Source organism: Chromobacterium sp. Panama (assembly GCF_003052555.1).
Taxonomy (GTDB): Bacteria; Pseudomonadota; Gammaproteobacteria; order Burkholderiales; family Chromobacteriaceae; genus Chromobacterium.
The window spans coordinates 2,987,051-3,042,381 of the sequence record NZ_QARX01000001.1 but is presented as its reverse complement, the minus strand read 5'-3'; the positions used below and the strand labels follow the sequence as shown (position 1 = coordinate 3,042,381).

General features: G+C 64.9%; 51 protein-coding genes and 4 tRNA genes (2 of these 55 running past the window's edge). 24 read left to right on the top strand and 31 right to left on the bottom strand.

The window, feature by feature from the left end; translation table 11 throughout:
• Together DB032_RS13760 and DB032_RS13755 are read right to left on the bottom strand one after the other, a co-directional pair.
• Positions 1-605 carry the 5' portion of an ABC transporter permease subunit gene (locus DB032_RS13760; RefSeq protein ID WP_107799987.1) on the bottom strand. 307 nt of this gene lie to the left of the window's left edge, so 605 of the gene's 912 nt are visible here — the first part of the coding sequence; its start codon is at positions 603-605; its stop codon lies off the left edge, out of view.
• 67 nt (positions 606-672) lie between these two features.
• On the bottom strand, positions 673-1,767 hold the full coding sequence (locus tag DB032_RS13755) for an ABC transporter substrate-binding protein (RefSeq protein WP_199225895.1): 1,095 nt from the start codon (positions 1,765-1,767) through the stop codon (positions 673-675).
• Positions 1,768-1,976: 209 nt separating this feature from the next.
• Between DB032_RS13755 and DB032_RS13750 the strand changes: the two genes are divergently transcribed.
• Both DB032_RS13750 and DB032_RS13745 read left to right on the top strand, forming a co-directional pair.
• Positions 1,977-2,711, top strand: a complete 735-nt coding sequence (locus DB032_RS13750) for a UTRA domain-containing protein (protein ID WP_107799985.1) — start codon at positions 1,977-1,979, stop codon at positions 2,709-2,711.
• Positions 2,712-2,751: 40 nt separating this feature from the next.
• Positions 2,752-3,750, top strand: coding sequence for an asparaginase (locus DB032_RS13745; protein ID WP_107799984.1), 999 nt, complete (start codon positions 2,752-2,754; stop codon positions 3,748-3,750).
• Between the two features lie 318 nt (positions 3,751-4,068).
• On the opposite strand, the gene DB032_RS24430 is transcribed toward DB032_RS13745, so the two are convergent.
• On the bottom strand, positions 4,069-4,278 hold the full coding sequence (locus tag DB032_RS24430; RefSeq protein WP_199226054.1) for a hypothetical protein: 210 nt from the start codon (positions 4,276-4,278) through the stop codon (positions 4,069-4,071).
• Here DB032_RS24430 and DB032_RS13740 point away from each other — a divergent pair.
• The 7 genes from DB032_RS13740 (at position 4,265) to DB032_RS13710 (ending at position 8,961) form a co-directional block, all read left to right on the top strand.
• A complete protein-coding gene (locus tag DB032_RS13740; protein WP_233246709.1) occupies positions 4,265-4,804 on the top strand; it encodes an AAA family ATPase in 540 nt (179 codons plus the stop codon). The two genes, DB032_RS24430 and DB032_RS13740, sit on opposite strands and share 14 nt — an antisense overlap.
• A 200-nt stretch (positions 4,805-5,004) precedes the next feature.
• Positions 5,005-5,220, top strand: a complete 216-nt coding sequence (locus DB032_RS13735) for an RNA-binding S4 domain-containing protein (protein WP_107799982.1) — start codon at positions 5,005-5,007, stop codon at positions 5,218-5,220.
• Complete coding sequence (locus DB032_RS13730) at positions 5,217-5,405, top strand: oxidoreductase-like domain-containing protein (protein ID WP_019101808.1); 189 nt, start codon at positions 5,217-5,219, stop codon at positions 5,403-5,405. Before DB032_RS13735 ends, DB032_RS13730 begins: the two co-directional genes overlap by 4 nt.
• Positions 5,406-5,407: 2 nt before the next feature.
• Positions 5,408-6,277, top strand: a complete 870-nt coding sequence (locus tag DB032_RS13725) for a 3',5'-nucleoside bisphosphate phosphatase (RefSeq protein ID WP_107799981.1) — start codon at positions 5,408-5,410, stop codon at positions 6,275-6,277.
• 5 nt (positions 6,278-6,282) lie between these two features.
• On the top strand, positions 6,283-6,903 hold the full coding sequence (locus tag DB032_RS13720) for an L-threonylcarbamoyladenylate synthase (RefSeq protein WP_107799980.1): 621 nt from the start codon (positions 6,283-6,285) through the stop codon (positions 6,901-6,903).
• Between the two features lie 47 nt (positions 6,904-6,950).
• Positions 6,951-7,589 (top strand): site-2 protease family protein, encoded by a 639-nt coding sequence (locus tag DB032_RS13715; protein WP_107799979.1) that lies wholly within the window; start codon positions 6,951-6,953, stop codon positions 7,587-7,589.
• A 175-nt stretch (positions 7,590-7,764) separates the two neighbouring features.
• Complete coding sequence (locus DB032_RS13710; RefSeq protein WP_107799978.1) at positions 7,765-8,961, top strand: tryptophan--tRNA ligase; 1,197 nt, start codon at positions 7,765-7,767, stop codon at positions 8,959-8,961.
• Here the strand turns inward: DB032_RS13710 and DB032_RS23755 are convergent.
• The 4 genes from DB032_RS23755 to DB032_RS13695 form a co-directional block, all read right to left on the bottom strand.
• Entirely contained in the window at positions 8,933-9,262 is a 330-nt protein-coding gene (locus DB032_RS23755) for a hypothetical protein (RefSeq protein WP_146176676.1), read from the bottom strand. The genes DB032_RS13710 and DB032_RS23755 overlap by 29 nt on opposite strands.
• A gap of 677 nt (positions 9,263-9,939) precedes the next feature.
• Positions 9,940-10,407, bottom strand: coding sequence for a YbaK/EbsC family protein (locus DB032_RS13705; RefSeq protein ID WP_107799977.1), 468 nt, complete (start codon positions 10,405-10,407; stop codon positions 9,940-9,942).
• 72 nt (positions 10,408-10,479) lie between these two features.
• Positions 10,480-11,607, bottom strand: coding sequence for a methyl-accepting chemotaxis protein (locus DB032_RS13700; protein ID WP_107799976.1), 1,128 nt, complete (start codon positions 11,605-11,607; stop codon positions 10,480-10,482).
• A 125-nt stretch (positions 11,608-11,732) separates the two neighbouring features.
• Positions 11,733-12,221: a winged helix-turn-helix transcriptional regulator gene (locus tag DB032_RS13695; RefSeq protein WP_107799975.1), complete on the bottom strand. Its 489-nt coding sequence runs from the start codon at positions 12,219-12,221 to the stop codon at positions 11,733-11,735.
• A gap of 136 nt (positions 12,222-12,357) precedes the next feature.
• Here DB032_RS13695 and DB032_RS13690 point away from each other — a divergent pair, with 136 nt between their 5' ends.
• The 4 genes from DB032_RS13690 (at position 12,358) to DB032_RS13675 (ending at position 21,851) form a co-directional block, all read left to right on the top strand.
• Entirely contained in the window at positions 12,358-13,665 is a 1,308-nt protein-coding gene (locus DB032_RS13690; protein WP_107799974.1) for a D-amino acid dehydrogenase, read from the top strand.
• Between the two features lie 2 nt (positions 13,666-13,667).
• Positions 13,668-14,735: an alanine racemase gene (gene alr, locus DB032_RS13685; RefSeq protein ID WP_107799973.1), complete on the top strand. Its 1,068-nt coding sequence runs from the start codon at positions 13,668-13,670 to the stop codon at positions 14,733-14,735.
• Positions 14,736-15,057: 322 nt separating this feature from the next.
• Positions 15,058-16,668, top strand: a complete 1,611-nt coding sequence (locus tag DB032_RS13680; protein ID WP_158274304.1) for a ShlB/FhaC/HecB family hemolysin secretion/activation protein — start codon at positions 15,058-15,060, stop codon at positions 16,666-16,668.
• 245 nt (positions 16,669-16,913) lie between these two features.
• On the top strand, positions 16,914-21,851 hold the full coding sequence (locus tag DB032_RS13675; protein WP_158274303.1) for a hemagglutinin repeat-containing protein: 4,938 nt from the start codon (positions 16,914-16,916) through the stop codon (positions 21,849-21,851).
• A gap of 67 nt (positions 21,852-21,918) precedes the next feature.
• Here DB032_RS13675 and DB032_RS13670 read toward each other — a convergent pair whose 3' ends face one another.
• The 7 genes from DB032_RS13670 to DB032_RS13640 all read right to left on the bottom strand — a co-directional run bounded on the left by DB032_RS13670 (position 21,919) and on the right by DB032_RS13640 (position 25,027).
• Positions 21,919-22,779, bottom strand: a complete 861-nt coding sequence (locus DB032_RS13670) for a pirin family protein (protein WP_107799970.1) — start codon at positions 22,777-22,779, stop codon at positions 21,919-21,921.
• Between the two features lie 26 nt (positions 22,780-22,805).
• On the bottom strand, positions 22,806-23,654 hold the full coding sequence (locus DB032_RS13665; RefSeq protein WP_199225894.1) for a pirin family protein: 849 nt from the start codon (positions 23,652-23,654) through the stop codon (positions 22,806-22,808).
• Positions 23,655-23,784: 130 nt separating this feature from the next.
• The gene (locus DB032_RS13660; protein ID WP_107799968.1) at positions 23,785-24,468 is read right to left on the bottom strand and encodes a GntR family transcriptional regulator; all 684 of its coding nucleotides are present in this window, start codon (positions 24,466-24,468) and stop codon (positions 23,785-23,787) included.
• A 145-nt stretch (positions 24,469-24,613) separates the two neighbouring features.
• A tRNA-His gene (locus DB032_RS13655) sits at positions 24,614-24,689 on the bottom strand.
• 48 nt (positions 24,690-24,737) lie between these two features.
• Positions 24,738-24,813: transfer RNA gene (locus DB032_RS13650), tRNA-His, on the bottom strand.
• 37 nt (positions 24,814-24,850) lie between these two features.
• A tRNA-Arg gene (locus DB032_RS13645) sits at positions 24,851-24,927 on the bottom strand.
• 23 nt (positions 24,928-24,950) lie between these two features.
• A tRNA-Pro gene (locus DB032_RS13640) sits at positions 24,951-25,027 on the bottom strand.
• Positions 25,028-25,256: 229 nt separating this feature from the next.
• Between DB032_RS13640 and folD the strand changes: the two genes are divergently transcribed.
• From folD to DB032_RS13625, 3 genes are all read left to right on the top strand, one after another.
• Positions 25,257-26,108 carry a bifunctional methylenetetrahydrofolate dehydrogenase/methenyltetrahydrofolate cyclohydrolase FolD gene (gene folD, locus DB032_RS13635; protein WP_107799967.1) on the top strand — a complete coding sequence of 284 codons (852 nt, stop codon included), beginning with the start codon at positions 25,257-25,259 and terminating at the stop codon, positions 26,106-26,108.
• A 162-nt stretch (positions 26,109-26,270) separates the two neighbouring features.
• Positions 26,271-27,134: a formyltetrahydrofolate deformylase gene (gene purU / locus DB032_RS13630; protein ID WP_048410466.1), complete on the top strand. Its 864-nt coding sequence runs from the start codon at positions 26,271-26,273 to the stop codon at positions 27,132-27,134.
• An 8-nt stretch (positions 27,135-27,142) separates the two neighbouring features.
• Entirely contained in the window at positions 27,143-27,724 is a 582-nt protein-coding gene (locus DB032_RS13625) for a hypothetical protein (protein WP_107799966.1), read from the top strand.
• Between the two features lie 79 nt (positions 27,725-27,803).
• On the opposite strand, the gene DB032_RS13620 is transcribed toward DB032_RS13625, so the two are convergent.
• From DB032_RS13620 to DB032_RS13610, 3 genes are all read right to left on the bottom strand, one after another.
• Positions 27,804-28,274, bottom strand: a complete 471-nt coding sequence (locus tag DB032_RS13620; RefSeq protein WP_048414591.1) for an NUDIX hydrolase — start codon at positions 28,272-28,274, stop codon at positions 27,804-27,806.
• Between the two features lie 173 nt (positions 28,275-28,447).
• The gene (locus DB032_RS13615; RefSeq protein ID WP_107799965.1) at positions 28,448-29,269 is read right to left on the bottom strand and encodes an undecaprenyl-diphosphate phosphatase; all 822 of its coding nucleotides are present in this window, start codon (positions 29,267-29,269) and stop codon (positions 28,448-28,450) included.
• Between the two features lie 77 nt (positions 29,270-29,346).
• Positions 29,347-29,964: a UPF0149 family protein gene (locus DB032_RS13610; RefSeq protein ID WP_107799964.1), complete on the bottom strand. Its 618-nt coding sequence runs from the start codon at positions 29,962-29,964 to the stop codon at positions 29,347-29,349.
• Positions 29,965-30,117: 153 nt separating this feature from the next.
• Between DB032_RS13610 and cysS the strand changes: the two genes are divergently transcribed.
• From cysS to DB032_RS13590, 4 genes are all read left to right on the top strand, one after another.
• Positions 30,118-31,491, top strand: coding sequence for a cysteine--tRNA ligase (gene cysS, locus DB032_RS13605; protein WP_107799963.1), 1,374 nt, complete (start codon positions 30,118-30,120; stop codon positions 31,489-31,491).
• Positions 31,492-31,613: 122 nt separating this feature from the next.
• Positions 31,614-31,829, top strand: a complete 216-nt coding sequence (gene rpmE, locus DB032_RS13600; protein WP_043593861.1) for a 50S ribosomal protein L31 — start codon at positions 31,614-31,616, stop codon at positions 31,827-31,829.
• A gap of 134 nt (positions 31,830-31,963) precedes the next feature.
• A complete protein-coding gene (locus DB032_RS13595; RefSeq protein ID WP_107799962.1) occupies positions 31,964-32,890 on the top strand; it encodes a hypothetical protein in 927 nt (308 codons plus the stop codon).
• A gap of 109 nt (positions 32,891-32,999) precedes the next feature.
• Complete coding sequence (locus DB032_RS13590; RefSeq protein ID WP_107799961.1) at positions 33,000-34,655, top strand: glycosyltransferase family 39 protein; 1,656 nt, start codon at positions 33,000-33,002, stop codon at positions 34,653-34,655.
• Between the two features lie 132 nt (positions 34,656-34,787).
• Here the strand turns inward: DB032_RS13590 and DB032_RS13585 are convergent, their stop codons facing one another.
• From DB032_RS13585 to DB032_RS13550, 8 genes are all read right to left on the bottom strand, one after another.
• On the bottom strand, positions 34,788-36,746 hold the full coding sequence (locus DB032_RS13585; RefSeq protein ID WP_107799960.1) for an acetoacetate--CoA ligase: 1,959 nt from the start codon (positions 36,744-36,746) through the stop codon (positions 34,788-34,790).
• 53 nt (positions 36,747-36,799) lie between these two features.
• Entirely contained in the window at positions 36,800-37,711 is a 912-nt protein-coding gene (locus DB032_RS13580) for a hydroxymethylglutaryl-CoA lyase (RefSeq protein ID WP_107799959.1), read from the bottom strand.
• A gap of 12 nt (positions 37,712-37,723) precedes the next feature.
• A complete protein-coding gene (locus DB032_RS13575) occupies positions 37,724-38,236 on the bottom strand; it encodes a GyrI-like domain-containing protein (RefSeq protein ID WP_107799958.1) in 513 nt (170 codons plus the stop codon).
• A 5-nt stretch (positions 38,237-38,241) separates the two neighbouring features.
• The gene (locus DB032_RS13570; RefSeq protein ID WP_107799957.1) at positions 38,242-40,209 is read right to left on the bottom strand and encodes an acetyl/propionyl/methylcrotonyl-CoA carboxylase subunit alpha; all 1,968 of its coding nucleotides are present in this window, start codon (positions 40,207-40,209) and stop codon (positions 38,242-38,244) included.
• Between the two features lie 508 nt (positions 40,210-40,717).
• Positions 40,718-41,581 carry an enoyl-CoA hydratase/isomerase family protein gene (locus tag DB032_RS13565; protein ID WP_107799956.1) on the bottom strand — a complete coding sequence of 288 codons (864 nt, stop codon included), beginning with the start codon at positions 41,579-41,581 and terminating at the stop codon, positions 40,718-40,720.
• Positions 41,582-41,599: 18 nt separating this feature from the next.
• Positions 41,600-43,198: a carboxyl transferase domain-containing protein gene (locus DB032_RS13560; RefSeq protein WP_081547843.1), complete on the bottom strand. Its 1,599-nt coding sequence runs from the start codon at positions 43,196-43,198 to the stop codon at positions 41,600-41,602.
• Between the two features lie 8 nt (positions 43,199-43,206).
• Positions 43,207-43,470, bottom strand: coding sequence for a hypothetical protein (locus DB032_RS13555; RefSeq protein ID WP_107799955.1), 264 nt, complete (start codon positions 43,468-43,470; stop codon positions 43,207-43,209).
• Positions 43,471-43,653: 183 nt separating this feature from the next.
• Positions 43,654-44,823 (bottom strand): isovaleryl-CoA dehydrogenase, encoded by a 1,170-nt coding sequence (locus DB032_RS13550; protein ID WP_081547845.1) that lies wholly within the window; start codon positions 44,821-44,823, stop codon positions 43,654-43,656.
• Between the two features lie 140 nt (positions 44,824-44,963).
• Here DB032_RS13550 and DB032_RS13545 point away from each other — a divergent pair, with 140 nt between their 5' ends.
• Complete coding sequence (locus DB032_RS13545) at positions 44,964-45,413, top strand: YaiI/YqxD family protein (protein ID WP_043593836.1); 450 nt, start codon at positions 44,964-44,966, stop codon at positions 45,411-45,413.
• A 145-nt stretch (positions 45,414-45,558) separates the two neighbouring features.
• Here the strand turns inward: DB032_RS13545 and DB032_RS13540 are convergent, their stop codons facing one another.
• The 5 genes from DB032_RS13540 to DB032_RS13520 all read right to left on the bottom strand — a co-directional run bounded on the left by DB032_RS13540 (position 45,559) and on the right by DB032_RS13520 (position 51,535).
• A complete protein-coding gene (locus DB032_RS13540; RefSeq protein ID WP_107799954.1) occupies positions 45,559-46,080 on the bottom strand; it encodes a hypothetical protein in 522 nt (173 codons plus the stop codon).
• A gap of 834 nt (positions 46,081-46,914) precedes the next feature.
• Positions 46,915-48,129 (bottom strand): MFS transporter, encoded by a 1,215-nt coding sequence (locus tag DB032_RS13535; RefSeq protein ID WP_107799953.1) that lies wholly within the window; start codon positions 48,127-48,129, stop codon positions 46,915-46,917.
• A 396-nt stretch (positions 48,130-48,525) separates the two neighbouring features.
• Entirely contained in the window at positions 48,526-49,254 is a 729-nt protein-coding gene (locus DB032_RS13530; RefSeq protein WP_048410449.1) for a LytTR family DNA-binding domain-containing protein, read from the bottom strand.
• Complete coding sequence (locus DB032_RS13525; RefSeq protein WP_199225893.1) at positions 49,248-50,918, bottom strand: sensor histidine kinase; 1,671 nt, start codon at positions 50,916-50,918, stop codon at positions 49,248-49,250. The genes DB032_RS13530 and DB032_RS13525 overlap by 7 nt, the downstream gene beginning before the upstream one ends.
• 104 nt (positions 50,919-51,022) lie before the next feature.
• On the bottom strand, positions 51,023-51,535 hold the full coding sequence (locus DB032_RS13520; protein ID WP_107799951.1) for a MarR family winged helix-turn-helix transcriptional regulator: 513 nt from the start codon (positions 51,533-51,535) through the stop codon (positions 51,023-51,025).
• A gap of 129 nt (positions 51,536-51,664) precedes the next feature.
• Between DB032_RS13520 and DB032_RS13515 the strand changes: the two genes are divergently transcribed.
• The gene (locus tag DB032_RS13515; protein ID WP_199226027.1) at positions 51,665-52,567 is read left to right on the top strand and encodes an EamA family transporter; all 903 of its coding nucleotides are present in this window, start codon (positions 51,665-51,667) and stop codon (positions 52,565-52,567) included.
• A 45-nt stretch (positions 52,568-52,612) separates the two neighbouring features.
• Entirely contained in the window at positions 52,613-53,230 is a 618-nt protein-coding gene (locus DB032_RS13510; protein WP_107799949.1) for a nitroreductase family protein, read from the top strand.
• Positions 53,231-53,349: 119 nt separating this feature from the next.
• On the opposite strand, the gene DB032_RS13505 is transcribed toward DB032_RS13510, so the two are convergent.
• A complete protein-coding gene (locus tag DB032_RS13505) occupies positions 53,350-53,748 on the bottom strand; it encodes a MerR family DNA-binding transcriptional regulator (RefSeq protein ID WP_107799948.1) in 399 nt (132 codons plus the stop codon).
• 147 nt (positions 53,749-53,895) lie between these two features.
• Here DB032_RS13505 and DB032_RS13500 point away from each other — a divergent pair, with 147 nt between their 5' ends.
• Positions 53,896-55,331 carry the 5' portion of an AMP-binding protein gene (locus tag DB032_RS13500; protein ID WP_107799947.1) on the top strand. The gene runs 253 nt beyond the window's last position, so the window shows 1,436 of its 1,689 coding nt (coding positions 1-1,436); it begins with the start codon at positions 53,896-53,898; its stop codon lies beyond the right edge, outside the window.

Below are 55,331 nucleotides of genomic sequence, written 5' to 3'. Positions count from 1 at the left end.
CAGGCCTCGCGCCATTCGGTTTTAAGGCCGTCTATGGCCGGGCTGACGATCAGCACCATCAGCGGAATCTGGAAATACAGATAGGTCAGAGTCAGGCCGCTGAAGCTGAGAATGCTGAAGCCGCCGGCGTAGAGATCGAAGTCCAGATAGCGGCGCAGCAGCACCGTCACCAGGCCCATGCGGCCCAGCGTGGCCAGGAAGGCGAAGGCCAGCGGCACGCCGGCGAAGTTGGACGCCACGCCGGAAAAGGTGGCCAGCGTCGGGCGGATCCAGTCCGGCAGCCGGCCGCGGATCGCCGCCAGGGCCAGCAACAGGCCGAAGGCCGCGCCCAAGAGCGCGGAGGCGGCGCTGATCTGCAAGCTGATCTTGTAGGCGTCGAGAATCGCCGGCTCGAACAGCCGGGCGATATTGTTCAGCGTGAAATGGCCGTCGGCGTCCTGGAAGGCGCCCAGTAGCAGTCGGGCGGTGGGCAGCAGCAGGAAGAGCAGCGCAAACAGGAAGAACGGCGCCACGCCCAGCCAGGACAGCGAGACGAAGCCGCCGCCGGCGCGGCGCGGCGACGCCGGGCCGGAACGGCCGGCGAGAGAGTCGGAAGATGCGGACATGAGGGCGTGTTTCCAAAGAGAGCCCGCGCGCGGCGACAGCGCCGCGCGCCAAGGGGATGAGGCCGGCTTACTTGACGTTGCTGCCCACCACGCCGTCCCACTGCTTGGTGATCACCGCCTTGTAAGCCTCTTGCTGTTCCAGCGTGGGGAACAGGGCCTTCTTATAGGCGGCGGCGTCCGGCATCCGGCTCAGCAAGTCCTGCGGGATTTTCTTGCGCGCGGCCAGATCGTTGAAGCGGGTGGGGTGGCAATAGCCCTTGAGCCAGGCCAGTTGGCCTTCGTCGGAGAACAGGTATTCCTGCCACAGCTTGGCGGCGTTGGGGTGCGGCGCGTAAGCGCTTATGCCCTGGGCGTAAACGCCGGCCACCACGCCGCTCTTGGGCACCACCACTTCCACCTTGGGGTTGCCCTTCAAGGTGTCGCGGTCGGCCAGCGCGTTGTAGTCCCAGCGGATCACGATGGGGGTGCTGCCTTGGGCCAGCGAAGCCGCCTTGCCGATCACCGGCACGAAATTGCCGCTCTTGTTCAACTGCGCGAAAAACTTGAGGCCGGCGTCGGCGGCCTTGGCCACATTGCCCTTGGACTGGGACAGGCCGGCGGCGAACACGCCCTGGATCGCCTGGTTGGCGGCGCGCGGGTCGCCGGCCAGCGCCACCGCGTTCTTGTACTCCGGCTTCAGCAGGTCGCTCCAGTCGGTCGGCGTCTTGGCGACCAGATCCTTGTTCACCTCGAAGGCCAGCACGCCGTAGTAATCGCCGTACCAATAGCCGTCCTTGTCCTTGACGCTGTCCGGAATGGTTTTCCAGTTGGAGACTTTGTACGGCTGCAACAGGCCGGCGGCCTTGGCTTGCGGGCCGAAGGACAGGCCCACGTCGATCACGTCCGGCGCCTGCGGGCCCTTATTGTTCTTGTTGGCCTTGATCGCCTCCAGTTCGTCGGCGGAGCCGGCGTCCGGATTGAGTTCGTTCACCTTGATGCCGTACTTGGCCTTGAAGCCGGCGATCACGCCGCCGTAGCCGCACCAGTCATGGGGCAGGGCGATCACGTTCAGCTCGCCCTCTTTCTTGGCGGCCTGGATCAGCGCGCTCAGATTATCGGCGAAAGCGGTGTTGGCCAGCAGGGCCAGCGCGCCCAGAACGGCGCAGCGCAACGGTGTATTCATGGCATCCATCCCTTTGGACTAGGTCAAATAAAAGCGATGCTGATGGTATTCCGTGTAGATGACATTCCGGTTTAGCTCGCATGGCAGTTTGATTGCATGTCGGTGACAAATCGGCGCAAGGCCGGCCGGCGGCGCTGGCGGTCAGTCATTTCCTTGTCATTTTTTCTTGGTAAAAAGCCGGCGGAGACCTGATTGCTGGACTAGTCCTGATGCCTGAATCGAAACCGCTTTCCCAGGCCGCGCGCATCCGCGCCGCCTTATTGCAGCAAATCGACGGCGGCCTGCTGCGGCCGGGCGGCCGCCTGCCGTCGGAGCGCGCGCTGGCGGAGTTGTTCGCCACCACCCGCATCACCTTGAAGGAGGCCTTGGGCGTGCTGGAGGCCGAAGGGCGGGTCTACCGCGAAGAACGGCGCGGCTGGTTTCTCGCGTTTCCGCGGCTGGAATACGCGCCGCTTTACGGCAACCATTTCCAGCGCATGGCCGACGCCCAGCAGCGCGCGGCGGAAACCCGGCTCTTGAGCGTGGAAACCGTGCTGGCCTCGCCCGAGCTGTGCCGGGCGCTGGCCGTGCCGCCGCTCAGCTCCTTGTGGAAAATCTGCCGTCAACGCAGCCTGGACGGCCGGGTGGCGCTATACGTGGAGCACTTCCTGAGACCGGAGCGCTTCCCGGACATCCAGGAGCTGGATTTGAGTCAATCGCTGACCGGTTTGTACCGCCGCCATTACGGCATCGAATACGCGGCGGCGGCTTTCGACATCCTGCCGGCGGCGGCGCAAGGCCGCGTGGCGCAAGCGCTGATGCTGGCCGAGGGTAGCCCCGTTCTGCTGGTGCGCCGGATCAATCGAGACGCCGCCGGCGAGACGCTGGACTGCGATTACGAGTACTGGCGGCACGACGCGGTGCGTCTGCGCGTGGACAGTCCTGCCGCGGTCGCGGCGAATTGAGCTACCATCGCGGCATTGGACACTGTTTGCAGGAGATCGCATGAGCCGCGTTTTAGTGTTGTACACCGGTGGCACCATAGGCATGACCGAAACCCCGGACGGCCTGGCGCCGTCTCCAGGCCTGTTGCCCGGCCTGCTGGAGCGTTTCCGCCGGCCCGGCCTGGATTTCGACGTGGTCGAGTTCGACGAGTTGATCGACTCCTCCGCCATCGAGCCGCGCCACTGGAACCGCATCATCGCCGCGCTGGCCGAGCGTTACGGCGACTACGACGGCTTCGTCGTCATCCACGGCACCGACACCATGGCCTATACCGCCGGCGTACTGGCCTTCGCTCTGCGCGGGCTGGGCAAGCCGGTGGTGCTGACCGGCGCGCAGCTGCCGCTGCTGCACCCGCGCTCCGACGGCTGGAACAATGTCGCCGACGCGCTGGAGGCGGCCTGCCAGCCTGAGTTGCGCGAAGTCGTCATCGCCTTCGACCGCCTGCTGCTGCGCGGCAGCCGCGCCCGCAAGCTGGATGTGGAGCATTTCGCCGGCTTCGGCTCGCCCAACGCCGAACCGCTGGCCCGCTTCGCCATCCATCCGCACTGGAACAAGGCCGCCTGGTTGCCGGGGCAGGGCGAATTCCAGCCCAAGGCGCTGCGCGAAGACCTGAACATCGCCTGCCTGTTCCTGAGCCCGGGGCAGGGCGCTGCGCTGGCCGGCCGCCTGATGGCGGACCCGATGTTGGATGCGGCGGTGCTGATGAGCTACGGCAGCGGCAACGCGCCGGCCGATCCGGCGCTGCTGGACGGGGTGAAGGCCCTGACCGCGCGCGGCGGCGCCGTGCTCAACATCACCCAGGCGCCGCGCGGCGCGGTGGAGGTGGGCGCTTACGCCGCCAGCCAGCCGCTGGCGCGTGCCGGCGCGGTGGCCGGGGCGGACCTGACGCCGGAAGCGGCGCTGGCCAAGCTGCACGTGCTGCTGTCCGCCGGTCTCAGCGGACAGCAACTGGCGGCGCAATTGGCTAAGCCCTTGCGCGGCGAGATGAGCGCGCATTAAGACGCCGTGCGCGACCCGGGCTGCTCATTTTTTGAGCGGCCTTTTTTTGTGCCGGTTTTTCAGAGTCTTGCCGCGCTTGTCCACAACTCGCCCACACGGCTTTGCACCTTGGGTGTGGGCAAACGGGAAAATGGGCGCGACGGGGCCGGGCCGGCGATGGACGGCGTGCGGCGCATGCCGTCGTCTTGAGTTTGCGCTGATTTTTGATTAAAAAATAAGCAAAAGAAAATGCGCTTGGCGGAACAAGGACTTGGCCGCTTTATCCACAATTGTCCCACATGGCTTTTCACGCTGGATGTGGGTAATCCATCGGTCTGCCTATTTTTTGATCTTCACGGTCAAATCCATTTCGCGGCAAGGGCTTAGCTTCCTTGTCCACAGCTGGCGCACAGGGCTGTCCCCTTTGCTTGTTGAGAACAGCGGCCCGGCTGTTGATAGCGCGGCAAGCGGCGTATAATTGACCGCTTTTCCGTATTTTGAGAGCAGCCGGATGTCAGAAGGCGCGGCGCGGCCGTTGAAGATCGCCATCGTGGGGCCGGAGTCCTGCGGCAAGACCACGCTGGCGCGCGCGCTGGCGGCGGCGCTGAACGAGGTGGGCATCGCCGCCGCCTGGGTGCCGGAATACGCGCGCGATTATTTCGCCGCGCGGCCGTACCGCTCCACGCCGGAAATCATAGAGGAAGTGGCGCGTGGACAGTTGGCGGCGGAACAGTCCTTGGCCGGCGGCGTCCAAGTTTTGTTGTGCGACACCACCGCCTTGAATTGCAAGATCTGGAGCGAAGTGGCGCACGGGCATTGCAGCCCCGGCTTGCTCGCGCTGTGTCGGCCCGGCGATTACGCCTTGACTCTGCTGGCCGAGCCGGACATCCCCTGGGAGCCGGATCCGCTGCGCAGCCACCCGACCCAGCGCGATTGGCTGTTCGGCCTCTACCGGCAGGCGCTGCAAGACGCGGGCGTTGACGCGACGCGGGTGAGCGGCGCGCATGAAAGGCGCATGGCCCAGGCGCGGGCGGCGTTGGCCGCCCTCTGGCCGGGCGAGTTGCCTAAATTTTGAGCGCAAAGAATAAAGCGCTGGAAATTCAGCAAATTGCCGCAATTATCCACAACAGGCCCACAAGCTTGTCCTGCCATGGCGTGGATAGTTGTCGGCGATAGATTAAAAAATAAGCGACAGTAAAAAGGCGTGAAAAATGAAGGCGCTGCGGTTCTTGTCCACAGCCCGCTCACAGCCCTGTCCCAATCGAGTGTGCAAAAATGAACGAAACCTTTGAATTGAGCGGCGAATACATCGCCTTGTGCGACCTGCTGAAAATCTGCAATGTCTGCGATTCCGGCGGCGCCGCCAAACATTTCATCGCCGAAGGCAATGTGCGAGTGGACGGCCAGGAGGAACTGCGCAAGACCTGCAAGATCCGCGCCGGCCAGCAGGTCAGCGGCGAAGGCTTTTCCATCCGCGTCGTGGCGGCATGAACGACGACGACTTCGACCCGCCGCCGGAAGCGCCCGAGCCCCCGCCGGACGACGCTTGCTGCGGCAGCGGCTGCGACCCGTGCATCTGGGACAGCTATAACGCCTTGATGACGGAATACCGCGCCAAACTGGCCGCCTGGGAGTTGCGCGAAGCCGCGCGCCAGGCCGCCGCCAACGGACAATAAGCATGGCCAGCATCGATCTGCATTTCCACTCCCACGCCTCCGACGGCGCTTTGCCGCCGGAGCAGGTGATCGCGCGCGCCGCCGAGCGCGAAGCCACCCTGGTGGCGCTGACCGACCACGACTGCACCCACGGCCTGGCCGCGGCGCGGGCCGAGGCGGCGCGCCAGGGGCTGGCCTTCCTCAACGGCGTCGAAGTCTCGGTTACCTGGGGCAAGCACACCGTGCACATCGTCGGCCTGGGCATAGACCCGGACCAGCCGACCTTGGCCGCCGGCCTGCAATCCATCCGCGACGGACGCGTCAACCGCGCGCGGCAGATGTCGGACGAACTGGTCAAGGTGGGCATTCAGGGCGCGTTCGACGGCGCGATGGCCTTGTGCGACAACCCGGAAATGATAGGCCGCACCCACTTCGCCCGCTTCCTGGTCAATAGCGGCCAGGTCAAGGATGTGCGCACCGTATTCCGCAAATTCCTGACGCCGGGCAAGCCCGGCTACGTGGCGCACGAATGGGCCGGCCTGGAAGACGCGGTGGGCTGGATTCTGGCCGGCGGCGGGGAGGCGGTGATCGCCCATCCCGGCCGCTACGATATGGGCCGTACCCTGATCGAGCGGCTGATCAACGATTTCAAGCAGGCCGGCGGCCGCGGCATCGAAGTGGCCAGCGGCAGCCACAGCCTGGACGATATGCACAAGTTCGCCTTGCTGGCGGACCGCCACGAACTGTACTCCAGCGCCGGCAGCGATTTTCACGCCCCAGGCGAGGGCGGCCGCGACGTCGGCCGCACCGACGACCTGCCGCCGATCTGCAAACCCATCTGGGACGCGCTGGCCGTGCGCATCATCCGGCCGGCGGACCCGGCACAAGGCTGACCCACATGGCACAGTTTTTCATGATCCATCCGGACAATCCGCAAGCGCGGCTGGTGCGCGAAGCGGTGAAAATCCTGCGCGAGGGCGGGGTGGTGGTCTATCCCACCGACTCCTGTTACGCCTTGGGCTGCATGCTGGGCGACAAGCCGGCGATGGAGCGCATCCTGGAGATCCGCCAGCTGGACCTGCGTCACCACCTGACCCTGGTCTGCCACAATCTGTCGGAGCTGGCCAATTACGCCAAGGTGGACAACAGCCAGTTCCGCATGTTGAAGGCCGCCACCCCCGGCAGCTACACCTTCATCCTGCAAGCCACCCGCGAAGTGCCGCGCCGCACCCTGCACCCCAAGCGCTCCACCATCGGGCTGCGGGTGCCGGACCACAAGGTGGCGCTGGCCCTGCTGGAAGAGCTGGGCGAACCCATCCTGTCCTGTACCCTGATGCTGCCCGGCGACGAGGAACCGCTGACCGACCCGTATGAAATCCGCGAGAGGCTGGAGCACGCGGTGGACGCGGTGATAGACGGCGGCTGGTGCGGCACCGAGCCCACCACCGTGATCGACATGACCGAGGGCGTGGAGCTGCTGCGTCGCGGCAAGGGCGACCCGTCGCCGTTTGGCCTATAAACTCCGCTTTTGCCTCCCGACACCGTTTTCAACCCACAAGAGACATCATGGGCGACATTAACCTGATCCAGAAAATCACCATTTACGCGCTGCCGGTGCTGTTCGCCATCACCCTGCACGAGGCCGCCCACGCTTACGCCGCGCGCCGTTTCGGCGACAGCACCGCCTATATGATGGGGCGGATGACGCTGAACCCGCTCAAGCACATCGACCCGATCGGCACCGTGCTGCTGCCCTTGCTGTCGGTGACGCTGGGCGGCTTCATCTTTGGCTGGGCCAAGCCGGTGCCGGTCAACTTCGGCGCGCTGCGCAAGCCGCGCGAGCACGGCCGGCTGGTGGCCGCCGCCGGGCCCGCCTCCAATCTGCTGATGATGCTGATGTGGGTGCTGCTGTTCAAACTGGCCATCGGCATGGATACCAGCTACAGCGAGCCGCTGGCGCTGATGAGCCAGGCCGGCATCGGCATCAATATCTCGCTGATGCTGCTCAATCTGCTGCCCATCCTGCCGCTGGACGGCGGCCGCATCGTGGAGAGCTTTCTGCCGCCCGGCATGGCCTGGAAGTACGCCAAGCTGGAGCCTTACGGCATGTGGGTGCTGCTGGCCTTGATCTTCACCGGCCTGCTGACCACCATTTTGCGGCCGTTCTACGGCCTGATGTACGGCCTGGTGCGCGCCCTGATCTAAGAGTGTGTTTACGATCTTGCGAGCTAGAGCGAGACAAGGCGTATTCCCCGTGTAACGCTCCACGACGCGCAGCAGATCGTAAACCGACTCTGAAGCGCCCGGCTCACCCCTATCCTGACGCGCCGGACTTCGTTTCCGGCGCGGTCGCGCTTATTTTCTGAAACGGAATTCAAACATGTTCGCCAACCGCATTCTCTCCGGCATGCGCCCCACCGGCAGCCTGCACCTTGGCCACTATCACGGCGTGATCAAGAACTGGGTGCAGCTGCAAAGCACTCACGACTGCTACTTCATGGTGGCGGACTGGCATGCGCTGACCACCAATTACGACGACGTCTCCATCATCGGCAAGAGCGTGTGGGACATGGTGATAGACTGGCTGGCCGCCGGCGTGGACCCGGAACAGGCCACCGTCTTCATCCAGTCCAAAGTGCCGCAGCACGCGGAACTGCACCTGGCGCTGTCCATGGTGACCCCGCTGTCCTGGCTGGAGCGGGTGCCCACCTACAAGGACCAGATCGAAAAACTGTCCACCAAGGACCTGGGCACTTACGGCTTCCTCGGCTACCCGCTGCTGCAGGCCGCCGACATCCTGATCTACAAGGCCGGCCTGGTGCCGGTGGGCGAAGACCAGGTGCCGCACATCGAACTGACCCGCGAAGTGGCGCGCCGCTTCAACAACCTGTTTGGCCGCGAACCCAACTTCGAAGAACTGGCCCGCGCCGCGGTGAAGAAGATAGGCAAGGCCGGCAAGGAGTTCGACCGCCTGCGCACCGCCTATCTGCAAGACGGCAACGCCGAAGCCTTGGCCGGCGCGCGCGAAATCCTGGCCGCCAGCCAGAACCTGGGCGCGGCGGACCGCGAGCGGCTGTTTGGCTGGCTGGAGAACAAGGGCAAGAGCATTCTGGCCGAATGCGAGGCGATGCTGACCGAGGCGTCCAAGATGCCGGGCCTGGACGGCCAGAAGATGTCCAAGTCCTACGGCAACACCATCACCATGCGCGAAGACCCGGCCACCGTCACCAAAAAAGTGCGGGCGATGCCGACCGATCCGGCCCGCGTGCGCCGCACCGATCCGGGCAGCCCGGACAAATGCCCGGTATGGCAGCTGCACCAGGTGTACAGCGACGCCGATACCCGCGAATGGGTGAAGCAGGGCTGTACCAGCGCCGGCATCGGTTGCCTGGACTGCAAGCAACCGGTGATAGACGGCGTACTCCGCGAACAGCAGCCGATGTTTGAACGCGCCGAGCAGTATCTGAGCAATCCCAAGCTGGTCAAGGAAGTGGTGGCCGCCGGCAACGCCAAGGCCGAGCAAGTGGCGCGCGCCACCATGCAGGACGTCAAGGCAGCGATGGGGCTGGGCTACTGAGCGCCTTTGTCTGGATGGATGCGAAACGCCCGGCTAGCCGGGCGTTTTTACGACCCGCTCTGAGCCTATCAAGCGTTGAGGCCTGGCGGTTTTGATACCGCACCAGCTCCCATTCCACCTCGGTGGCGCGGTAGACCTTCCATTCCTTGCTCAGCCATTGCTGCCACCACGGCAGCGGGAAGGCGACGTCGAGCAAGGGCAGCGGCTGGCCGGCGGTGCAGTAGCGGGTGGGATGGGTGCTGCCCCAGGGCACGCAGCCCTTGGGCGGCCGCGGCCGCCAGTGGGCGTTGACATTGGGCACGTCGCCGCTGCGGCGCAGCGCGCCGGGTGGTGCTCATGTCGGGTCCTCCTGGCTGGTGGAGCCGCTGCGCATGGACGGGCGGGATGCTTGGATGCGTTGGCGGGAGCGGCGGCTGATGGCGGAGTTAGAGCTGAGGCTGGCGACGATTCCTGAGAACCTGTTCAAAGTCTGCTGCGCTTCAGCAATACGGCGTTAAAAACACCCTCAAAATGCTCATGTACCATCTGTACATTCCGCTTTTTCGGTCGTTTTCGCCTTGTCTTGCCCTTGCTCGCGAGACTTTCAACAGGCTCTAAGGCGACGTCTGATTGAGGCTTTCTTGGGCGGGAGAGGATTAGCGGCGGCATGACGCGGCTCCATGCGTGCAACATAAAGTGCATACATTAAGCAGATGGGTGAAAAATACGCTATAGGAATATTCCTAAAATGCCTTTGCATGCCGGTGCGGCTTGTTCTTGGGGGGGCAAAAAGGGGCTTAAGCATGCTGGTCTGGCGCGGCAAGGCTAAGCCGGGCCGCCCCGGCGGTGGGAAAGTTTGAGCCGTTGTTTGGCGCCAAACAACGGCTTTTGGCATGGGCTCAAAGCCTGTAGGCGATCCTGCGAGCAGAGAAAAAAACGCTGAGAACCTGTTCAAAGTCTGCTGCGCTTCATGACGCGCAGCGGAGCGTAAACCGCTTCCTAGGCAAAAGCCTGGCACACATCCACCCAGTCGGCCTGGGTGATGTGGTGCAGCTGCTGCGGTGATAGCCGCACCGCGCTGTGGACGGCGCCGGCGGCCGGCAGCACTTCGTCGTAGGCCTGCAGCGACACGTCCAGATAGACGGGCAGCTCGGTGGCGAGGCCGAATGGGCAGACGCCGCCCACCGGGTGGCCGGTGATGGCCTCCACCTCGTCCGGCGGCAGCATCTTGCCCTTGCCGAAGGCGTCCTTGAACTTGCGGTTGTCGATGCGGGCGTCGCCGCGCGCCACCAGGATCACGTCGCGGCCGTCGTTCAGGCGGAAGGCCAGGGTCTTGGCGATGCGGCCGGGCTCCACGTCGTGGGCGGCGGCGGCTTCCGCCACGGTGGCGGTGCTGACTTCCAGTTCTATGATGGGGATGTCCAGCTGACGGGCGGCGAAAAACGCCTGGACGGACGCTAAGCTCATGTCTGGCCTCGAAGCGAAGGGTGGAGCGTTTCATTATTCCGCCCCATCCTTTGCTTGTGAAGCGTTTTTACTTCAGTCCTGCCGGGTGATGTCGCTGAGCTTATCGGCGATATCCTGCGAGGTGGCGGCCTGTTCTTCCGAGGCGTTGGCGATTTCCACCACGAAATTGCGCATGGTGTTGATCTCGCCGACGATGGTTTGCAGGGCGCCCTCGGCGCGCTGGAAGTCGTTTTCCGTGGTTTGAACCTGTTCGCGGCCCTGTTCGATGGCGCGCACGTTTTGCTGCACCTCGCCCTGGATCGCGCGGATCATGTCGCCGATTTCCTGGGTGGCCTTGGTGGTGCGTTCGGCCAGCTTGCGCACTTCGTCCGCCACCACGGCGAAGCCGCGGCCCATCTCGCCGGCGCGCGCCGCCTCGATCGCCGCGTTCAAGGCCAGGAGGTTGGTCTGATCGGCGATGTCCTTGATCACGTTGACGATGTGGCCGATGGCTTCCGAGCGCTGGCCCAGCGAGACCAGGCTGTCCGCGGTCTGGCGCACCATGGCGCCCACCTGCTGCATGCCCTGATTGGTGTCGCTGACGATGGCCATGCTCTTTTTGGCCTCGCCCAGCATCAGCTCTGAGGATTCGGAGGCGGCGGCGGTTTGCACCGCCACATTCTGGATGGTGGCGCTCATCGCCTGCATGTTTTCGGACAACTCGTTGATGCGGACCTCTAGGAAGTCGCGGCGCTGATTGCCCTGGTCCTGCAATTGCTGGGCGAGCATTTCGGCGGAGACGTCCTGGAAGCTGGCCATGAAGCACAGCAGTTGATCGGGGTGGGCGGAGTCCCAGATCGGAAACACCTTGGTCTTGAACATGACTTCGCCCACCGGAATCATCGCGATATGTTGGTCTATCTTGCGGCTGGCCAGGTCGGCCAGGATGCGGCGGTTGTACTCCGGATCGCGGTGGAATTGGTGGATGCTGTGGCCGTGGGCGTGGTTGACGTCGACGCCGGCGCGGAATTTCTGGTTCATCATTTCTCGATGCCGGCTCAGGATGTCGCGCGCGGTCTTGTTCATATAGAAGATCGCGTTGTCGCGGCTGGTGTCGCACAGCATGATCAGATTGTCCGCGTGGTCCAGCACGCTTTCCAGTTGGCGCACCTGCCGCGCCGCGTCCGCGGTCTTGTCGACCGCCTTCATGAAGCCGAACATCCTCATCTCCCGCCTAGGTAGTTTTACGCTAGCAACAGCTGCTTGTGGTTTGGCTGAGGCGGGAGGGGAATGCAAGCCTTTTTTGATTTAAATCAAAGGCAAGAGTGTGATTTTAAACGGCTAATTTATTCTCCCAGCGGCAGAAGCAAGGTCTCCTTGACCTCTTCCATCACCACATAGCTTTTGGACTCCTTGGCCGAGGGCAGTTGCAGCAGGATGTCGCCCAGCAGCTTGCGGTACATCGACATGTCCGGGATGCGGGCCTTGATCAGGTAGTCGAATTCGCCGGAGACCAGGTGGCATTCCAGTATTTCCGGGATGCGCATGATTTCGCGGCGGAAGGCGTCGAAGATATTGCCGGATTTGGCTTCCAGCTTGATTTCCACGAACACCAGCAGCGCCGCGCCCATCGCGTGTGGATTGAGCCGGGCGTAATAGCCTTCGATGATGCCGTCGCGCTCCATCCGCCGCACCCGCTCGGTGCATGGCGTGGTGGAAAGTCCCACCTTTTCAGAGAGTTCCGTCATCGAGATGCGGCCGTTTTTCTGCAGCAGGCGCAGGATTTTCAGATCGGTTTTATCCAGCGCTTTGTCGCCGCTTGAACTTTTCTTCATGTTTTCACTATGTCTATGAAAGTTTGCAGTTTAAAAATCTGTAGTCTGACGCTACTTTGGTGAAAAAACCCAGTGTTTCATTAATATACTACGCAAAATCACTATAGCCATGTAGTGCTGCAAACGGAGAGAGAAAATGAAGGTGATCGTGCTGGGCGGCGGTGTTCTGGGCGTGTCCACGGCTTGGTATCTGGCCAAGGCGGGCTGCGATGTGACGGTGCTGGAGCGCCAGGAAGGCGTGGCCTTGGAAACCAGTTTCGGCAACGCCGGCCAGATTTCCCCCGGATATTCCACGCCCTGGGCCGCGCCGGGCATTCCGCTGAAGGCGGCCAAATGGCTGTTCCAGCGCCACGCGCCGCTGGCGGTGAAGCCGGACGGCAGCCTGTACCAGCTGCAGTGGATCGCCAAGATGCTGGCCAACTGCAATGAAGACGCTTACGCGGTGAACAAGAGCCGGATGATGCGTCTGGCCGAATACAGCCGCGACAAGATGAAAGAGCTGCGCGCCGAAACCGGCATCGGCTACGAGGCGCGCCAGGGCGGCACGCTGCAGCTGTTCCGCAGCCAGGCCCAGGTGGACGGCGTCAGCAAGGATATCGCCGTGCTCAAGGAGTGCGGCGTGGATTTCAAAGTGCTGGACCGGGACGGCTGCGCCGAGGTGGAGCCGGCGTTGGCCAGCGTCAAGCACAAGCTGACCGGCGGCCTGCAACTGCCCAACGACGAAACCGGCGATTGCAATCTGTTCACCGCCCGCCTGGCCGAGATGGCGCGCGCCAAGGGCGTTGAGTTCCGCTTCGGCGTAAGCGTGGACGGCATCGAGAGCGACGGCAAGCGCATCACCGGCGTCCGCGTCGGCGACGATCTGCTGACTGCCGACCATTATGTGGTGGCGATGGGCAGCTTCTCCCGCGACATGGTCAAGACGCTGGGCATTGATATTCCGGTTTACCCGGTCAAGGGCTATTCGCTGACCGTGCCGATCACCAATCCGGCCGGCGCGCCGGTGTCCACGGTGCTGGACGAAACTTACAAGGTGGCGATCACCCGCTTCGACGACCGCATCCGCGTCGGCGGCATGGCCGAGTTGTCCGGCTACGATCTGTCGCTGAACCCGCGCCGCCGCGAAACGCTGGAAATGGTGGTGGGCGATCTGTACCCGAACGGCGGCGACATCCCGGCCGCCAGCTTCTGGACCGGTCTGCGGCCGATGACGCCGGACGGCACGCCCATCGTCGGCGGCACCCGCTTCGCCAATCTGTCGCTGAACACCGGCCACGGCACCCTGGGCTGGACCATGGGCGCCGGCTCCGGCAAGGTGCTGGCCGACATCATCACCGGCGCCAAGCCGGAGATCAGCCTGGACGGTCTGTCCATGCAGCGCTACGCCAAACAGGGCGAAACCCTGGTGGTGCCGGCCGCCCGGCCGGCCGTGGCGGGCGCCTGAGCATGCGGCCGCTGATCGCCACCATCCGCACCCAATACCTGCGCGACAATTATCTGCTGGCCAAGCGCCAGCACGGCGGGCGGGTATTGGCGGTGCTGAAGGCCAACGGCTACGGCCACGACGCGGCGCGTTGCGCCCAGGCGCTGGCCGATGTCGCCGACGGTTTCGCCGTCGCCTGCCTTGAGGAGGCGCTGCACCTGCGCGCCGCCGGCGTGAGCGCGCCCATTCTGCTGCTGGAAGGCGTGTTCGAGGCGGCCGAGCTGGCCGAAGTCGAGCGCCACCGGCTGTGGCTGGTGGTGCAGAGCGAAGAACAGCTGCGCATGCTGGAAGAGGCCCAGCCGGCCGCGCCGTTCCGAGTCTGGCTGATGCTGGACAGCGGCATGCACCGCGAGGGCTTTTTGCCGCGGCATTACCGCGCGGCCTGGGAGCGCTTGCAGGCCAGCGGCAAGGCGGAGAGCATCGTCAAGATGACCCACTTCGCCCGCGCCGACGAGCCGACGGTGCCGATGACCTTGGCGCAGATCGAAAGCTTCGACGCCGCCACCGCCGGCCTGCCGGGGGAGGAGAGCGTGGCCAATTCCGCTGGCATCCTGTGTCATCCGCGTTCGCGCCGCGACTGGGGCCGCGCCGGCATCCTGCTTTACGGCGCCAGCCCGCTGCCGGCGGGCTTCCCGCAGGGCGATGAGCTGAAACCGGTGATGCGGCTGAGCAGCCGCATCTTCGGCGTGCGCGAGCTGGCCGCCGGCGAGCCTATCGGCTACGGCGACAACTTCGTCACCGAACGGCCGACCCGGGTGGGCCTGATCGCCGGCGGCTACGCCGACGGCTATCCGCGGCTGGCGTCCAGCGGCAGCCCGGTGGCGGTGGACGGCCGCCGTTCGCGCATCATCGGCCGGGTGTCCATGGACATGATCACCGTGGACCTGAGCGACTTGCCCGCCGCCGGCATCGGCAGCGAGGTGGAGTTGTGGGGCGACGCGGTGTCGGTCAACGAGGTGGCCGCCGCCGCCGGCAGCATTTCCTATGAATTGCTGTGCAATATCAAGCGCGCCCACTTTGTGTTCGAATAAGTTTTTTCTGATCTTCTGAAAGATATTTCAGAATCAAACGACTAAGCGGAAAGCCCGGCCATTGGCCGGGTTTTTTTATTCGTATTGAATTTTATGTTGCGCTAAGGCCGCAAGGCTGGCATCAAGTCTGGGTAATAGTGTCATTATTTGATAATTATTCTCATTAGTCTGGACGCGTCATGGAATTTCTGTTTTCCTTTATTTAAAAATAGTTACGAATCCGATGATGATTAAATATAAAAAACCATCTCCAGCTCGGCTCTGGCGGATGGCGGGGATCGTTTGTTGGGGCGTGGCGGCGCAGGCCGCGGAAGTGCCCGGCATGTCTGGCAGCATGCATCAGCAAATGGAAAACGATTCGCGGCGCCTGTTGCAGGACAACAGCCGCCGTTTCGACGCCATCATTCAGCAGCAGCGGCTGCGGCAGATGCAGCCGGACAGCAATATGATGCGGAGGCCGCAAGCGGCCGATATGAGCGAGCTGGACTGCCTGCGCGTCAAGGGCGTGCGTCTGGCCGGCATCAAGCTGTTGAGCCGCAAGGAAGTGGCCTCGCTGGGCGAACTGGCCAGCGACTGCCTGAACAATGAAGAGTTGAACCGCTTCAGCCGCGGCTTGACCCAGCTCTATCTGAAGAAGGGCTATATCGCCGCGCGCGTGGCGGCCGAAGGGCCGGACGAGCAGGGCGTGCTGACCTTGCGCGTGCACGAAGGGCGGGTGGAGAAGATCGTCAGCGACGACCGGCGCAGCAATCCGGCCACCTTGTTTCCCGGCGTGGTCGGCCGGCCGCTGAACATCCACGACGCCGACCAGGGCCTGGACCAGGCCAACCGCCTGCCGTCCAGCAAGGCGACGCTGGACATCCTGCCCGGCGAAACCGTGGGCGGCTCCATCCTCAGCCTGCGCAACAATAAGGACGCGCCCTGGCGCTTGAACTTCAACGCCGACAACACAGGCCGCGACAGCACCGGCCGGGTGCAGGCCGGCGTGGGCCTGTCCTGGGACAGTCCGCTGGGTCTGTCCGATTTCGTCAGCGTGTCGGCGCAACGCACCAGCAACGACAACGCGGTGCGGCACAGCCGCAGCGAATCGCTGTTTTACTCCCTGCCTTACGGCTATTGGACGTTCAGCGCCTTCGCCAGCCGCGCCGATTATCTGAACCCGCTGCAATTGCAGCACAACGCGGTGAATTTGTCCGGCCGCACCGCCCAGAGCGGCCTGCGAGTGGACCGGGTGGTGAGCCGCGGCCAGAACCAGACCACCTCGCTGACGGCGCAACTGACGCATAAACGGGTGCGCAATTACTTTCTCGACAGCGAGATCGAGATCACCAGCCCCACGCTGAGCGTGGCCGAGCTGGGCCTGTCCCGGCTGCAATTGCTCAGCGGCGGCGTGTTGATCGCGGATGCAGGGGTGCAGCGCGGCACGCGCTGGCTGGGCGCCAGCGCGCCGGACCCGCGCGCGCCGGACGGACCCAACCCGCAGTTCACCAAGTGGAAGGCTTCGCTGAACTGGTTTCAAAGCCTGGGCCTGCCCGGCGGACCGTATCAGCTCAATAGCGCGCTGACCGGCCAGACCAGCCGCGATTATCTGCCCGGCGTCGAGCAGATGGACGTGTCCGACGCCAGCGCGGTGCGCGGTTTCCGCCGCAACACCCTGGCCGGGGAAACCGCCTGGTCCTGGCGCAATACCTTGTCGCGCCGCTTTGAGCTGGCCGGCGTCGGCGTGACGCCGCGTATCGGTCTGGACGGCGGCCGGGTGTTGCCGCATCGCTCGGTCCAGCAATGGCAGAGCATTGCCGGCGCCAGCCTGGGCCTGGCTTTCAGCTACCGCAAGGCCAGCCTGGACCTGGAATACAGCCGGCCCTTGTACAAGCCCGCCGGCTGGCAGCAGGAAGGCCATCAGCTGTTCGCCAAGCTGGCGCTGTCCTGGTGATGCTTTTGGCATTTATTTTTTGTCGTGAATATTTTTTGAAAGAAATTAGCTGCGAAAGCGACTAAGCGATATTGGCAGTATTTCATTTGAATTGATTTAAAAAGAGACGTAGATTCGAAATCAAACGTATGTTTCATTGTGGGCGGATCCGGCTGGCAGGCTGGAGAGGCCCACGGAACATGGGTGTTTGGATAGACGGTTTTGGACCGGATCTGCTTGTTCTCTGAATGAACGGGACTCAAATCATGAAGAAAAAAATAAATTTCGGCTTATCGGTAACGGGGAAAGTGGCGGCGGCGCTGACTCTGGCGTTTTGGGCGGTGGAAGCCGCGATGGCGGCCGGCATCGTCGCCGGCGGCAACGGCGCGCAGCCGCAGGTGAGCAACGCCGCCAACGGCGCGGCGGTGGTCAATATCGTGGCGCCCAGCGCCGCGGGCCTGTCGCATAACCAATACCAGGATTTCAACGTCGGCAAGCCCGGCGCGGTGTTCAACAACTCCGCCGCCGGCGGCCAATCGCAGCTGGCCGGCCAGTTGGGCGCCAACGCCTTGCTGGGCGGGCGCGAAGCCAGCGTGATCTTGAACGAAGTGATCAGCCGCAACCCGTCCTTGCTGTTGGGCAAGCAGGAAGTGTTCGGCAAGGCCGCCGACTATGTGCTGGCCAACCCCAACGGCATCACCTGCAGCGGTTGCGGCTTCATCAACACCCCGCGCGCTTCGCTGCTGGTGGGCAACGCCAATATCGAAAACGGCGCCATCGCCTCCTTGCAGGCGGCGATGAACGGCAACGCACTCAGCGTCAACGGCGCCGGTCTGAGCGGCGTCAACGTGCTGGACCTGATCGCGCCGCGCATCGATGTGCGCGGCAATGTCGCCGCGCGCGAGCAGCTTAATGTCCGCGCCGGTTTCAACCTGGTGGATTACCAGGGCCAGGACGCCAAGGTGCTGCGCAGCGATAAGGCGCCGGAAGGCGTGGGCTCGCTGGACAGCGTGTTCCTGGGCGCGATGCAGGCCGGCCGCATCAATATCATCAGCACCGCCGACGGCGCCGGCGTCAATGTGGGCGGCAGCCTGAACGGCGCGCAGGAAGTGTCGGTGGACGCGCGCCAGGGCAAACTGGCGCTGGAAGGCGCGCAGATCCGCGCCAGCGAAGGCAAGGTGGCCCTGGTCGCGCGCCAGATCGACAGCCGCGGCCGGGCGGAAACCTCCACCACCCAAGACAGCGGCCACGATGAGAGCTGGTTCATCTGGAAAACCGGTGAAAGCAATACCGCCAGCAATGGCAGCGATACCCGCATCAAGCGCAGCGTCATCAGCGCGCGCGACGATGTGAGCCTCAGCGCCGGCGACGCGGCGACCTTGGCCGCCACCGACATCAGCGGCCGCAATGTGGCGCTCAGCGGCAAGGATCTGACGCTGGACAGCCAAGTGGCGGACAGCGCGTCCAGCAACAGCAATCACGCCTGGAAAAACTCCTGGGCCTATAACCGCGACCAAAGCGAAACCAGCCAGCGTCAGGAAGGCGTGCGCATCCGCGCCGAGCAGGACGCCACGCTGACCGCGGCGGCGACGGCGGCGGACAACCAGGCGGTGGACGGCGCGCAGCCGCGCGGCCAGATCGCCATCCGCGGCGGCAGCGTCAGCGCCGGCCAGGACATCCGCCTGCAGGCCGACGGCGGCGTGAAGCTGAGCGGCGTGACGGAAACCGATACCCGCAGCGATAGGGGCAATCGCAAGAACGACGGCGCCAGCCTGGAAACCGGCTCTTGGGACCATGCGTCCAGCGAGCAACGCCTGGCGCAAAGCCAGCTGCGCGCCGGCCGCGATCTGGATATCCGCGCCAGCGGCGACATCGACGCCAAGGCGGCCAAGCTGGCCGCCGGCCGCGACGCCTCCCTGGACGCGGGCGGCGCGCTCGGCCTGGGCGTGCAGCAGACGACGAACCAGAACAGCCAGCGCAACGACCAGGTGTACTGGGGCGGCATCGGCGGCGGCGGCAACCGCGACAACGGCAAGACCGACACCGTCAACACCGGCAGCGATCTGACCGCCGGCGGCAAGCTGACGCTGCGCGGCGACAGCGTGGCCATCGCCGGCAGCCGCGCCCGCGGCGAGCGGGACGCGGTGGCGATCAGCCGCAACGGCGACATCAGCATCGACAGCGTGGTCAACCAATCGCAAACCCGCACCGATCAGCGCAGCGGCACCGCCTTCAACATCACCAAGAGCAGCAGCAAGGGCAATGCCAGCCAGCAGCAGGCGGTCAACGCCGAGCTGAAGTCCGACACCAATCTGAGCATCCAGTCCGCCAAGGACGTGGCGATCAGCGGCAGCCAGGTGCGCGCAGGCGGCGAATTGAACGTGGCCGCCAACGGCGACATCAAGGTGGCGGCGTCGCAGACCCGCGATAAGGTAGAGAGCAAGGACACCGAGCTGGCGCTGCGCGGCGTCGGCGAGATCACCGGCGACAAGCAGTACCGCGGCGGCGTGCGCATCGAGCACAGCAGCAGCAGCGTGGACCGCGACGCGACCCAGAACCAGGCGGCGACGCTGTCCGGCGACAAGGTGGCGCTCAATGCCCAGGGCGATCTGACCGTGACCGGCTCCAAGCTGAACGCCGGCGCCGGCGGCGCGGCCCTCAGCGGCCAGAACGTCAGCCTGAACGCGGCGCAGGATACGGTGAAGGAAAGCAAGAGCAGCAGCGTCACCGGCGGCGGCCTCTATATCGACGCCGGCCTGGACAAGACCGGGGTGGCGCTGGGCGTGGACCAGAAGAACAGCCGCAGCCAGTCCGACAGCAGCACGGCCCAGGTCAGCGCGATCAACTCCAAGGGCGGGGTCAGCATCGTCGCCGGCAACGGCGACGGCGACATCCGCAACCAGGGCGCCCAGGTCAAGGCTGATGGCGACATCAAGCTGGCCGGCGGCCGCATCGACAACCAGGCGGCCAACAGCAGCCAGAAAACCACCTCCGACAGCAGTCATTGGGGCGTGGAAGTGGGCGTCAACGCCGATTACAGCGGCGTGACCCGTCCGCTGGTGGCGGCCGGCGAGAAGGTGGCCAAGGGCGATGTGATCGGCGCGGCCGGCGCCGCCGGCGATCTGGGCGCGGCCAATCTGGGCGTGGATGTCGGCGTCAAGGCCGGCGTCGGCTCGGAGACCCGCCAATCCAGCACCGCGCAGGCCAGCAGCCTGAACGGCGGCAATATCAAGGTGGACGCCAAGGCCGGGCTCAGCGATCAAGGCACCCAGTATCAGGCCGGCAACACGGTGGAGATCAAGGCGGACAGCCATCAGTTCAGCGCCGCGGCCAATACCCAGAGCCAGAGCGGCAGCAAGACCGAGGCGGATGTCGGCGTGCGCGTCTACACCACCACCGGCGAGGATGTGAACGTCAAGGCGGCCGGCAGCGGCAGCACGGTGACGAGCGCCTCGTCCAGCTCCACCGCGGTCACCGGCGGCATCCGCGCCGGCAACGGCGTCAAGGTGGACGTGGACAACAACGCCGCTTACCAGGGCGTGGCCATCGCCGGCGGCAAGGGCGCGGCCAGCGTCAACGCGGGCGGCGATCTGAGTTTCAGCCAGGCCAACAACAGCAGCAGCAGCGAGCAGCGCACCGTGGGCGGCAAGGCCAATCTGGCCATCACCACCAGCCCGATCGAAGGCGGCGGCAAGAATGTCGGCGGCAGCGGCGCGGTGGCGGTGAACGTGGACAAGCAGCAAGCCAAGTCCAGCACCGCCGTGACCGGCGGCGTGGACGCCGACGCCGGCGTGAGCTTGACGGCCGGCGGCAAGCTGGGTCTGCAGGGCGATAAGATCGCCAGCCGCGGCGACGTGACGCTGCAGGGTGACAAGGTGGAGTTCAAGGCCGCCGAATCCAGCGCCGACAAGTCCGGCAGCCAGTGGGGCTTCGATCTCAAGGCCGGCGGCAGCCAGAGCAATGGCCAGGAGAAGGCGAGCAAGGGCTTCAATGTGGGGGCCGGCGGTAATTACGCCAGCACCGACGAGTCCAGCCGCAGCCAGACCGGCGGCAGCGTGGTCAGCGGCGGCAAGGCCAGCATAGCGGCCGGCAGCGGCGGCATCCGCCTGAGCGGCACTCAGGTGCAGGGCGACAGCGCCAAGCTGGACAGCCAGGGCGATATCCGCCTGGAGTCGGCGCAGTCCAGCAGCCAACGCAACAACTGGAGCGTGGCCGGCAATATCGGCGGCGGCAACAAGGCCAGCAGCGACAAGGAAAACGGCCAGATCAAACCTGACAGCACCAAGAACGTGCACGACATCAAGGCCGGCCTGGAGGTGAAGGTGGATCAGCAGGACAAGCTGAGCAACACTAACGCCAGCGTGACCGCCAAGCAGCAAGTGGAACTGAACGCCGAAGGCAACGCCACCCTGGCCGGCGCCAATGTCAGCGGCAAGACCGTCACTGGCCAGGTGGGCGGCAAGCTGGCGCTGGAGAGCCGTCAGGATCGCGACAACAGCGTGAAGGTGGACGTGGCGCTGGGCGTCAACAGCTCCAACGGCAAGGAGGCCAGCCTGGTCGATCAGGCCGCCGACAAGGCTGGTCCGCTGAAGGACAAGGTGAAGGAGAAGGGCGCCGAGCTGGTCAACGCCGCGTCCGACAAGGTGAAGGAGAAGTATGACAGCCTGGCCTTCAACAAGGGCCTGAAGGAAGACACCACCAATGCGGTGAGCTTCAACGCCAACAGCGAAACCGTCACCCTGCCCGAGCAGCCGACCTCCGGCCCGGCCAAGTCCGGCACGCTGGACACGCTGGCGCGCAAAGGCGGCAACACGTTGAAGGACAAGCTGCTGAACGCCCAGGACAAGGGCACCGAGCTGAAGGCCGACGTGGACGTCAGCGTCAAGCGCGACAACTCGGTGGGCGTCGTTACCGGCATCGCCGGCGCCGACGGCGTGACCCTGCAAGTGGGCGGCAAGACCCAGCTGACCGGCGCGACCGTGTCGTCCGCCAACGGCAAGGTGGACCTGGGCGATTCCAAGGTGGAAACCGCCGACATCGCCACCGAGCGCTACAACGGCGGCGGCGGGGTCAAGCTGAACAGCACCCCGTCAGGCATCCTGAAGCAGGCGGTCAGCGACGTGACTTCCGGCAAGGCGCCGCTGATCCGCGCCGAGCATGAGAATACGCCGACCGTGGTGAAGGGCGGTATCCAGAGCAAGTAAGACGCTTGATCCAAGCGAAAACCCCCGCCGGGCAACTGGCGGGGGTTTTGTTTTTAGCCGGCCGCTCTCACAAGGGAATGAACTCGGTCTCGCCCGGCACCATCGGGAAACGCTGGGCGATCCAGTCCGCGCGCGCCTGGGCCAGCCGCTCGCGGCGGCTGGACACGAAGTTCCAGTCCAGATAGCGCGGGCTGGCCGGCGGCGTGCCGCCCAGCAGCATCACCCGGCTGTCGCGCCGCGCGATCAGTTCGCCGCCCTGGCCGGTTCTCAGCAGGCCCAATTCGTTGGCGTTCAGCGCGGCGCCGTCCACGTCCAGTTCGCCGGCGGCGACATAGGCGGCCAGTTCGTCCACGCCTTCCGGCAGCGCCAAGCGCGCGCCGGCCGGCATGGCGGCGCTGGCGTAGAACACCGGCAGCGGATAGGCGACCGGCGAGCGACGGCTCCAGCCTTCGCCCATCAGCAGGTTCAGTTCCACCCCGTCTTGGTTCCAGCGCGGCAAGTCCTCGGCCGGGTAATGGGCGAAGGCCGGCTCGCATTCCTCCTGTTCATCCGGCAGCGCCAGCCACAGCTGCATGCCTTCCACCGCCACGCCTTGCTGGCGGATGTCGGCCGGCACCCGCTCGGAGTGGGTGATGCCGCTGCCGGCGGTCATCAGGTTGACCGCGCCGGGCGCGATGCGCTGCACCGTGCCCAGGCTGTCGCGATGCATCATCGCGCCGGAAAACAGATAGGTGACGGTGGCCAGGCCGATGTGCGGATGCGGCCGCACATCGCCGGCGCTGCCTTCGGCGGCGAAACGGGCCGGACCCATGTGATCGAGAAACACAAAGGGGCCGACGCGGCGCGCCTGGCGGGTGGGCAACAGCCGGCGCACCGGAAAGCCGATGTCGCGGCCCTGGCTGGCGATGGTTTGGGTAAGCAGCGGCATGGCGGCTCCAGCTTAGGGTTTGAGGGTCAGAAGCGGCCGTCGCGAAAATCGGCTATGGCTTCTTCCACTTGTTCGCGCGTATTCATCACGAAGGGGCCCCATTGCGCGATGGGTTCGCCCAGGGGCTTGCCGGCAATCAGCAGCAAGCGGCTGTCGGCCGCGGCGCGGAGGCTGACGCCGTCGCTGTCGGCGCGGTTGTCCAGCACCGCCATCTGTCTTGCCTTGACGCCGCGCTGTTGCGCGCCGACGGCGATCTCACCCTGATAAACATAGAGGAAGGCGTTGTGGCCGGCGGGGATTTCCAGCGTCTCTTCGCTGCCGGCGTCCAGACGCAGGTCCAGGTACAGCGGTTCGGTGGCTTCGCGTTCCACCGCGCCGGCCTGGCCGCGCCAGTGGCCGGCGATCAGTCGCGCCTCGCCTTGGGCCGGCGCAGACGGAATCTCGGCGGCGGGGATGTCGCGATACCACGGCGCGCACAGCTTGCGCTCCGCCGGCAGGTTCAGCCACAGCTGGAAGCCGTGCATCAGGCCATCCTCTTGTTCCGGCAGTTCGGAATGCACGATGCCGCGGCCGGCGGTCATCCATTGCACGCCGCCGGGGCCGAGCAGGCCTTCCTGGCCGGTATTGTCGCGGTGGCGCATGCGGCCGGCCAGCATATAGGTGATGGTTTCGAAGCCGCGGTGCGGATGGCTGGGAAAGCCGGCGATATAGTCGTCGGGATTGTCGGAACGGAATTCGTCCAGCATCAGGAAAGGGTCCAGCCGCCTTTGCAGATCGGAGCCGAGCACGCGCAGCAGGCGCACGCCTGCGCCGTCCGACACCGCCTGGCCGTTGACCAGGCCTTCCGCTTCCCGGCTGATGAATGGGTGTTGCATGGCCATGTCTCCCTGTGGGGCCGGACTGGCGTCCGGCGGTTTACATGGCCGGATTATTGCGCGCCGCCGACGCGCTTGATAGCGCAAAGAATTGCGCGTCAGATTCAAAAAATCTGAACGCGCAGCGGCCTCAACTCAGGGCGGCTTGCTGGCTCTGTCCGCGCAGATAGTCTTCCAGCGCGTGGCCGGCGGACAGGATGTGGAAGCGGATGAATTCCGCCGCCTCGTCGGCCTTGCCCTGGCGGGACAGCTCCAGTAGCTTGCTGTGCTCCTCGTGCGCCCGCTCCATGGTGCGGGTGAACAGGATCTGCATCCGGGTGTAGCGGTCGGTCTTGTTGTGCAGCTGCTCGATCAGCGCCAGCGTGTTGGGCCGCTTGGCGGCGCGGTACAAGGCCAGGTGGAAGCGGGAGTTCAATTCCCCCCAGTGGCGCACGTCGTTGTTGCGCAGCGCTTGTTCGAATTCGCGCAGGGTTTGCTGGGCCAGATCGTGATCGGCCTTGGTGTGACAGGGGATGGCGGCTTTGAGCACCGAACCTTCCAGCATCGCGCGGATTTCCAGCAGCTCCAGCACGTCTTCCAGCGACAGCTTGGACACCAGCGCGCCCTTGTGGTCGATGATCTGGATCAGGCCTTCGGCTTCCAGCTGGCGCAGCGCCTCGCGCACCGGCACCCGGCTGACGCCGTATTCATTGGACAGCGCCTCTTGGCGCAGTTGTTGGCCATCGGCGAACTCCCCGGAGAGAATGCGCTGGCGCAGGGATTCGGTTACGGCACTGGTGAGCGTCTGGCGCTTGATCGGCTGCATGGTGGTCATGGTGGTGGGTGTCGTCGTCAGTCAAGCGGTGTCATGCAAATGTATTCGATTATACGGAGCTTGAACTGTCAGACAAGGCCCAAAACTGACCTTATGAGTCGCTAAAATGAAAAAACCCGGCGTTTGGCCGGGTTTTTTTAAGATTTGGGGTGGATGATGGGGCTCGAACCCACGACAACAGGAATCACAATCCTGGACTCTACCAACTGAGCTACATCCACCGCCGAAAGCGGTGAGCCGACGCCCTGAGGCGGCAACTTGAAATAGGGTGGGGTGGATGATGGGGCTCGAACCCACGACAACAGGAATCACAATCCTGGACTCTACCAACTGAGCTACATCCACCACTGAAAAACAAGCACTGCATTGTACCACAATTACTTGGCGCGCCCGACAGGACTCGAACCTGTAACCCCCGGCTTAGAAGGCCGGTGCTCTATCCGGTTGAGCTACGGGCGCTCGGTCGGGCTTCGCCTTACTGCTGGTCGGGGCGGCGGGATTCGAACTCGCGACCCCCTGATCCCAAATCAGGTGCGCTACCAGGCTGCGCTACGCCCCGACGACAGAGACCGCAACTATACGGATGGCGATTTGGGCTGTCAACACCTGTTTGTAATTAAATTGCGGCCGGCCAGGGGCGCGATATTGGCCGGGCGGCGGGCTGGGCGGCACTTCCCTTTATTTATCTTGATCTTAAGTAAGTTTTGTTGCGCAGCGGCATTTCGGAAGCGGCTGAAAAATGCGAGAATATGCGCCTTCTTTTTCAGCCTCTATTATGGAACCGGCCCATGGCAGCACAACTGATTGACGGCAAAGCGGTAGCGGAAAAACTGATCGCCAAGGTGGGCGAGGGCGTGCAGGCGCGCCTGGCCGCGGGCAAGCGCGCCCCGGCGTTGGCGGTGATCCTGGTGGGCGAGGACCCGGCGTCCGCGGTCTACGTGGGCAGCAAGAAGCGCTCCTGCGAGAAAGCCGGCATCCGTTCGCTGGCCTATGATCTGCCGGCCGATACCAGCCAACAGGCGCTGCTGGACATCATCGACCGCTTGAACGCGGACGCGGAGGTGGACGGCATCCTGGTGCAGCTGCCGCTGCCCAAGCAGATCGACCCGCAGGCGGTGATCGAGCGCATCGACCCGAAAAAGGATGTCGACGGCTTCCATCCCTATAATATGGGCCGGCTGGCGATCAAGATGCCGTTGCTGCGTCCCTGCACCCCGCGCGGCGTGATGACGCTGCTGGAAGAGTACGGCATCGATCCCAAAGGCAAGAAAGCGGTGATCGTCGGCGCGTCCAATATCGTCGGCCGTCCGCAGGCGCTGGAAATGCTGCTGGCGCGCGCCACGGTGACGGTGTGCCACAGCGCCACCGCCGATCTGGCCGCCGAAGTGGCCGCCGCCGACATCGTGGTGGCCGCGGTGGGCATCCCCAACTTCGTCAAGGGCGAGTGGGTCAAGCCGGGCGCGGTGGTGATCGACGTGGGCATCAACCGTCTGGACAGCGGCAAGCTGTGCGGCGACGTGGAGTTCGCCGCGGCGGCCGAGCGTGCCGGCTTCATCACCCCGGTGCCGGGCGGCGTCGGCCCGATGACGGTGGCCACCTTGCTGCAGAACACTCTGGACTCCGCCAATATGCACGCTTGAACGGCGCGCCGTTCAGCCCAAAACGCCATCGCCGCTTCCGCGGCGGCGGCGTTTTTGTTTTATCGGCGCGCGATAGGGCCGGCGCTTGCAAACAAAGCGAGACGTTGGCGGCCCGGCTATCGTAAAATCGACGGTTTTAGTTCGCAGTAAGCAAATCCGATCATGAGTCAAGACAAGCAATCGGCCACGCTGTTGATCAGCGCGCCGGACAAGAAGGGCCTGGTGGCGGCCATCGCCAACTTCCTGATGACCTACAACGCCAACATCATGCACGCGGACCAGCATCAGGACACCAGCGAAAACCTGTTCCTGATGCGGGTGCAGTGGGATGTGGACGGCTTCACCCTGCCGATGGAGAACTTCGCCGCCGCCTTCCAGCCGATTGCCGACGAACACGCGATGAACTGGAAGGTGTCGCTGTCCACCCGCAAGCCGCGGATGGCCATCTTCGTGTCCCAGTACGAGCACTGCCTGGTGGACCTGATGCACCGCTGGCGCATCGGCGAGCTGGACTGCGAGATCCCGCTGGTGATTTCCAATCACGAAACCTGCCGCCGGCTGGTGGAGTTCAACGGCATTCCCTTCCATGTGATCAAGGTCACCAAGGACAATAAGGAAGAGGCCGAGGCCGAGCAGTTCCGCCTGCTGGAAGAGGCCGGCGTGGACTTCATCGTGCTGGCCCGCTATATGCAGATCCTGTCCCAGGGTTTCGTCGAGCGCTATCCGGACCGGGTGATCAACATCCATCACAGCTTCCTGCCGGCATTCGACGGCGCCAAGCCTTATCACCGCGCGTTTGCGCGCGGGGTGAAGCTGATCGGTGCCACCAGCCACTACGTGACCGAGGATCTGGACGAGGGCCCGATCATCGAGCAGGAAGTCACCCGCATTTCTCACCGCGACGAAGTGGACGACCTGATCCAGAAAGGCCGCGACCTGGAAAAAGTGGTGTTGTCGCGCGCCGTGCGCTGGCATATGGATAACCGCGTGCTGTCCTATAACAACAAGACGGTAGTCTTTGACTGAGAGCGGACATGCGCCTGCTGATTGACGATGTGGTGGATTTGCTGCGCTTCAGGGTCAAGCCCCTGGGCGAGTATCAGTATCCGCGCTGGCAGACCCTGTTGTTCCTGATCGCGCTGGGCCTGGTGGCCAGCGCCGACACCGCTGAGCTGGGCAACAACCTGACCGGCCGCATGCTGTTCATGGTGCTGTTCACGCTGGCGGAAACCCTGTGTTTCGCCGGCTTCATCGGCCTATGGCTGCGTTTTGCCAAGTGGGACGGCCATGGTTCGCTGTTCGGCCTGGTGGCGGTGGCCAGCGGCCTGCAGTTCGTGGAACCGCTGACCAGCTGGTTGCCGGACGACGCGGCGCTGGCGGTCAACGGAGTGTTGTCCATCTTCGGCATTCTGGTGTTGGTCAACGCGCTGGCCGTGGTGTCGGGCATTCACCGGCTGCGGGTGGCGCTGGGAGTGTTGTTGTTCGCGCCGGTGGCCATGGTCTTGCTGGCCGGGGCCTTGTCGCTGGGTTCGGCGGCGGGCTGGGTGGATTTGCCCGCCGGCGTGGCCGACGCCGCGCGCGGAGCGGAGAGCTCGGCGCCCGCAAGCGGCATCTGAGCCGCGGGCTGAAAAAAGAACAGGACATGCCAAGGCATGTCCTGTTTTGCATGGAGGGCGCGTGGACGGGCCGGCGCGCTCAATCCACCTTGGCGATGTAGCGGGCCAGGCCCAGCAGCGCGCGCAGCGCGTCGCCCTTGGCGGTGACTTCGCCGCGCAGCCGCGCGTAGCGGCGCAGGATGGCGCGGCCCTCTATGAACAGGTCCATGTCGGTGTCCGGCGAGGACACCAAGGCGATGCGTTCGATTTCCCCCTGCGGGCGCGGCTGGCCCTGCGCGATGCACAGGTAGACCTTGTGCGCGTTGAACGGGGTGATGTGATCGAACAGATACAGCATGGAGTTGATGCGCAAGCCGGTTTCTTCCCGCACTTCGCGGATCAGCGCCTGGGAGCGCAGTTCGCCGCGGGCGGCCTTGCCGCCGGGAAGATTGTAGCGGCCGCCTTTGGCCGCGGTGACCAGCACGCCGTCGGGCAGTTCGATAATAGCGGTTGCGCGCCTGGCCAGGTCCGCCGGCAGGCGCTCGTTTCTTTTTTCTTCCAAAACACTCATTCTTCAAAAAATTAGTTAGGGCCACCGGCGAGAGTGGCCCTGGATATTATTTTTCCATTCTAAAGCACTAGACCGATCAGTCCAATAAGCTGTGCTCAAAATTTACTCATATATCTGATTTGAATGAGATAAATCGCGCCGCCATTCAAATTGAAACCATGCGGTTTCCGCGCTCAAAGCAGTTTGGCCAATAAACCGCCCAGACCCACCAGCAGGCAGTAGTAGCCAAACGGGCGCAGCGACTCGATTTCGCTTTTCTTGAAGTAGCGCATCAGGAAGGCGGTGCTGGCGTAAGCGCAGGCGCCGGACAGCAGGCCGCAGGCCAGCAGCAGTCCTGCGGAAACCTTGCTGTGCGCCAGCTTGGGCACTTCCAGCACGCCGGCGGCGGCGATGATGGGAGTGGCCAGCAGGAAGGAGAAGCGCGCGGACGAGGCGTAGTCCAGGCCATGGGCGAGGCCGGTCACCAGGGTGGCGCCGGAGCGGGAGAAGCCGGGCAGCAGGGCCAGGGCCTGGCCCGCGCCTATCTTGATCGCGCCAGAGAAGCTTAGCCGCTCCAGGTCCAGATGGGCTTGCTTCCGTTTCAGGCGGTCGCCCCACAGCAGGAGCAAGCCGTTCAGGCTGAGGAAGATCAGCACCGCGGTGGTGCTGGTGAACAGCGCGCGCAGCTGTTTTTCCAGCAGCAGGCCCAGCAAGCCGGCGGGGATGGTGCCGGCGATCAGCAGCCACATCAGCCGGGCGTCCGGATTGGAGGCCTTGCCGCCGGCCTTGAGGAAGCCGCCTGTCAGTTGCAGCCAATCGCGGCGGAAGTACAGCAGCAGCGCGGCGGCGGTGCCCAGGTGCAGCACCACCATGAAGGGCAGGAAATCCGGGCTCATGCGGTTGATGGACCAATGCAGCCAGTCCGGTATCAGCACGCCGTGGCCCAGGCTGCTGACGGGAAAGAGTTCGCTGACGCCCTGGATGACGGCGAACAGCAGGGCTTCGATAGGGTTCATGGCGGGTCCTGTGGCGGTGGGAGGCGGCTTGCGCCGGCCTGCTTATCAACGCCGCCGCCGCGGACCGGTTGACCGGCTCAGTTGCGCTGCCGGCGTTCCAGCGCTTGTTCCTCCTCTTCCAGCCGCCGGCGAATGGCGGAGAAGAAGCGGTGGATGCCGTGCACGGACTCGGACAGCTCGGCCAGGCATTGTTGGCGCCGCTCGGGCGTCAGCGCGGGCATTTGCACTTCCGGGTCCGGATTGCGCTCGAAAGCCAGGGTCAGGATGGGCTCCAGCAGCGGCGCCTGCTCCGGATCGTCGAACAGCAGGCCCCAGTCCTCGTTCAGCAATTGCATGCCTTCGGAAAAGCCTTCGGCCCAGTCGTTGCCTCGGATCTCGCCGGCGGCGTCCGCTTCCAGCCAGGGTTGGAAGGCGTCGTCCTCGCGCAGCGCGGCGGAGACGTCCAGCCAATGCCCCATCAGCAGTTTGGCGAACTGTTCCAGCGCCTTGTCGCTGGGAAAGGCGGCATCGTCGTCGAAGGCGTCGCCGATGATGGCGGGCAGGCATTCTGTCGGCTTGATCGGTTCCGGGCCGCAGAGCAGGGCGGCGAAGAAGCCGTCCAGATGTTCCAGATTCATGCCTTGCTGCGGCAGGAAGCGGTTCAGGGTGGCGGCCAGGCGTTGGTAGTCGGCGTCGGAAAGCGGGGTATGGCTCATGGCGGACCAGGGCTAGGGAGAAAAGCCCATTATCCGCCATCTGGCGGCCCAGCGCACCGCCGGCCGCGCGGCGCGTCGCAATCACGATGCGGAGGGCTTGACGGCTCTGTTACAATCGTTCTTTTTTGACCCAACCTCCAATAGGTTTCCATCATGTTGACCGTGTATAACACCCTGACCCGCCAGAAAGAAGAGTTCAAACCCATCGAGCCCGGCAAGGTGTGTATGTACGTGTGCGGCATGACGGTCTACGACCTCTGTCATATCGGACACGCGCGCATGTTGGCGGCCTTCGACGTGATCTATCGCTGGCTGGACGCGTCCGGCTACGACGTCACCTATGTGCGCAATATCACCGATATCGAGGACAAGATCATCAAGCGCGCCGCCGAGCGCGGCATTCTGCCGCAGCAGTTGGTGGAAGAGACCATCGCCGACATGCGTCAGGACGCCGCCGCGCTGAGCCTGTTGCCGCCGACGTTCGAGCCGCGCGCCACCCAGCATGTGCCGGGCATGGTGGCTATGATCGAAAAGCTGATCGCCAACGGCAAGGCCTACGCCGCGGACAATGGCGACGTGTATTACGCGGTGCGCGAGTTCGAGGGCTACGGCAAATTGTCCGGCCGCACCCTGGACAAGCTGCGCGCCGGCGAACGGGTGGAAGTGGACCCGCACAAGCGCGATCCGCTGGACTTCGTGCTGTGGAAAGCGGCCAAGCCGGGCGAGCCGTCCTGGGACAGCCCGTGGGGCGCGGGGCGTCCGGGCTGGCATATCGAGTGCTCGGTGATGAGCTGTCATCATCTGGGCGAGAATTTCGACATCCACGGCGGCGGCGAGGATCTGCAATTCCCGCACCATGAGAACGAAATCGCCCAGTCCGAGGGCGCCCATGGCCACCAGTACGTTAATTACTGGCTGCACAACGGTTTCATCAATGTCGACGGCGAGAAAATGTCCAAATCGCTGGGTAATTTCTTCACCATCCGCGACGTGCTGGGCCATTTCGACGGCGAGGTGATCCGCTTCTTCATCGTGCGCAGTCATTACCGCAGCCCGGTGAACTACACCGACAGCATCCTGGTCGACGCCAAGCACGGCCTGACCCGGCTCTATACCGCCTTGCGCGGCCTGGAGCTGCCGGCCTCCGCCGGCATAGACTGGAAGAACCCGTTCGCCGCGCGCTTCCAGACCGCGATGAACGACGACTTCAATTCTTCGGAAGCGGTGGCGGTGTTGTTCGAGCTGGCCGGCGAAGTCAACAAGAGTCGCGATCCGCGTCAGGCGCGCCTGCTGAAGGACCTGGGCGGCGTGCTGGGCCTGCTGCAGCGCGACCCGGAAGACTTCCTCAAGGGCGGCGCCGGCGACGAGGAGTTGTCGGCCGAGGCGGTGGAAGCCTTGATTCAGGCGCGCAAGGATGCGCGCGCCGGCAAGAACTGGGCGGAGTCCGACCGCATTCGCGATGAGTTGACCGCCAAGGGCATCGTGCTGGAAGACAGCGCCCAGGGCACGGTCTGGCGCCGCGCCTGAGTCGCAGGGGCCGCCATTGACAGTGGATTTGGCACTTGTCAAGCGGCGGCAAAGCGCGGATAATCGATAGTTTCGCAAGCAGTACAGGCAAATCCCCTGTACCCGATTTGAAAGGAAGACACATGAAAACCGATATTCACCCGACTTACAAAGACCTGACCGTTACCTGCTCCTGCGGTAGCCAGTTCGTGACCAAGTCCACCATGTCCAAGGACGCGTTCGGCATTGAAGTTTGCTCCAACTGCCACCCGTTCTACACCGGCAAGCAAAAGATCGTCGACACCGCCGGTCGCGTTGACAAGTTCAACCAAAAGTTCGGCGGCTTCTTCAAGCGCTAAGCGCCGAGGATACGTTGGACACCCAGAAAAAGGCAGCTCAGGCTGCCTTTTTTCTATGATTCCGGAGCGGCGGCGGCAGGGTTTGGCAGATTCCGGCCGGCGGCGCGCGTACCTATATCTGCAAGGTTGAGGCCATGGCGATCCACATCGTTTACCTGTCCCACGGCGGCAAGAAATACTACGACCAGACCCGCTTTTCCGTGTTGAGCCTGTTGAATTTGCTGCTGAAGCAGCAGCGGCAGGACGTGAAGATCATGGTGTACACCGACGCGCCGGACAGCGTGCCCGCGCATCCCCTGGTTCGCACCGAGACCCTGAGCCGGGCGCAGTTGCAGGCGTATCGCGGCCAGTTCGACTATGTGCACCGCATCAAGCTGGAAGTGATGCTCAAGGCGGCGCGCGAACTGGGCACCGCCGTCTTGTACGTGGACTGCGACACCCGTTGGCTGCGGGTGCCGGATGAGCTGTTCGCCCAACTGGAAGCAGGCAACGCCAGCTGCATGCACGTCAACGAAGGCGTGTTCGGTCCCGGCTTCTTCCCGGATTATCTGGCCGCGGTGGACAAGCACGGCGCCGAGCTGCGCAAGATGGGCGTGGCCGACGTCCAGGGCCTGGCGATGTGGAACGCCGGCGTGGTCGGCGCTTCCGCCGGCATGGTGCCCTTCTTTGAAACCGCCTTGCGCATCAACGACTTCCTGCTGCCGCGCGTGGAAGCGCGCAACTGGACCGAGCAGCTGGCCTGGTCGCTGGTGGCCTGCGACGGCCGTCAGCCGCTGGCGCTGGGGGATGCGCTGCATCATTACTGGAACTACAGTTACGAGGCGCCGCTCTACCTGGCGGAAGTGTTCGCCGGCATGGCGCCGGACTGGGACGTGGCGCGCCAGGCCCAGTACTGCGGCGAATTCGCCTGGGACGAGGCCAGGCTGAAGACGATACAGGCCGATCCCGATCACAAGCGCCAGCGCCGCCGCAACAAGTTGCGCAACTCCATCGCCAAGCGCAAGGTGGATTGGCGCATTCTGATCGCTCGCTTGCGCGGCGCTTTGCCGTCGGCTGATTGAAAGGGGCCTCGAACAATCGTCGCGAGCGGTTCGAGAGCAAGGCGCGCCGCAGCGCTCGGGCCGCGCGGTAGATCTTTCGAGCTCCCCTGAAACTGTTTGAACGAGACTCATGCTCACTTATTCGGAACAATCCCAAACCCTGGCCAAGCCCACGGAAAAACCGTGGATTCTGCTGCTGCTGTGCTTTGTCTGGCTGTGGCCGGGCATCTTGGGCCACGATCCGTGGAAGCCGGACGAGCCCTTCGTGCTGGCGGCGGTGCAGGGCATGCTGGACACCGGCAACTGGCTGCTGCCCACGGTGCAAGGCGCGCCCTATCTGGATAGTCCGCCGCTGTATTACTGGGTGGCGGCCTTCATGGTCAAGCTGCTGTCTCCCTGGCTGCTGGCGGCGCACGACGCCGCGCGGCTGGCCACGCCCTTGTTCATGGCGCTGGCCCTGCTGCTGGCCGGCATGGCCGGCCGCGATCTGATCGGCCGTCGTCACGGCCGCAGCGTGGTGATGGTGTTGATAGGCTGCGTCGGCCTGGTGGAAACCGGCCATCAGCTGACCTCGGTGGTGGCCGGTTTCGCCGGCTTCGCCGCCGCTTTCTACGCCTTGTCGCTGACCCTGCGTTCGCCCGGTCTGGCCGGCGCCTTGCTGGGCGCGGCCAGCGCGGCCATCTTCCTCAGCGCCAGCCTGATGGAGCTCTTGCTGCTGTGGATGGTGGTCTTGCTGCTGCCGGCCTTCTCCGCCTGGCGCAGCAAGCAATACGCGATCACCGTGCTGCTGGCCTTGCTGATCGCCGCGCCCACCTCCCTGGTGTGGCCGCTGGCGCTGGCCAAGAGCCATCCGGACGCGTTCAATCTGTGGTGGAACGAGTACTCGCTGGGCCAGCTCAACGGTTTTGGCCGGGTGCAGCTGTTCCACGACTTCGGCTACTACAGCCTGAACGCCCTGTGGTTTGCCTTCCCGGCCTGGCCGTTGGCCGGCTGGACCTTGTACCGCAACCGGGAACGGCTGGACCAGGCGCGCTTGCAACTGCCGCTGATGTTCTTCGCCGTGGTGTTGATCCTGCTGACCTTGTCCAGCCGTCCCAATATGACTTACGCGATGCCGCTGCTGCTGCCGCTGTCCTTGCTGGCGGCGGTGGAGCTGGACAATCTCAAGCGCGGCGCGGCGGCCTTCCTCAACTGGTTCGGCCTGATGACCTTCGGCTTCTTCGCTATCCTGGTGTGGGCCGGCTGGGCGGCGATGAACTTCGGCTGGCCGCGGGGCCTGGCCGGGCGCGCCCAGTATTTCAGCCCGTATTATCAGGAGCACGTGTCCAGCCTGGCCGCGGTGTGCGCGGTGATCGCCACCCTGGTGTGGCTGTGGGCGCTGACGCGCAAGCATTTGCGCGGCCGCCAGGCCATCAGCAACTGGGCGGCGGGCCTGACCCTGCTGTGGGGTCTGGGCATGACCTTGTGGCTGCCGTGGTTCGACGCCGCCAAGAGCTACCGTCCGGTAGTGGAGCGGATGATGAAGGCGCTGCCGGCCAACGCCGCCTGCGTGGCGACCGAGAGCCGCAATCAGCTGGCGCTGATCAGCTGGCGCTATTACGCCGGCCTGGACCTAGTGTCCTATCCGGCGGGCAACGCCTCGCCCTGCGACTACCAGCTGGTGGTGCGCTCGGAGGACGAGGGCATCGCCGAGCCGGGCTGGGAAGTGCTGTGGTACGGCTCCCGGCCGCGCGAGCAGAATATGATGTTCGCGCTATTGCGGCGCATTCATCCGCATGAGCAATAAGAGCTGCGAGCAAACCCCCTGACCCTGCGTGGCGCGCCTTGCCCCAGCGGTAAAACCGGGTTTTGTTAAGCAGGCTAAAAACCCCCGCATTCATCAATCAATGCGGGGGTTTTTCATGGGCAGCGCGTGGGCTCAGCTTTGCAGTTCGTCCAGGTTCTCGAACAGCTTCAGCGCTTCCGGATTGGCCAGCGCGGTGAGGTTGCTGACCGGCTGGCCGTGGATCACGTTCTTCACCGCCAGCTCGACGATCTTGCCGCTGATGGTCTTGGGGATGTCGGCGACGGCGATGATCTTGGCCGGCACGTGGCGGGGGCTGGCGCCGGTCTTGATCTGCGCCTTGATCCGCTGCTGCAGGTCTTCGTCCAGCCGCGCGCCGGCGCGCAGGCGCACGAACAGCAGCACGCGCTCGTCGTCCTGCCACTGCTGGCCGACGGCGATGCTTTCCAGCACCTCGTCGAAAGCCTCCACCTGGCGATAGATCTCCGCGGTGCCGATGCGCACGCCGCCGGGATTGAGCACCGCGTCGGAACGGCCGTAGATGATCATGCCGTCGTGGGCGGTGAGTTCGGCGTAGTCGCCGTGGCACCAGATATTGTCGAAACGGCCGAAATAGGCCTGGCGGTATTTGCCGCCGTCGGGATCGTTCCAGAAGCCCACCGGCATCGACGGGAAGGGGCGGGTGCACACCAGCTCGCCTTTTTCGCCGCGCACCGGCCGGCCGTACTCGTTGTAGATGTCCACCGCCATGCCCAGGCCGCGGCATTGCAGCTCGCCGCGGTAGACCGGCAGGCTGGCGCAACCCAGCGCGAAGCAGGACACGATGTCGGTGCCGCCGGACACCGAGGCCAGATTGATGTCGGTCTTGATGTTGGCGTACACCCAGTCAAAGCTTTCCGCCACCAGCGGCGAACCGGTGGAGAACACCGCGCGCAGCGAATCCAGCTTCCATTCCCGGACCGGCGCGATGCCGCTCTTGCGCAGGCCGTCTATGTATTTGGCCGAGGTGCCGAAGTGAGTGAAGCGCTGCCGCTCGGCGTAGTCCCACAGCGTGCGGCCTTCGCCGACAAAGGGCGAGCCGTCGAACAGCATCAGCGCCGCGCCGGAAGCCAGGCCGGACACCAGCCAGTTCCACATCATCCAGCCGCAGGTGGTGAAGTAGAACAGGCGGTCGCCGTGATGGACGTCGCCGTGCAGCTGCTGTTCCTTCAGATGCTGCAGCAAGGTGCCGCCGGCGCCGTGGACGATGCACTTGGGCTTGCCGGTGGTGCCGCTGGAATACAGGATGAACAGCGGGTGCCGGAAGGGCAGCCGTTCAAAGCTCAGCGCTTGCGCTTGATACGCGGCGGTGAAGTCCGTCAGGGTGATGGCCTTGGGCACGTTTTCCGCGAACACGCCGGTTTCGCCCAGATAGGGCACCACGATGATTTGCCGCACCGAGGGCAGCGCCTCGGCCAGCGCCGCCATCTTGGCGCGGATGTCCACCGCCTTGCCGGCGTACCAATAACCGTCCGGGCAGAACAGCAGCTTGGGCTCGGTCTGGCCGAAGCGCTCCACCGCGCCGTCCGCGCCGAAGTCCGGCGAACAGCTGGTCCACACCGCGCCCAGGCTGTTGGCGGCCAGCATCGCGGCGATGGTTTCCGGCATATTGGGCATGAAGCCCGCCACGCGGTCGCCGGACTGGATGCCGGCGCCGCGCATCGCTTGTTGCAGCAGCGACACCTGGGCGCGCAGCTCGCGCCAGCTCCAGCGCCGCTGCAGCTTGTCCTCGCCCCAGAACACCAGCGCGTCGCCGTCGTCGTCGCGGCGCAGCAGGTTTTCGGCATAGCTCAGCCGCGCCTCCGGGAAGAAGCGGGCGGTCAGCATATTGTCGCCGTCGCTCAGCGCGGTGGCGCCCTTGTCGCCGATCACGCCGCAGTAATCCCAGACCAAGGACCAGAAGCGCGCCGGATCGGCCACGCTGGCGCGCCACAGTTCGGCGTAGCCGTTCAGTTTGCGGTCGTAGGACAGTTCGGCCAGCTTGGCGAAGGCGGTCAGGTGAGCGCCGGCCAGGCGGCCGGCGGAGGGGGTCCAGATGGGCGTGTCGGGGGTCATGCTTTCTCCTGATATTTTCTCCGCGCGCCGGCCCATGGACGGGCGGCGGCTTGTTATTGCTCCGGCCTGGCGCGGCGCTTGTCGCCGACGGCGTGCGCCAGCTTGGAGGCCGGCAGCTTGCCCAGCGCGCCGGCGATGAACCAGGCCGTGTCCACCAGCGCGGCCAGGTCGACGCCGGTGTCGAAGCCTTCGCCCTGCAGCAGATAGACCACGTCCTCGGTGGCGACGTTGCCGGAAGCTCCCTGAGCATAAGGGCAGCCGCCCAGACCGGCAACCGAAGAATCGAATGTCATCATTCCCGCGCGCAAACACGCATGAATATTGCTGATGGCCATGCCGTAAGTGTCGTGAAAGTGGCCGGCCAGCTTCGACATTGGCACAGTCTTGCTCACCGCTTCCAGCATCGCCAGCACGCTGGACGGCGTGCCCACGCCTATGGTGTCGCCCAGAGAAATCTCGTAGCAGCCCATGTCCAGCAGCCGCGCGGCCACCTCCGCCACCTTGGCCGGCGCGATGCGGCCCTCGTAGGGACAGCCCGCCACGCAGGACACATAGCCGCGCACCGGCACGCCGGCCGCCTGCGCGCGCGCCATCACCGGCGCGAAGCGCTGCAGGCTTTCGGCGATGCTGGCGTTGATATTGCGTTGGCTGAAGCTTTCGCTGGCGGCGCCGAACACGGCGATTTCGCGCGCGCCGGCCGCCAGCGCCGCGTCCAGTCCCTGCTCATTGGGCACCAGCACCGGGTGGGACACCGGCCCGGCCAGGTCCAGGCCGGCCAGCACCTCGGCGCTGCCGGCCATCTGCGGCACCCATTTGGGCGAGACAAAGGCGCCGGCTTCTATGGTGCGCAGGCCGCTGGCGGCCAGGCGGCGGATCAGCTCCAGCTTGACGGCGGTGCTCACCGGCTGTTTTTCGTTTTGCAGCCCGTCGCGCGGACCCACTTCCACTATCTTCACTTGCGGCACTTCGGCTCTCCGTTAGCGGCGGCGCGGCTGCACCGGGATGTAAATGTCCATCTGGCGTTGCGGCAGCCCCGGCGCGCAGCGGCCGTCGTAACGCTCGAAGGAGCCCAGCGGCGCTTGCTCCCATTGCTTGGAGGCCGGCAGCCAGTCCTGCATGATGTAGCGCCAGGCCGCCTGGATCGCCTGGCCGAACTCGGCGTCGCTGCCGGCCGGCTGGGTGGTGAACACCGCGCACTTGGCCGGCGGCGTGCTGAGCCGCGCGCAGCCGGGCGGCAGCGGCAAGGGCTGCGCGCACTCCATCCCTATCATATAGCCGAAGCGGCCGCTGCCCGGGTCGAAGTCGTGGATCAGCCCGTATTCCGCGGCGTCGGCGCGGCCCAGCGCCGCCAGCAGCGGCTGGCGCAGCGTGGCCGCGTATTCGCCCCAGAATTCGGGAATCTGGCGCAGATTGTCGCCGTTCTCCATCTGGGTGGCGATGCTGTAGCCGGCCAGATTCAGGCCGGGATGATTGATGATGATGGGGTCCATAGGTGTCACTCCGCTTCGAAGTCGACCAACTCGTCGCCGTCGTTGACCTGCTCGCCGGTGCCGAAATAGAAAGCCTTGACCACGCCGTCCGCCGGCGCGGGGATGGTGTGCTCCATCTTCATCGCCTCCAGGATCAGCAGCGGGTCGCCCTTGTTGAGTTTGACGCCGGTGGCGGCCAGCAGGGCGACGATGCGGCCCGGCATCGGCGCTTTCAAATGGGTTTCGCCGTGAACCTCCTCGGCGGCCACCGCCAGCGGGTCCAGCCACTGCGCTTCCAGCCGCTGGCCGGCGGCGAACAGCACTCGTTGCGGGCCGCTGCGGGCGACGACGGCTTCCCGTTGTTGATCGCCCAGCCGCGCGCGCAGCGTTCCGCCGTCCAGGCGGCCGCTGGCGGAGAACAGCCTGCCAGCGGCGGTGATCTCGCAGCCGTCGCCCAGATGGCGCAGCGTCACCGGATAGTCATGCCCGGCGATGTGGAACACGAGCTTGCGGCTGAGCGCGCCGTTGAGCCGCCAGCCGGCGGCCACCGGGAAGCCGCCGGGCGCGGCCAGCGCCTCGGCCAGCGCCAGCAGCGCCAATTGCTCCGCGTCCGGCGCGGCGGGCGGCGGCAGCAGCGCGTCGTGGTGACGGGCGATCAGGCCGGTGTCCACCTGGCCGCCGGCGAAGCTGGCGTGCTGCACGATGCGGCGCAGGAAGGGGATGTTGGTGGTGACGCCGGCCACCTGGTAATCAGCCAGCGCCGCGTCCAGCCGTTGCAGCGCCTGGCGGCGGTCCTCGCCCCAGACAATCAGCTTGGCGATCATCGGGTCGTAGAACGGCGAGATGCTGTCGCCGGCGACGACGCCGGTATCGATGCGCACGACGGCGGATTCCGCCGGCGCGCGCAGGTGGTAGAGGGTGCCGGTGGCGGGCAGGAAGCCCTTGTCCGGGTCTTCGGCGTAGATGCGCGCCTCGATGGCGTGGCCGCTGATGCTGAGCTGCTCCTGGGACAGCGGCAGCGGCTGGCCGCTGGCGACGGCCAATTGCCAGGCCACCAGATCCTGGCCGGTGATCATCTCGGTGACCGGGTGCTCCACTTGCAGCCGGGTGTTCATTTCCATGAAGAAGAAGCGGCCGGGGCGGCCGTCGGCCAGCACTTCCATGATGAATTCCACGGTGCCGGCGCCGACATAGCCCACCGCGCGCGCGGCGGCGCAGGCGGCCGCGCCCATCGCTTCGCGGGTGGCCGGCGGCAAGTCCGGCGCCGGCGCTTCCTCCAGCACTTTCTGGTGGCGGCGCTGCACTGAGCAATCGCGCTCGAACAGATACACGCATTGGCCGTGACTGTCAGCGAACACCTGGATTTCCACATGGCGCGAGCGCGGCAGGTATTTCTCCACCAGCACCTTGTCGTCGCCGAAGCTGGCGCGCGCCTCGCGCTGGCAGGAGGCCAGCGCCGCTTCGAAGTCCGCGGAAGCTTCCACGATGCGCATGCCCTTGCCGCCGCCGCCGGCGCTGGCCTTGATCAGCACCGGGTAGCCGATGGCGTCCGCCTGGCCGCGCAGGAAGTCCGGCTCCTGGCGCTCGCCGTGATAGCCGGGCACCAGCGGCACCCGGGCTTGCTCCATCAGCGCCTTGGCCGCGGATTTGCTGCCCATCGCGGCGATGGCGGAGGCGGGCGGGCCGATGAAGGCGATGCCGGCGGCCTCGCAGGCGGCGGCGAAGTCCTCGTTCTCGGACAAAAAGCCGTAGCCGGGATGGATGGCTTGCGCGCCGCTGCGGCGGGCGATGTCCAGGATCAAGTCCCCGCGCAGATAGGAATCCGCCGCCGGGGCCGGGCCCAGCCGGTAGGCCTCGTCGGCCAGCTTGACGAAGCGGGCGTCGGCGTCGGCGTCGGAATGGACGGCGACGGTGGCGACGCCGAGCGCGCGCGCGGTCTTGATCACCCTGCAGGCGATTTCACCGCGGTTGGCGATGAGTATTTTATTGAACATGGTGCTCTTTCATGGTCGGCCCCTCTCCCCCAGCCCCTCTCCCGCGAGGGGAGAGGGGAGTGATCAAGCGTTGTTGCCGTTTCAATAGCCGAATCTCGTTCGGTCAAAGTCACTTGTCGACGTCGCCACCCAAAGCCCCTCTCCCGCGAGGGGAGAGGGGAGTGATCGAGCGTTGTTGCCGTTTCAACAGTCGAGTCTTGTTTTGGTCAAAGTCACTTGTCGACGTCGCCACCCAAAGCCTCTCTCCCGCGAAGTGGGGTGAGGAGTGATCAAGCGTTGTTGCCGTTTCAACCACCGAATCTTGTTTGGTCAAAGTCACTCGTCGACGTCGTCACCCAAAGCCTCTCTCCCGTGAGGGGGAGTGATCAAGCGTTGTTGCCGTTTCAACCGCCGAATCTCGTTTGGTCAAAGTCACTCGTCAACGTCGCCATCCAAAGCTCCTCTCCCGTGAGGGAGGCGAGATCAAGCGTTGTTACCGTTTCAACCGCCGAATCTCGTTTGGTCAAAGTCACTTGTCGACGTCGCCACTCAAAGCCCCTCTCCCCTTGTGGGAGAGGGGTTGGGGAGAGGGGGCGTCCAGGCCTGCTTCCAGCCAGTTCGGCGCGCGTTTTTCGAAGAAGGCGGCCAGGCCCTCGCGCGCCTCGGCGCCGGCGCGCACGCTGGCGATCTGGCCGGCGGTGTCCTCCAGCAATTGATCGTCCCAGGGCGAGCCCTCGCGCAGCATGGCCAGCAAGTCCTTGGCCGAGGACAGCGCCTGCGGCGCGCCCTGAGCCATCGCCTCGGCGATGTCGGCCACGCGCGCGTCCAGCGCCTCGGCCGGCACCAGCTCGTGCACCAGGCCGATGCGCAGCGCGGTGGCGGCGTCGATGCGCTCGGCGGACAGGAAATAACGCCGCGCCTGACGCCAGCCTATCGCGTCGGCCACATAAGGACCGATGGTGGCCGGCACCAGGCCCAGCCTCACCTCGGTCAGGCCGAACTTGGCGGCCTCGGTGGCGATGGCCACATCGCAGACCGCCGCCAGGCCGGTGCCGCCGGCCAGCGCCGCGCCGTGGATGCGGGCGATCACCGGCTTCTTGCTGCGGTAGATGCTCTTGAGCATGGCCGCCAGCCGCTGCGCGTCGGCCAGGTTCTGCTCCTCGCCGTAGCCGGCGGCGCGGCGCATCCAGTCCAGGTCCGCGCCGGCGGAAAAGCTCTTGCCGCGGCCGGCCAGCACGATGGCGCGGCAGTCCGCCTGCAATTGCAAATGGGTGAAGGCGGCGGTCAGCTCGGCGATCAGGGTTTCGTTCATCGCATTGTGAACGTCCGGCCGGTTCATCCAGATCGTCGCGGTCTTGCCGCTGTGTTCGATTTCAAGCGTGGTGTAGCTCATCGGTATCGCCTTTCGCCGTCACATCCGGAACACGCCGAAGCGGGTGCTTTCCACTGGCGCGGACAAGGCCGCCTCCAGCGCCAGGCTCAGCACCTCGCGGGTTTGCGCCGGGTCTATCACCCCATCGTCCCACAAGCGCGCGCTGGCGTAATAGGGGTGGCCCTGACGTTCGTACTGCTCGCGCACCGGCGCTTTCAGCGCCTCTTCCTGCTCGGCGCCGAAGGCGTCGCCCAGCTGTTCCTTCTTCACCTGGGCCAGCACGCCGGCCGCCTGTTCGCCGCCCATCACCGAGATGCGGCTATTCGGCCACATCCACAGGAAGCGCGGCGAATAAGCGCGGCCGCACATGCCGTAATTGCCGGCGCCGAAGCTGCCGCCTATCAGCACGGTGAACTTGGGCACGCGGGCGCAGGCCACGGCGGTGACCAGCTTGGCGCCGTCCTTGGCGATGCCGCCGTTCTCGTACTTCTTGCCCACCATGAAGCCGGTGATGTTCTGCAGGAACAGCAGCGGAATGCCGCGCTGGCAGCACAGCTCGACGAAGTGCGCGCCCTTGAGCGCGGACTCGGAGAACAGGATGCCATTGTTGGCGATGACGCCGACGCGGTAGCCGTTCAGCCGGGCGAAGCCGGTGACCAGGGTGGCGCCGTAGTTCTGCTTGAACTCGTCGAACTCGGAGTCGTCCACCAGCCGGGCGATGATCTCGCGCACATCGAAGGGCTTTTTCGGGTCCGCCGGGATCACGCCGTAGATTTCCTCTGCCGCGTAGCGCGGCGGGCGCGGCTCGGCGCGGTCCAGCTCGCCCTGCTTGCGCCAGTTGAGGCCGGACACGATGCGGCGGGCGATGGACAGCGCGTGGGCGTCGTTCTGCGCCAGGTGGTCGGCCACGCCGGACACGCGGGCGTGCACATCGCCGCCGCCCAGCTCCTCCGCCGTCACCACCTCGCCGGTGGCCGCCTTCACCAGCGGCGGGCCGCCCAGGAAGATGGTGCCTTGCTCCTTGACGATGACGGTTTCGTCCGACATCGCCGGCACATACGCGCCGCCGGCGGTGCAGCTGCCCATCACCACCGCGATCTGCGGAATGCCGGCGGCGGACAGATTGGCCTGGTTGTAGAAGATGCGGCCGAAATGCTCGCGGTCCGGGAACACCTCGTCCTGTAAGGGCAGGAAGGCGCCGCCGGAATCCACCAGATAGACGCAGGGCAGGCGGTTGTCGCGCGCAATCTCCTGAGCCCGCAGATGCTTCTTCACCGTCATCGGGTAATAAGTGCCGCCCTTGACCGTGGCGTCGTTGGCGATGATCAGGCAATCCACGCCGGCGACGCGGCCGATGCCGCTGATCAGGCCGGCGCCGGGCGCGTCGTCGTCGTACATGCCGAAGGCGGCCAGCTGGGACAGCTCCAGAAAGGGCGCGCCGGGGTCCAGCAGCAGATCAATGCGCTCGCGCGGCAGCAGCTTGCCGCGGGCGGCGTGCTTGGCGCGCGCCTTGTCGCCGCCGCCCAGCGCGGCCTTGGCCACCTTGTCGCGCAGATCGGCCACCAGCGCGCGCATCTTGTCGGCGTTGGCCTGGAAATCCGCCGCGCGCGGCGAGAGTTTGGATTCGAGGATGGGCATGGCTATCTCTATTCTTCTTTATCCAAGGATTGACCAATAGCAGCAGCGTCTAGCGATGTGAATTCTTCAATGTCAAAAATGCAGTGAAGAAAGTTTGGGGCGCCTGATTCGGTGGACAGGGCTTGGATGGAACGATCTTCCAATGTCGCAATGACTTGCTTGCCGGTTTGCCGTTGAAAGCTGGTGCCTGAAGACAGGATGGCCAAGCCGTCGCGCTCAACCTCATCGGCCAGTGCTTGAATATCAAAAGGCGCTGTATGTACTTGCTTCATTTGGTCAATTCCATGTTTCTACAGGCAACTGAGCTCGGCCGCAGATGGGGTCAGTCCTTGCCAAGCGGAAGCGTATGGCGGCATGGCTGGATACATCGCCCGAGACCAGGCGCGCCGCCGCAGATAGCACATACGGTCCGGCCAGGCGGCGCAACGCGGCATCAGGCACTGTATCCGCCGCGATTACCGGGTTTCCGCCATCAGCTCGCGGCCTATCAGCCAGCGGCGGATTTCGCTGGTGCCGGCGCCGATCTCGTACAGCTTGGCGTCGCGCAGCAGGCGGCCAGTCGCGTATTCATTGATATAGCCGTTGCCGCCCAGGCACTGGATGGCGTCCAGCGCCATCTGAGTGGCGCCCTCCGCCGCGTACAGGATGGCGCCGGCGGCGTCCTTGCGGGTCTGGCGGCCGGTTTCGCCGCGGTCCAGCGCCTGGCCCACCGCGTAGACATAGGCGCGGCTGGCGGACAGCTTGACGTACATATCCGCCAGCTTGCCTTGCATCAGCTGGAAATCGCCGATGGCCTGGCCAAACTGCTTGCGGTCGTTCAGGTAAGGCACGGTGATGTCCATGCAGGCCTGCATGATGCCCAGCGGGCCGGCGGCCAGCACCGCGCGCTCATAGTCCAGGCCGCTCATCAGCACCTTGACGCCGTTGCCTTCGCCGCCCAGCACATTGGCGTCCGGCACGAAACAGTTGTCGAAGAACATGGGGTAGGTGTTGGAGCCGCGCATGCCCAGCTTGTCCAGCTTGCTGCCGTGGCTGAAGCCGGCAAAGCCGCGCTCCACGATGAAGGCGGTGATGCCCTTGGCACCGGCGCTGACGTCGGTCTTGGCGTAGACCACCATCACGTCCGCGTCGCCGCCGTTGGTGATCCACATCTTGCTGCCGTTGAGCAGGTAGCCGCCGTCGGCCTTGTCGGCCTTCAGCTTCATGCTGACCACGTCGGAGCCGGCGTTGGGCTCGGACATCGCCAGCGCGCCGACATGCTCGCCGGACACCAGCTTGGGCAGCAGCCGGCGTTTTTGCTCGTCGTTGCCGTTCTTGTGGATCTGGTTGACGCAGAGATTGGAGTGCGCGCCGTAGGACAGGCCCACCGAGGCGGAGGCGCGGCTGATTTCCTCCATGGCTATCATATGAGCCAGATAGCCCATCTGGGTGCCGCCGTACTGCTCGTCCACCGTCATGCCCAGCAGGCCCAGATCGCCGAACTTGCGCCACAGATCGGCCGGGAACAGATTGTCGCGGTCGATGTCGGCGGCGCGCGGGGCGATTTCGCTTTGGGCGAAGTCGCGCGCGGTTTCGCGCAACATATCGTAGGTATCGCCAAAGGCGAAGCGCAGGCTGCTGTACATGGTTTCTCTCCTCTGATGGGCGCGCGTGATTCGCGTGATATGCTCTATCATTACTTACGTTTACGTAAGCGTCAACATGGCAACGACGGAAACCAGCGCGAAACCGTTATCATGGCCGGGTTTGCATGCAGAGAACAGACATGACGATATGGGTGGACGCGGACGCCTGTCCCAAGGTGATCCGCGAAACATTGTGCCGGGCGGCGCAGCGCACCGGCGTGGAGCTGGTGTTCGTCGCCAATCAGCTATTGACGGTGCCGAAAGCGCCCAACATCCGCGCCTTGCAAGTGCCGAAAGGCTTTGACGTGGCGGACAACGAGATTGTCCGCCGCATCGCGGCGAACGATCTCTTGATCACCGGCGACATCCCCTTGGCGTCCGAGGCCTTGGGCAAGGGCGCGCAGGCGCTGAACTGGCGCGGCGATGTGTATTCGCCGGACACCATCGCCGCGCAGCTGACGATGCGGGATTTCATGGACACGCTGCGCGCCAGCGGCGTGCAGACCGAAGGCCCGCCGCCTTTGAGCCAGGCGGACCGTCAGGCTTTCGCCCGGCAGTTGGATATCTGGTTGGCGAAGCGGCGGGGCTGAGGTTGTAGTGGTTATGGAGGAGAGGGGAGCCGCGTGGGTATCGCTGCGCTCCACCCACCTTACCCATGACGAGCCACTGCGCGTAGGGTGGGAGGAGCCGTAGGCGATACCCACCAGCCGCTCCCGTTTCCAGCGCCAATAGGCCTTAGCCCTTCTTCTTTCTACGCGGTTTCCGCTGCAAGGTGTTCAATTCGTCCAGGCTGAGATGGAAGCGTTGCACCGCCTCCACATGCTTAGGCAGGTCAAGCTGTTGCACTCCCAAGTTCAGCAGTATCTCCAGATAGTTGAAGAAGCTCTTGCACATGCTGCGGCGGTGGCCGCGCTCGCTGAAATCCATGTCGTTAGTGATGCGGAACAGCAGTCCGCGCCCGGAGTGTTGGCGGTTGAGCTTCAGCAACTGCGCCAGATGGGCGGCGTACTGGCGACCCAAGGCGCAGGCTTCGAACTCATCCTTGGCCTCGGCCGGCTGCCAGTAATGCGGATAGGTGCGGCCTTTGATGCGGCGGATGAAGGGCAGGCTGAGGTCTTTGGCGTGGGGGCCGGCAAACCGGTAACGGGAACGCGGGCCTAGCGACGGGAGTGGAGAGGCGTCCTGATGGACGTCTTGGGTTTCCGTAGCGGACGAAATGAGTTCGATGCCTAGCACCGGACGGACTGGCTTTACCATTTGCAACCTCCTGAGCAGAAGGGCCCGACCGCAAGGCGGCAGGGCGGGCACATGACAAGAGTTAGCCTACCGGTGAATCACTGCGAAAGCCGGCGCGCCCGCGAGGGCGCCACTTGCCACGGCCCGCCCGAATAGGCAAAGCAATGGCAGCGGATACGCTGTGGAAACAGCGCATCCGCGGCAGTGATTCGTATTCGGGAGGCTAATCCCGAGCGCCGCGATTGCTGCGGCGCGGGGGCTATTGTTGGGGAGGAACGGGAGGGCGTCAAGCCGGCGAAGTCTAGCAAAGAAAAGGACCGCCGAAATCAAGCTCTGCGCAGCCTAATGCCGAATGGGCAAGCTCTACCTTTTGTAAGCTCTTGAGCAGAAGGGCCATGCCGTAAGGCGGCAGGGCGGGCACATGACAAGAGTTAGTCTACCGGTGAGCTACTGCGAAAGCCGGCGCGCCCGCGAGGGCGCCACTTGCCACGGCCCGTCCGCATAGGCAAAGCAATGGCAACAGATGCGCTGTGGAAACAGCGCATCTGTTGCAGTGATTCGTATTGGGGAGACTAAACCCGAGCGCCGCGATTACTGCGGCGCGGGGGCTATTGTTTGGGGAGGCGCGGGAGGGCGTCAAGCCGGCAGGGTCCGGTAAGGTGGATCGCCACCATCATCTTGCGTGGCGCAGTGGGGTTCCGCGTGGGTATCGCTACGCTCCTCCCACCCTACGCGCGGCCGCTCGTCATGGGTAGGGTGGGTGGAGCCGCAGGCGATACCCACCAGCGACAGCCATCAAGCTCCCCAAACAGCAACGCCCCCAAAGCGGGGGCGTTGCGGCGAGTGGCGTGGGAATCAGGCCTTGCCCAGGTGCGGCTCGGCTTCGAACTCCGCTTCCTTGCTGCTGCCCGGCTGACGTATGGTCAGCGAGAACAGCAGCGCGACGATCAACAGCGCCAGGATCAGGTGGAAGGTGGCCAGGAAGCCGCCGAACAGCGAGGCGACGATGGAGCCGACGATGCTGCCGATGCCGAAGCCCAGATAGATCACGCCGTAGTTCTTGGTCAAATTATTGAGGCCGAAGAAATCGCTGACCAGCGACGGGTAGACGGTGATGGTGCCGCCGAAGCTGAAGGCGACGCAGGCGATGGCCAGGAAGAACAGGGTGGCGTTCAGGGGTACGAACAGCAGGGTCAGCATGCCGGCCAGCGCGGAGACTTGGGCGATGGTGATCACCCGGATGCGCGGCATCTTGTCGGAGAGAATGCCCAGCACCAGGCGGCCGGACAGATTGGCCACCGCGATCACCGCCACGGCGTTGGCGGCGGTCAGCGCCGGCAGGTGCACATAGCTTTCGCCGATGTCCTTGGCCACGCCGATCACGTACAGGCCGCTCATGCACACGGTCAGGAACATCAGCGCCAGCATCCAGTACTGCGGTTGGCGCATCGCCTCGGCCAGGGTGTAGTCATGGCTGGCGTTCTGCTGCGCGGCGGCTTGTTGCTGCGGCGCGTCGCGCATCAGCAGGCTGCCGGCCACCACCATGGCCATGGCGATCAGGCCCCACAGCTCAAAGGTGGTTTCCAGGCTGAAGCGGGCCAGCAGCGCCAGATTGATGTATTTGAAGCCCAGGCTGCCCAGGCCGTAAGCGCCGATGGCGCAGGCGGACACCAGGCCCTTGCGTTCCGGGAACCATTTGACGCAGTTGGACAGCGTCAGCAGGTAGCCGGCGCCGTCGGCCAGGCCCACCAGCACGCCGGCGCACAGATAGAGCATGACCAGATTATTGGCTTGGGCGGTGAGGAAGAAGCCCAGGCCCAGCATCAGGCCGGCGCCCAGGGTGACGCGCTGCACGCCGAAGCGTTCTTGCAGTTTGCCGGCCAGGGAGGAGGCCACCGCCAGCGCCAGGCTGAGCAGGCCGAAGGCGAAAGCCACCTGGCTGACCGGCTCGGACAGCTTGGCGGAGAGTTGGGCGTTGAACAGGCTCCAGGTGTAGACGGAGCCTAGCGCGAATTGGGTGAGGACGGTGCCGGCCAGGGTACGGTAGCGGATGGTGTTTGAGGCGTTCATGGCGCTGCTCGCTTAAAGTCATTACTGTTGGTGTGACTATAAGCCTGTGCTTATGTAGGGGGCGCGGCGGCGGCATGAGATGCAGGCGGCGCGGAATGAAGTGCAGGCGGCGGCGAACCAGTTGCAGGCCCTGAAAATGGCGCGCATGAGTGGATGGCATTTCCATTGCCAAGCCGGCTTGCCAATGGAATGTCTGGCCTTAGAGCCTGTTCAAAATCTCGCGAGCCAGCGCGAGACAAGGCGAAAACGGCTGAGAAAGCGGAGTGTACATAGGGTACATGAGCATTTCGAAGCCGGTTTCAACGCCGTATCGCCGCAGCGCAGCAGATTATGAACAGGTTCTTATTCAGGAGCCGGCTGGCAGTCGGTTTGATGCGCCGCGCGAGCGACCAACGCTCAAAGATGCATCAACTGCCGGAAGGCTTTGATATTGCTGCGGCTGACCGGAATCTCGGCTTTCAGGTCGTACAGCTTGATGATGTAGGTGCTGTTGAGCCAGGGCGCGATTTCGCGGATTTTGTGGATGTTGACGCAGTAGGAGCGGTGGCAGCGGAAGAAGCTGTCGGCCGGCAGGCGGGCGACGAATTCGCTGATGCTCATCGACATCACGTAGCGGTCGTGCGCGGTGTAGACCAGGGTGACTTTCTCGTCGGCCTCGGCGTAGTAGATCTGCTCGCAGGGGGTGACGATGATGCTGTCACCCTTGACCAGGTTGACGGTGCGGCTGGCGGCCGGGGCTTCGGCCGGCGCGGCAGCGGCCGGCGGCGTCTGCGCTTCCAGCTTGGCCAGCAGATTGATGATGCGGGCCTCGTTGTAAGGCTTCAGGATGTAGTCGAAGGCCTCCACCTCAAACGCTTCCACCGCGAACTCCTTGTAAGCGGTGACGAAGACGATGCGCGGCGGCCGCGACGATTTGTGCAGGTTCTTGGCCAGCAGCAGGCCGTCAATGGATGGGATGTTGATGTCCAGGAACACCACGTCCACTTCGTGTTCCTGCAGGAATTTGAACGCTTCCAGCCCGTCTTCCACGCTGGCGACGATGTCGATGCGGCTGTGCTCGCGGATCAAATAGGCCAGCTCTTCGCGCGCCAGGTATTCATCTTCCACGATCAGGGCTTTCAGCATGTCGGCTCCTCGGCGGCGGGCAGGTCGAAACAAACGGCGGTGCCGGGCTCCAGCCGGGTCAGCCGCAAGCCCTCGCCGTATAGCAGCTTGAGCCGCTGGTTGACGTTGCTCAGGCCGATGCTGCGGCTGGACAGCGTGCCGGCGGCCACGCCGTCCAGCACTTCCTGGCTGACGCCGTAGCCGGTGTCGCGCACGCAGACGTGGACCTTGGCGCCGTCGCGCTTGACCGCGATGCTGACCCGTCCCGGCTCCTTGCGCGGCTGGATGCCGTGCAGGATGGCGTTTTCCACCAGCGGCTGCAACAGCAGGCTGGGGATGCGCACGTGCACGTCGTCGATGTCGAAGTCCACCGTCAGCTTGGCGCCGAAGCGCGCCTGTTCTATCGCCACGTAGTCGCGCACTTGCTGCAGTTCTTCCTGGATGTCGATCAGCCGGTCGCCCAGCGACAGGTTGTAGCGCAGGTAGTCCGCCAGGTTGGCGATCAGCTGGCGCGCCTGCTGTGGCTGGATGCGGATCAGCGAGGAGATGGCGTTCAGGGCGTTGAACAGGAAGTGCGGGTTGATCTTGCTTTGCAGCGCGCTGAATTCCGCCTTGCGCGCCATTTCTTCCAGCTGTTTGACCCGCGACACTTCCATCTGGGTGGAAATCAGTTGGGACAGGCCCACCGCCACTTCGCGCAGCGGCGTGCTGATGCCGTGGCTCTTGCGGTAGAAGATTTTCAGGGTGCCGCTGACGCCGGCTTTTTCGCGCAGCGGGATGATGATGACGGAGTGGAAGTCCGCCAGGTGGTATTGCTGCAGATTGTTCTCGATGATGATCTGGTCGCCGGCGATGGCCTGGCGGGTGATGGCGCCGATGGCGGAGTGCTCGTCCATCTCGTAGTAGTCCTTGCCCAGGCCGACATAGGCCAGCACGTCCGAGGTGTTGGTGATGGCCACCGCGTCGGCGTCCAGCTGGTCCCGGATCACGGTGCAGACCTGGACCATGGCGTCGCGGTCCAGGTTCTGGAAATAGGGCAGGGTGCGGTTGGCGATGGTCAGCGCCAGCTTGGCCTGGCGCGCGGCCAGCAGTTCTTTTTCGTCGTTCAGGTCTTGCACCAGCTTGATGATCAGGCCGACGCAGACGGTGCCGACAATCATCGGGAAGGCGATGTGGCTGACGATGGGCACGCCCACCGCCGGCTCGGTCAAGAGCAGGATCAGGCCCATGGTCAGCCCCTCGCACAGCATGCCGGCCAGGATGCCGTACAGCCACAGCCGCCCCCGGTCGGCGCGGCAGTGTATCCAGGTGGCCAACAGGCCGGCGCAGACGCTGGAGATCAGGCAGGGCAGCGAGGTGTAGCCGTTGATGTCGATCAGGTAGCGGTGCAGGCCGGAGACGATGCCGGCCGGTATCCCCACCCAGGGGCCGAACAGGATGCCGCCGGACAGGATGGCGATGATGCGCACATTGACCAGAGAGCCGTCCACCGGAATGCCGGTATAGGTGCTGAACACGGCGAACAGGCAGAACAGCAGCGACACCGCCGCCAGTTCGGCCGGGCTGTGGTCCTGTTTGCGCAGCAGGTGTTGAAACGGGCGGGTGCGGGTGAGGAAGAACAGCGCCATCAACATCAGCGCCGCCCGTTCGAACACCGCCAGCAGCATGGCTTGGTTTTCTATCATGGCGTCGGGAGTGGGGCGGCCGCGCCCGCTGGGGCCGGCCTCAAGCCCTGATTTTAAGCCATGCGGCGGGCTTTGGCCGCAGGCGGGCGCAGATTAGGCGGGCGTCATGCCGCAGGAGGCTCCAAGGCCGCCAGCAACTCCACCAGCTTGCGGTCCAGCGCGTCCTGGCTGCGCTGGTTGAGGCCGGACAGGATGGCGTGCTCATTGGCCACGTGGGCGGTGACGGCGCGGTCTATCAGTTCCAGCCCGCTCTCGGTCAAGCGCACCAGGGTGCTGCGCGCGTCCTCGGCGCAGGCGGCGCGTTCGATCCAGCCCTTGCTTTCCAGCACTTTCAGCCGGTGGGTCATGGTGCCGGAGCTGATCATCAGCGAGGAGAACAGCGCGGTGGGCGCCAGGCTGTGCGGCGCGCCGGCGCGTCTGAGCGTGGCCAGCACGTCGAACTCCCAGCCGCTGAGCCCGAATTGCTCGAAAGTGGCGTCCAGCCTGTGCTGCAGCAGCATGGAGCAGCGGCGCAGCCGGCCGATCAGGCCCATCGGCGCCACGTCCAGGTCCGGCCGTTCCCGGTGCCATTGCGCCAGGATGGCGTCCACGGCGTCGCCGGCGTTCTGTTGCGTCATGCGCATTCCTTTATCTTGAATTCAAGATTTTATTTGTCTTGAATTCAAGGCAATGTTATCTTGAATTCAAGTCAGTTTTCGATGCGATTATAAGCGATTGCGAAAGGAATGCCCATGTCTGCGCGCCTGATGGCCTCCCGTTGGAGCGATGTGTTGTTGACCGCGCTGGCTCCGGCGATCTGGGGCTCCACCTATATCGTCACCACCCAGCTGCTGCCGCCGGACCGGCCGTTCACCGCCGCCTTGCTGCGGGTGTTGCCGGCCGGCTTGTTGTTGATCCTGGCCAGCCGCCACTTGCCGCGGCGCGGCGAGTGGGGCCGGCTGCTGGTCTTGTCCGCCTTGAATATCGGCGTGTTCCAGGCGCTGTTGTTCGTGGCCGCCTATCGCTTGCCGGGCGGCCTGGCCGCGGTGCTGGGCGCCACCCAGCCGCTGCTGGTGATGGGCCTGGCCTGGGGGCTGGACGGCCGCCGCCCGGCGCGGACGGCGGCCTGGGCCGGCATCGCCGGGGTGGCGGGCATGGCGGCCTTGCTGTTGTCGCCGGGCGCGGTCTGGGACGGCGTCGGCATGTTGGCGGCGCTGGGCGGCGCGGTGGCGATGGCCAGCGGCACTTATCTGACCCGGCGCTGGCGGCCGAGCGCGCCGCTCGCCGCCTTGACCGGCTGGCAACTGGCCCTGGGCGGGCTGATGCTGGCGCCGCTGACCTGGGCGCTGGACCCGGCCTTGCCGACGCTGGGCGCGACGCAGTGGCTGGGTTACGGCTATCTCTGCCTGTTCGGCGCCTTGCTGGCCTATTTATTGTGGTTTCGCGGGCTGGCGCGGCTGTCGCCGGTGGCGGTGTCCTCGCTGGGCCTGCTCAGCCCGCTGACGGCGGTGCTGTTGGGCTGGCTGTTGCTGGGGCAGGCCTTGGGGCCGCTGCAGCTGGCGGGCCTGGCCACGGTGCTGGCCAGCGTGCTTGCGGTGCAGCGCAGCATGGCCGCGCCGCCGCCGGCGGACAAGCAGATCATGGCCGGCGCGGCGCGCGCGCGGTCTTGAGCAGTAATGGAATCAATCAGCAGCAATCAAATAAGGAGTCTGTTCATGAAGAGCGCTTTGCAAACCTTGTTGGACCAGCGCGTGTCGGCCAATCACTTCGATCCGTCCCATGTGTTGGCGGACGCGGAGATCGAGCAGTTGCTGAACGCCGCCACCCGCGCGCCGTCGGCCTACCATTTGCAGAACTGGAAGTTCGTCGCGGTGCGCAGCGCCGAGGCCAAGCGCCGTTTGCAGGCGGCCAGCTACGGCCAGCAAAAAGTGGCGGACGCGGCGGTGACCTTCATCTGCTGCGGCACGCTGAACGCGCATCGCGGGCTGGAGGCGTCGCTGCGGCCGGCGGTGGACGCGGGCATTCTGCCACCGGAGGTCGGCGACAGCTGGCAGCGCGCGGCGGAGAACGCCCACCGGGACGACGCGCGCGCGCAGCGCGACGAGGCGATCCGTTCCGCCTCATTGGCGACGATGGTCTTGCTGCTGGCGGCGGAGGAACGCGGCCTGGCCAGTTGCGCGATGGGCGGTTTCGACGCGGCCGCGGTGGCGCGGGAGTTTGGTCTGGGCGCGGACGAGTTGCCGGTGATGCTGGTGACGGTGGGGCGGGCGGCGGCCGGCAATTGGCCGCAGAAGCCGCGTCGGCCGGTGGCCGAGGTGATGGTGTGGGCTTGATGGCCTGCTTGATCGTGAACTGATTTTGAGAGCCAGCTCAATGTCCGCGTGGTACATGAGCATTTTGAGCTCGGTTTCAACGCCGTATCGCCGACGCGCAGCAGATCGTAAACAGGTTCTCAGGCGCTGCGAGCGGCCGGCGGCTGCGCCAGCACCGTGCGGCAGTGGCTTTCCAGGCGGGTGATTTCTTCCAGTACGGCGTCGATGTCTCGGCGCTGTTCTTCCAGCAGGCGGCGGCGTTCCAGCACCAGGTCCAGCAGTTTTTGCGACTGGCTGGCTTCGTCGTGGGCCTGCTCGTACAGGTCCAGGATTTCGCGGATGTCGGACAAGGACAGGCCGATGCGCTTGCCGCGCAGGATCAGCTTGAGCCGGGCGCGGTCGCGGCGGTTGAACACCCGCTGGCGGCCGTCGCGCTGCGGTTCTATCAGGCCCTGTTCCTCGTAGAAGCGGATGGTGCGCAGGGTGACGTCGAAGTCGCGCGCCAGGTCGGAGATGCTGAAGAATTCGGGTTCGGTCATGGTGTGTTCCAAGGCAAGCGGCGATTGTAGCTTTTTTTTAACGCGTTCTCAGCCCTAGCATGATTTACGTTTACGTAATCGTCAACTTGTGGGATGAATGAAAAAAACAAAAGCGATGCGTATCGTCCACCAGGAGAGAGAGATTCGATGACCTTGCCCAGCTATGTCCACGGCGCCAGCCCGCAAGCCTTGATCGGCCAGACCATAGGCCAGTTGTTCGACCAGACCTGCCGCGAGCACGGCCGCCGCGAAGCGCTGGTGGTGCGCCATCAGCAGATACGCTGGAGTTACGAGGAATTGCGCGAGCAGGTGGACCGGCTGGCCTGCGGCCTGATCCGGCTGGGACTCAAGCCCGGCGACCGCATCGGCATCTGGTCGCAGAACAACGCGGAATGGGTGTTGACTCAGTTCGCCACCGCCAAGGCCGGCCTGATCATGGTCAACATCAATCCGGCCTATCGCCGCTCCGAGCTGGAATACGCGCTGAGCAAGGTGGGCTGCCGCGCATTGATCCTGTCGCCCAGCTTCAAGAGCAGCGACTACCTGGCGATGGCGGCGGATCTGCTGCCGGAGCTGGCCGCCAGCGAGCCGGGCCGGCTCAAGTCCGCCGCCATGCCGCAGCTGGAAATCGTCATCCGTCTGGGGCGGCAGCGCACGCCGGGCATGTTTAATTTCGCCGATCTGATGGCCGCGCCGTCGGCCGAGGAGAAAGCCGGGTTGCAGCGCTTGGGCGAGACGCTGCAGTTTGACGACGTGATCAATATCCAGTTCACCTCCGGCACCACCGGCAGCCCCAAGGGCGCCACCCTGACCCATCACAACATCCTGAACAACGCTTACTTCGCCGGCGCGGCGATGGCCTTCGGCCCGGACGACCGGCTGTGCATCCCGGTGCCGCTTTATCATTGCTTCGGCATGGTGCTGGGCACCTTGCTGTGCCTGAGCCACGGCGCGGCCATGGTGTTTCCGGCGGAGAGCTTCGACGCGCAGGAGGTATTGCGCACGGTGCAGGAGGAGGGCTGCACCGGCCTGCACGGGGTGCCGACGATGTTCATCTCGGTGCTGGATCGGCCGGACTTCTCCGATTACGACGTGTCCACGCTGCGCACCGGCATCATGGCCGGCAGCCCGTGTCCGATCGAGGTGATGAAGCGGGTGACCAGCCAGCTCAATATGAGCCAGGTGACCATAGGCTACGGCATGACCGAGACCAGCCCGCTGAGCTTCCAGAGCGCCACCGACACGCCGTTGGACAAGCGCGTGGCCACGGTGGGGCGCATCCATCCGCATGTGGAGGTGAAGATCGTGGACGTGGAAGGCCGCATCACGCCGCGCGGTCAGAGCGGCGAGTTGTGCACGCGCGGTTATTCGGTGATGCCCGGCTATTGGGGCGACCCGGCCAAGACCGCGGAGGCGATAGACGCCGCCGGCTGGATGCGCACCGGCGATCTGGCGGAGATGGACGCGGACGGCTACGTCAACATCGTCGGCCGGGTCAAGGACATGGTGATCCGCGGCGGCGAGAACATCTATCCGCGCGAGGTGGAGGAGTTTCTCTACCGCCATCCCAAGATTCAGGACGT

Bases quoted from the DNA above. Each gene is read 5' to 3' on its own strand.
- DB032_RS13695 (WP_107799975.1), bottom strand. From the start codon at position 12,221: ATGAAGAAAAGTTCAAGCGGCGACAAAGCGCTGGATAAAACCGATCTG.
- DB032_RS13550 (WP_081547845.1), bottom strand. From the start codon at position 44,823: ATGTACAGCAGCCTGCGCTTCGCCTTTGGCGATACCTACGATATGTTG.
- DB032_RS13620 (WP_048414591.1), bottom strand. From the start codon at position 28,274: ATGAGTGTTTTGGAAGAAAAAAGAAACGAGCGCCTGCCGGCGGACCTG.
- DB032_RS13520 (WP_107799951.1), bottom strand. From the start codon at position 51,535: ATGACGCAACAGAACGCCGGCGACGCCGTGGACGCCATCCTGGCGCAA.
- DB032_RS13565 (WP_107799956.1), bottom strand. From the start codon at position 41,581: ATGAGCTACACCACGCTTGAAATCGAACACAGCGGCAAGACCGCGACG.
- DB032_RS13690 (WP_107799974.1), top strand. From the start codon at position 12,358: ATGAAGGTGATCGTGCTGGGCGGCGGTGTTCTGGGCGTGTCCACGGCT.
- DB032_RS13575 (WP_107799958.1), bottom strand. From the start codon at position 38,236: ATGGACCCCATCATCATCAATCATCCCGGCCTGAATCTGGCCGGCTAC.
- DB032_RS13660 (WP_107799968.1), bottom strand. From the start codon at position 24,468: ATGACCACCATGCAGCCGATCAAGCGCCAGACGCTCACCAGTGCCGTA.
- DB032_RS13510 (WP_107799949.1), top strand. From the start codon at position 52,613: ATGAAGAGCGCTTTGCAAACCTTGTTGGACCAGCGCGTGTCGGCCAAT.
- DB032_RS13705 (WP_107799977.1), bottom strand. From the start codon at position 10,407: ATGAGCTTAGCGTCCGTCCAGGCGTTTTTCGCCGCCCGTCAGCTGGAC.
- DB032_RS13555 (WP_107799955.1), bottom strand. From the start codon at position 43,470: ATGAAGCAAGTACATACAGCGCCTTTTGATATTCAAGCACTGGCCGAT.
- cysS (WP_107799963.1), top strand. From the start codon at position 30,118: ATGTTGACCGTGTATAACACCCTGACCCGCCAGAAAGAAGAGTTCAAA.
- DB032_RS13625 (WP_107799966.1), top strand. From the start codon at position 27,143: ATGCGCCTGCTGATTGACGATGTGGTGGATTTGCTGCGCTTCAGGGTC.
- DB032_RS13560 (WP_081547843.1), bottom strand. From the start codon at position 43,198: ATGCCCATCCTCGAATCCAAACTCTCGCCGCGCGCGGCGGATTTCCAG.
- DB032_RS13700 (WP_107799976.1), bottom strand. From the start codon at position 11,607: ATGTTCGGCTTCATGAAGGCGGTCGACAAGACCGCGGACGCGGCGCGG.
- DB032_RS13535 (WP_107799953.1), bottom strand. From the start codon at position 48,129: ATGAACGCCTCAAACACCATCCGCTACCGTACCCTGGCCGGCACCGTC.
- DB032_RS24430 (WP_199226054.1), bottom strand. From the start codon at position 4,278: ATGGCGATCTTCAACGGCCGCGCCGCGCCTTCTGACATCCGGCTGCTC.
- alr (WP_107799973.1), top strand. From the start codon at position 13,668: ATGCGGCCGCTGATCGCCACCATCCGCACCCAATACCTGCGCGACAAT.
- DB032_RS13670 (WP_107799970.1), bottom strand. From the start codon at position 22,779: ATGCCGCTGCTTACCCAAACCATCGCCAGCCAGGGCCGCGACATCGGC.
- DB032_RS13570 (WP_107799957.1), bottom strand. From the start codon at position 40,209: ATGTTCAATAAAATACTCATCGCCAACCGCGGTGAAATCGCCTGCAGG.
- DB032_RS13525 (WP_199225893.1), bottom strand. From the start codon at position 50,918: ATGATAGAAAACCAAGCCATGCTGCTGGCGGTGTTCGAACGGGCGGCG.
- DB032_RS13675 (WP_158274303.1), top strand. From the start codon at position 16,914: ATGAAGAAAAAAATAAATTTCGGCTTATCGGTAACGGGGAAAGTGGCG.
- DB032_RS13595 (WP_107799962.1), top strand. From the start codon at position 31,964: ATGGCGATCCACATCGTTTACCTGTCCCACGGCGGCAAGAAATACTAC.
- rpmE (WP_043593861.1), top strand. From the start codon at position 31,614: ATGAAAACCGATATTCACCCGACTTACAAAGACCTGACCGTTACCTGC.
- DB032_RS13540 (WP_107799954.1), bottom strand. From the start codon at position 46,080: ATGGTAAAGCCAGTCCGTCCGGTGCTAGGCATCGAACTCATTTCGTCC.
- DB032_RS13615 (WP_107799965.1), bottom strand. From the start codon at position 29,269: ATGAACCCTATCGAAGCCCTGCTGTTCGCCGTCATCCAGGGCGTCAGC.
- DB032_RS13505 (WP_107799948.1), bottom strand. From the start codon at position 53,748: ATGACCGAACCCGAATTCTTCAGCATCTCCGACCTGGCGCGCGACTTC.
- DB032_RS13725 (WP_107799981.1), top strand. From the start codon at position 5,408: ATGGCCAGCATCGATCTGCATTTCCACTCCCACGCCTCCGACGGCGCT.
- purU (WP_048410466.1), top strand. From the start codon at position 26,271: ATGAGTCAAGACAAGCAATCGGCCACGCTGTTGATCAGCGCGCCGGAC.
- DB032_RS13730 (WP_019101808.1), top strand. From the start codon at position 5,217: ATGAACGACGACGACTTCGACCCGCCGCCGGAAGCGCCCGAGCCCCCG.
- DB032_RS13610 (WP_107799964.1), bottom strand. From the start codon at position 29,964: ATGAGCCATACCCCGCTTTCCGACGCCGACTACCAACGCCTGGCCGCC.
- DB032_RS13590 (WP_107799961.1), top strand. From the start codon at position 33,000: ATGCTCACTTATTCGGAACAATCCCAAACCCTGGCCAAGCCCACGGAA.
- DB032_RS13755 (WP_199225895.1), bottom strand. From the start codon at position 1,767: ATGAATACACCGTTGCGCTGCGCCGTTCTGGGCGCGCTGGCCCTGCTG.
- folD (WP_107799967.1), top strand. From the start codon at position 25,257: ATGGCAGCACAACTGATTGACGGCAAAGCGGTAGCGGAAAAACTGATC.
- DB032_RS13680 (WP_158274304.1), top strand. From the start codon at position 15,058: ATGTCTGGCAGCATGCATCAGCAAATGGAAAACGATTCGCGGCGCCTG.
- DB032_RS13750 (WP_107799985.1), top strand. From the start codon at position 1,977: ATGCCTGAATCGAAACCGCTTTCCCAGGCCGCGCGCATCCGCGCCGCC.
- DB032_RS13710 (WP_107799978.1), top strand. From the start codon at position 7,765: ATGTTCGCCAACCGCATTCTCTCCGGCATGCGCCCCACCGGCAGCCTG.
- DB032_RS13545 (WP_043593836.1), top strand. From the start codon at position 44,964: ATGACGATATGGGTGGACGCGGACGCCTGTCCCAAGGTGATCCGCGAA.
- DB032_RS13735 (WP_107799982.1), top strand. From the start codon at position 5,005: ATGAACGAAACCTTTGAATTGAGCGGCGAATACATCGCCTTGTGCGAC.
- DB032_RS13665 (WP_199225894.1), bottom strand. From the start codon at position 23,654: ATGCAACACCCATTCATCAGCCGGGAAGCGGAAGGCCTGGTCAACGGC.
- DB032_RS13745 (WP_107799984.1), top strand. From the start codon at position 2,752: ATGAGCCGCGTTTTAGTGTTGTACACCGGTGGCACCATAGGCATGACC.
- DB032_RS13720 (WP_107799980.1), top strand. From the start codon at position 6,283: ATGGCACAGTTTTTCATGATCCATCCGGACAATCCGCAAGCGCGGCTG.
- DB032_RS13515 (WP_199226027.1), top strand. From the start codon at position 51,665: ATGGCCTCCCGTTGGAGCGATGTGTTGTTGACCGCGCTGGCTCCGGCG.
- DB032_RS13585 (WP_107799960.1), bottom strand. From the start codon at position 36,746: ATGACCCCCGACACGCCCATCTGGACCCCCTCCGCCGGCCGCCTGGCC.
- DB032_RS13715 (WP_107799979.1), top strand. From the start codon at position 6,951: ATGGGCGACATTAACCTGATCCAGAAAATCACCATTTACGCGCTGCCG.
- DB032_RS13530 (WP_048410449.1), bottom strand. From the start codon at position 49,254: ATGCTGAAAGCCCTGATCGTGGAAGATGAATACCTGGCGCGCGAAGAG.